Annotated in this window: 50 protein-coding genes and 3 tRNA genes; 30 read left to right on the top strand and 23 right to left on the bottom strand. The window is 74.0% G+C overall.

What is annotated here, in order from left to right; all coding sequences use genetic code 11:
- The first annotated feature begins 43 nt into the window (after positions 1–43).
- Together crcB (PKE99_RS30295) and crcB (PKE99_RS30290) are read left to right on the top strand one after the other, a co-directional pair.
- On the top strand, positions 44–487 hold the full coding sequence (gene crcB, locus PKE99_RS30295; protein ID WP_037051426.1) for a fluoride efflux transporter CrcB: 444 nt from the start codon (positions 44–46) through the stop codon (positions 485–487).
- Entirely contained in the window at positions 484–840 is a 357-nt protein-coding gene (gene crcB / locus PKE99_RS30290) for a fluoride efflux transporter CrcB (RefSeq protein WP_037051428.1), read from the top strand. The genes crcB (PKE99_RS30295) and crcB (PKE99_RS30290) overlap by 4 nt, the downstream gene beginning before the upstream one ends.
- A gap of 40 nt (positions 841–880) precedes the next feature.
- Here the strand turns inward: crcB (PKE99_RS30290) and PKE99_RS30285 are convergent, their stop codons facing one another.
- Positions 881–2,089, bottom strand: coding sequence for a DUF445 domain-containing protein (locus PKE99_RS30285; protein ID WP_081924606.1), 1,209 nt, complete (start codon positions 2,087–2,089; stop codon positions 881–883).
- Positions 2,090–2,330: 241 nt separating this feature from the next.
- On the bottom strand, positions 2,331–2,834 hold the full coding sequence (locus tag PKE99_RS30280; RefSeq protein ID WP_156067993.1) for a hypothetical protein: 504 nt from the start codon (positions 2,832–2,834) through the stop codon (positions 2,331–2,333).
- Positions 2,835–3,119: 285 nt separating this feature from the next.
- Between PKE99_RS30280 and PKE99_RS30275 the strand changes: the two genes are divergently transcribed.
- The gene (locus PKE99_RS30275) at positions 3,120–4,037 is read left to right on the top strand and encodes an NAD-dependent epimerase/dehydratase family protein (RefSeq protein ID WP_037051429.1); all 918 of its coding nucleotides are present in this window, start codon (positions 3,120–3,122) and stop codon (positions 4,035–4,037) included.
- A gap of 90 nt (positions 4,038–4,127) precedes the next feature.
- On the opposite strand, the gene PKE99_RS30270 is transcribed toward PKE99_RS30275, so the two are convergent.
- Positions 4,128–4,331 (bottom strand): cold-shock protein, encoded by a 204-nt coding sequence (locus PKE99_RS30270; protein ID WP_037051431.1) that lies wholly within the window; start codon positions 4,329–4,331, stop codon positions 4,128–4,130.
- A 503-nt stretch (positions 4,332–4,834) separates the two neighbouring features.
- Between PKE99_RS30270 and PKE99_RS30265 the strand changes: the two genes are divergently transcribed.
- A complete protein-coding gene (locus PKE99_RS30265; protein ID WP_425566408.1) occupies positions 4,835–5,698 on the top strand; it encodes an acyl-CoA desaturase in 864 nt (287 codons plus the stop codon).
- A gap of 300 nt (positions 5,699–5,998) precedes the next feature.
- Entirely contained in the window at positions 5,999–7,108 is a 1,110-nt protein-coding gene (locus tag PKE99_RS30260; protein WP_037051434.1) for a hypothetical protein, read from the top strand.
- Between the two features lie 942 nt (positions 7,109–8,050).
- On the opposite strand, the gene mftR is transcribed toward PKE99_RS30260, so the two are convergent.
- Positions 8,051–8,674: a mycofactocin system transcriptional regulator MftR gene (gene mftR, locus PKE99_RS30255; RefSeq protein WP_271214943.1), complete on the bottom strand. Its 624-nt coding sequence runs from the start codon at positions 8,672–8,674 to the stop codon at positions 8,051–8,053.
- 175 nt (positions 8,675–8,849) lie between these two features.
- On the opposite strand from mftR, the gene PKE99_RS30250 reads away from it, so the two are divergent.
- From PKE99_RS30250 to PKE99_RS30240, 3 genes are all read left to right on the top strand, one after another.
- Positions 8,850–9,674: a mycofactocin-coupled SDR family oxidoreductase gene (locus PKE99_RS30250; protein WP_037051436.1), complete on the top strand. Its 825-nt coding sequence runs from the start codon at positions 8,850–8,852 to the stop codon at positions 9,672–9,674.
- Positions 9,671–10,507 (top strand): mycofactocin-coupled SDR family oxidoreductase, encoded by an 837-nt coding sequence (locus tag PKE99_RS30245; protein WP_037051437.1) that lies wholly within the window; start codon positions 9,671–9,673, stop codon positions 10,505–10,507. The genes PKE99_RS30250 and PKE99_RS30245 overlap by 4 nt, the downstream gene beginning before the upstream one ends.
- 295 nt (positions 10,508–10,802) lie before the next feature.
- Positions 10,803–11,822 (top strand): sigma-70 family RNA polymerase sigma factor, encoded by a 1,020-nt coding sequence (locus tag PKE99_RS30240; RefSeq protein WP_051738067.1) that lies wholly within the window; start codon positions 10,803–10,805, stop codon positions 11,820–11,822.
- A gap of 128 nt (positions 11,823–11,950) precedes the next feature.
- Here the strand turns inward: PKE99_RS30240 and PKE99_RS30235 are convergent, their stop codons facing one another.
- Complete coding sequence (locus PKE99_RS30235; RefSeq protein ID WP_037051439.1) at positions 11,951–12,292, bottom strand: hypothetical protein; 342 nt, start codon at positions 12,290–12,292, stop codon at positions 11,951–11,953.
- A 386-nt stretch (positions 12,293–12,678) separates the two neighbouring features.
- Between PKE99_RS30235 and PKE99_RS30230 the strand changes: the two genes are divergently transcribed.
- Positions 12,679–14,157 carry a glycosyltransferase family 39 protein gene (locus PKE99_RS30230; RefSeq protein ID WP_037051440.1) on the top strand — a complete coding sequence of 493 codons (1,479 nt, stop codon included), beginning with the start codon at positions 12,679–12,681 and terminating at the stop codon, positions 14,155–14,157.
- Here the strand turns inward: PKE99_RS30230 and PKE99_RS30225 are convergent, their stop codons facing one another.
- From PKE99_RS30225 to PKE99_RS30210, 4 genes are all read right to left on the bottom strand, one after another.
- A complete protein-coding gene (locus PKE99_RS30225; protein ID WP_063739858.1) occupies positions 14,158–14,685 on the bottom strand; it encodes a hypothetical protein in 528 nt (175 codons plus the stop codon).
- A gap of 274 nt (positions 14,686–14,959) precedes the next feature.
- On the bottom strand, positions 14,960–16,399 hold the full coding sequence (locus PKE99_RS30220) for a sugar porter family MFS transporter (protein ID WP_037051442.1): 1,440 nt from the start codon (positions 16,397–16,399) through the stop codon (positions 14,960–14,962).
- Between the two features lie 189 nt (positions 16,400–16,588).
- On the bottom strand, positions 16,589–17,374 hold the full coding sequence (locus PKE99_RS30215; RefSeq protein ID WP_037051444.1) for a DeoR/GlpR family DNA-binding transcription regulator: 786 nt from the start codon (positions 17,372–17,374) through the stop codon (positions 16,589–16,591).
- Entirely contained in the window at positions 17,367–18,344 is a 978-nt protein-coding gene (locus tag PKE99_RS30210) for a LacI family DNA-binding transcriptional regulator (RefSeq protein WP_037051445.1), read from the bottom strand. The genes PKE99_RS30215 and PKE99_RS30210 overlap by 8 nt, the downstream gene beginning before the upstream one ends.
- A 132-nt stretch (positions 18,345–18,476) precedes the next feature.
- On the opposite strand from PKE99_RS30210, the gene PKE99_RS30205 reads away from it, so the two are divergent.
- Positions 18,477–18,950 carry an aromatic acid exporter family protein gene (locus PKE99_RS30205; protein WP_269323051.1) on the top strand — a complete coding sequence of 158 codons (474 nt, stop codon included), beginning with the start codon at positions 18,477–18,479 and terminating at the stop codon, positions 18,948–18,950.
- Between the two features lie 173 nt (positions 18,951–19,123).
- On the opposite strand, the gene PKE99_RS30200 is transcribed toward PKE99_RS30205, so the two are convergent.
- The 4 genes from PKE99_RS30200 to PKE99_RS30185 all read right to left on the bottom strand — a co-directional run bounded on the left by PKE99_RS30200 (position 19,124) and on the right by PKE99_RS30185 (position 19,842).
- A tRNA-Phe gene (locus PKE99_RS30200) sits at positions 19,124–19,197 on the bottom strand.
- A 29-nt stretch (positions 19,198–19,226) separates the two neighbouring features.
- Positions 19,227–19,300, bottom strand: a tRNA-Asp gene (locus PKE99_RS30195).
- A 19-nt stretch (positions 19,301–19,319) separates the two neighbouring features.
- Positions 19,320–19,392, bottom strand: a tRNA-Glu gene (locus PKE99_RS30190).
- A 189-nt stretch (positions 19,393–19,581) separates the two neighbouring features.
- Positions 19,582–19,842: a hypothetical protein gene (locus PKE99_RS30185; RefSeq protein WP_156067997.1), complete on the bottom strand. Its 261-nt coding sequence runs from the start codon at positions 19,840–19,842 to the stop codon at positions 19,582–19,584.
- Between the two features lie 319 nt (positions 19,843–20,161).
- Here PKE99_RS30185 and PKE99_RS30180 point away from each other — a divergent pair, with 319 nt between their 5' ends.
- The 3 genes from PKE99_RS30180 (at position 20,162) to PKE99_RS30170 (ending at position 21,152) form a co-directional block, all read left to right on the top strand.
- Positions 20,162–20,443 (top strand): metal-sensitive transcriptional regulator, encoded by a 282-nt coding sequence (locus tag PKE99_RS30180; RefSeq protein ID WP_037051449.1) that lies wholly within the window; start codon positions 20,162–20,164, stop codon positions 20,441–20,443.
- Positions 20,444–20,481: 38 nt separating this feature from the next.
- Positions 20,482–20,700: a heavy-metal-associated domain-containing protein gene (locus PKE99_RS30175; RefSeq protein WP_037051451.1), complete on the top strand. Its 219-nt coding sequence runs from the start codon at positions 20,482–20,484 to the stop codon at positions 20,698–20,700.
- 80 nt (positions 20,701–20,780) lie between these two features.
- Positions 20,781–21,152 carry a hypothetical protein gene (locus PKE99_RS30170; RefSeq protein ID WP_063739860.1) on the top strand — a complete coding sequence of 124 codons (372 nt, stop codon included), beginning with the start codon at positions 20,781–20,783 and terminating at the stop codon, positions 21,150–21,152.
- Positions 21,153–21,192: 40 nt separating this feature from the next.
- Here PKE99_RS30170 and PKE99_RS30165 read toward each other — a convergent pair whose 3' ends face one another.
- Positions 21,193–22,458 carry a GDSL-type esterase/lipase family protein gene (locus PKE99_RS30165; protein ID WP_051738068.1) on the bottom strand — a complete coding sequence of 422 codons (1,266 nt, stop codon included), beginning with the start codon at positions 22,456–22,458 and terminating at the stop codon, positions 21,193–21,195.
- 280 nt (positions 22,459–22,738) lie between these two features.
- On the opposite strand from PKE99_RS30165, the gene PKE99_RS30160 reads away from it, so the two are divergent.
- From PKE99_RS30160 to PKE99_RS30130, 7 genes are all read left to right on the top strand, one after another.
- Positions 22,739–24,628, top strand: coding sequence for a propionyl-CoA synthetase (locus tag PKE99_RS30160; RefSeq protein ID WP_037051454.1), 1,890 nt, complete (start codon positions 22,739–22,741; stop codon positions 24,626–24,628).
- Positions 24,629–24,742: 114 nt separating this feature from the next.
- A complete protein-coding gene (locus PKE99_RS30155) occupies positions 24,743–25,495 on the top strand; it encodes an excalibur calcium-binding domain-containing protein (RefSeq protein WP_156067999.1) in 753 nt (250 codons plus the stop codon).
- On the top strand, positions 25,492–26,136 hold the full coding sequence (locus PKE99_RS30150) for a class F sortase (RefSeq protein ID WP_037051455.1): 645 nt from the start codon (positions 25,492–25,494) through the stop codon (positions 26,134–26,136). Before PKE99_RS30155 ends, PKE99_RS30150 begins: the two co-directional genes overlap by 4 nt.
- A gap of 207 nt (positions 26,137–26,343) precedes the next feature.
- Complete coding sequence (locus tag PKE99_RS30145) at positions 26,344–26,757, top strand: hypothetical protein (RefSeq protein ID WP_037051456.1); 414 nt, start codon at positions 26,344–26,346, stop codon at positions 26,755–26,757.
- Positions 26,754–26,945, top strand: coding sequence for a ferredoxin (locus PKE99_RS30140; protein ID WP_037051458.1), 192 nt, complete (start codon positions 26,754–26,756; stop codon positions 26,943–26,945). The genes PKE99_RS30145 and PKE99_RS30140 overlap by 4 nt, the downstream gene beginning before the upstream one ends.
- Positions 26,946–26,991: 46 nt before the next feature.
- A complete protein-coding gene (locus PKE99_RS30135) occupies positions 26,992–28,575 on the top strand; it encodes an acyl--CoA ligase family protein (protein ID WP_037051459.1) in 1,584 nt (527 codons plus the stop codon).
- Positions 28,576–28,682: 107 nt separating this feature from the next.
- A complete protein-coding gene (locus PKE99_RS30130; protein ID WP_051738076.1) occupies positions 28,683–29,903 on the top strand; it encodes an MFS transporter in 1,221 nt (406 codons plus the stop codon).
- A gap of 215 nt (positions 29,904–30,118) precedes the next feature.
- Here PKE99_RS30130 and PKE99_RS30125 read toward each other — a convergent pair whose 3' ends face one another.
- On the bottom strand, positions 30,119–30,934 hold the full coding sequence (locus PKE99_RS30125; RefSeq protein WP_037051461.1) for a DUF72 domain-containing protein: 816 nt from the start codon (positions 30,932–30,934) through the stop codon (positions 30,119–30,121).
- Positions 30,935–30,962: 28 nt separating this feature from the next.
- Here PKE99_RS30125 and PKE99_RS30120 point away from each other — a divergent pair, with 28 nt between their 5' ends.
- The 6 genes from PKE99_RS30120 to PKE99_RS30095 all read left to right on the top strand — a co-directional run bounded on the left by PKE99_RS30120 (position 30,963) and on the right by PKE99_RS30095 (position 41,216).
- Positions 30,963–32,270, top strand: a complete 1,308-nt coding sequence (locus tag PKE99_RS30120; RefSeq protein WP_037051514.1) for a M20 family metallopeptidase — start codon at positions 30,963–30,965, stop codon at positions 32,268–32,270.
- A 19-nt stretch (positions 32,271–32,289) separates the two neighbouring features.
- Positions 32,290–33,108: a serine hydrolase domain-containing protein gene (locus PKE99_RS30115; RefSeq protein WP_051738069.1), complete on the top strand. Its 819-nt coding sequence runs from the start codon at positions 32,290–32,292 to the stop codon at positions 33,106–33,108.
- Between the two features lie 387 nt (positions 33,109–33,495).
- Positions 33,496–33,756: a DUF8836 family protein gene (locus tag PKE99_RS30110; protein ID WP_037051463.1), complete on the top strand. Its 261-nt coding sequence runs from the start codon at positions 33,496–33,498 to the stop codon at positions 33,754–33,756.
- Between the two features lie 166 nt (positions 33,757–33,922).
- Entirely contained in the window at positions 33,923–38,269 is a 4,347-nt protein-coding gene (gene hrpA, locus PKE99_RS30105; protein ID WP_231498384.1) for an ATP-dependent RNA helicase HrpA, read from the top strand.
- A 44-nt stretch (positions 38,270–38,313) separates the two neighbouring features.
- Positions 38,314–39,507, top strand: a complete 1,194-nt coding sequence (locus PKE99_RS30100; RefSeq protein WP_037051465.1) for an acyl-CoA dehydrogenase family protein — start codon at positions 38,314–38,316, stop codon at positions 39,505–39,507.
- Positions 39,508–39,623: 116 nt separating this feature from the next.
- On the top strand, positions 39,624–41,216 hold the full coding sequence (locus PKE99_RS30095) for a fatty acyl-CoA synthetase (protein WP_037051466.1): 1,593 nt from the start codon (positions 39,624–39,626) through the stop codon (positions 41,214–41,216).
- A gap of 3 nt (positions 41,217–41,219) precedes the next feature.
- On the opposite strand, the gene PKE99_RS30090 is transcribed toward PKE99_RS30095, so the two are convergent.
- The 5 genes from PKE99_RS30090 to PKE99_RS30070 all read right to left on the bottom strand — a co-directional run bounded on the left by PKE99_RS30090 (position 41,220) and on the right by PKE99_RS30070 (position 48,438).
- Positions 41,220–41,600, bottom strand: a complete 381-nt coding sequence (locus PKE99_RS30090; protein ID WP_197040820.1) for a type II toxin-antitoxin system death-on-curing family toxin — start codon at positions 41,598–41,600, stop codon at positions 41,220–41,222.
- Entirely contained in the window at positions 41,597–41,803 is a 207-nt protein-coding gene (locus PKE99_RS30085) for a ribbon-helix-helix protein, CopG family (RefSeq protein ID WP_156068001.1), read from the bottom strand. Before PKE99_RS30085 ends, PKE99_RS30090 begins: the two co-directional genes overlap by 4 nt.
- Before the next feature lie 57 nt (positions 41,804–41,860).
- Positions 41,861–42,238, bottom strand: coding sequence for a rhodanese-like domain-containing protein (locus tag PKE99_RS30080; protein WP_037051467.1), 378 nt, complete (start codon positions 42,236–42,238; stop codon positions 41,861–41,863).
- Entirely contained in the window at positions 42,235–42,768 is a 534-nt protein-coding gene (locus tag PKE99_RS30075) for a cysteine dioxygenase (protein ID WP_197040821.1), read from the bottom strand. The genes PKE99_RS30080 and PKE99_RS30075 overlap by 4 nt, the downstream gene beginning before the upstream one ends.
- Positions 42,769–42,990: 222 nt before the next feature.
- Entirely contained in the window at positions 42,991–48,438 is a 5,448-nt protein-coding gene (locus PKE99_RS30070; RefSeq protein WP_051738070.1) for a SpoIIE family protein phosphatase, read from the bottom strand.
- Between the two features lie 145 nt (positions 48,439–48,583).
- On the opposite strand from PKE99_RS30070, the gene PKE99_RS30065 reads away from it, so the two are divergent.
- Together PKE99_RS30065 and PKE99_RS30060 are read left to right on the top strand one after the other, a co-directional pair.
- Positions 48,584–49,288 carry an acetoacetate decarboxylase family protein gene (locus tag PKE99_RS30065; RefSeq protein WP_051738071.1) on the top strand — a complete coding sequence of 235 codons (705 nt, stop codon included), beginning with the start codon at positions 48,584–48,586 and terminating at the stop codon, positions 49,286–49,288.
- Between the two features lie 15 nt (positions 49,289–49,303).
- A complete protein-coding gene (locus PKE99_RS30060; protein ID WP_037051471.1) occupies positions 49,304–50,128 on the top strand; it encodes an alpha/beta fold hydrolase in 825 nt (274 codons plus the stop codon).
- A 38-nt stretch (positions 50,129–50,166) separates the two neighbouring features.
- Here the strand turns inward: PKE99_RS30060 and PKE99_RS30055 are convergent, their stop codons facing one another.
- Together PKE99_RS30055 and PKE99_RS30050 are read right to left on the bottom strand one after the other, a co-directional pair.
- A complete protein-coding gene (locus PKE99_RS30055) occupies positions 50,167–50,991 on the bottom strand; it encodes an alpha/beta hydrolase (RefSeq protein ID WP_037051474.1) in 825 nt (274 codons plus the stop codon).
- Positions 50,991–52,934, bottom strand: coding sequence for an MSCRAMM family protein (locus PKE99_RS30050; RefSeq protein ID WP_037051476.1), 1,944 nt, complete (start codon positions 52,932–52,934; stop codon positions 50,991–50,993). The genes PKE99_RS30055 and PKE99_RS30050 overlap by 1 nt, the downstream gene beginning before the upstream one ends.
- A 269-nt stretch (positions 52,935–53,203) precedes the next feature.
- On the opposite strand from PKE99_RS30050, the gene malQ reads away from it, so the two are divergent.
- Together malQ and PKE99_RS30040 are read left to right on the top strand one after the other, a co-directional pair.
- Positions 53,204–55,150: a 4-alpha-glucanotransferase gene (gene malQ, locus PKE99_RS30045; protein WP_156068009.1), complete on the top strand. Its 1,947-nt coding sequence runs from the start codon at positions 53,204–53,206 to the stop codon at positions 55,148–55,150.
- 15 nt (positions 55,151–55,165) lie between these two features.
- The gene (locus PKE99_RS30040) at positions 55,166–55,954 is read left to right on the top strand and encodes a 2-keto-4-pentenoate hydratase (RefSeq protein WP_037051481.1); all 789 of its coding nucleotides are present in this window, start codon (positions 55,166–55,168) and stop codon (positions 55,952–55,954) included.
- A 96-nt stretch (positions 55,955–56,050) separates the two neighbouring features.
- On the opposite strand, the gene PKE99_RS30035 is transcribed toward PKE99_RS30040, so the two are convergent.
- Positions 56,051–56,704, bottom strand: a complete 654-nt coding sequence (locus PKE99_RS30035; RefSeq protein WP_231498385.1) for an RraA family protein — start codon at positions 56,702–56,704, stop codon at positions 56,051–56,053.
- Positions 56,705–56,870: the final 166 nt, after the last annotated feature.

The raw sequence follows: 56,870 nt of genomic DNA, 5'->3' as shown, positions 1-56,870 counted from the left end.
CGGGCGTGGATCAGGGCCGCCGGCCGCCCTCTAGGGTGTCGACGTGCACGGCACCCCGCCGCCGGACGCCGCGGCCCGCCCACCGGTCGTCGCACCGCTGCGCGGGCAGGGCCGGGCCACCGTGGCCGTCGCGGTCGGGGGCGCGCTCGGGGCCCTGGCCCGCTGGGGCGTGGGCCTCGGGCTGCCGACCACGCCCGGCGCCTTCCCGTGGGGGACCTTCCTCATCAACGTGTCCGGCTGCCTCGCGATCGGCGTCCTGCTCGTGGTCGTCACCGAGCTCCGCACGGCCCACCCGCTGGTGCGGCCGTTCCTCGCGACCGGGGTCCTCGGCGGCTTCACCACCTTCTCGACCTTCTCGGTCGACGCCCAGCACCTCCTGCTGGGCGGGCACGTCGGCCTCGCCGTCGCCTACCTGGCCGGAACGCTCGTCGCGGCCGTGGCGGCGACCTGGCTCGGCGCCGCGGCGGCGCGGAGGTTCGGCCGGTGACCCCGCTGCTCGTGGTGCTCGGCGCGGCCGTCGGCGCCCCGGCCCGCTACCTCACCGACCGGCTCGTGCAGTCGCGGCACGCGACGGGCTTCCCGTGGGGCACCTTCACGATCAACGTCGTGGGCTCGTTCGTGCTCGGGACGGTGGCGGGGGCCGCCACGTCGCCGGCGGTGACCGCGCTGGTCGGCACGGGGTTCTGCGGGGCGCTGACCACCTACTCGACCTTCGGCTGGGAGACCGTCGGCCTCGCCCGGGAGGGCCGGCGCCTGCTCGCCGTGCTCAACGCCGTCGGCTCCGTCATGGCCGGGCTCGGCGCCGCGGGTCTGGGCCTGGCCGTGGGCACCACCCTGTGAGTGGCGATGGTCGCCATAGCGACCATCGCCACTCACGACCTCAGAAGACCAGCTGGGACACGGTGTAGATCACCAGGCCGGCCAGGGCACCGACGACCGTGCCGTTGATCCGGATGAACTGCAGGTCGCGGCCGACCTGCAGCTCGATCTTGCGGGAGGTCTCCTCCGCGTCCCAGCGCGCGACCGTGTCGGTGATCAGCGTGGTGATCTCGCGCCGGTAGTGCCGCACCACGTAGCCCGCGGCGTCGGCGAGCCAACCGTCGAGGCGGGCCCGCAGCTCGGCGTCGCCGGACAGCCGGGCGCCGAGCGAGACCAGCCCGTCGCGCACCCGGGCCCGCAGCTCGCTCGACGGGTCCTCCGCGGCGTCGAGGATCATGCCCTTGACCACGCCCCAGGCCTGCCCGATGAACTTCTGGACGTCCGGGTGGTCGACGATCTGCTGCTTGACCTGCTCCGCCCGCGCGATCGTCTTCGGGTCGCTCTGCAGGTCCCGGGCGAACTCGGCGAGGAAGCGGTCGATGGCGTGCCGCAGCGGGTGCTCCGGGTCGGTCTTGACCGCCCACGCGTAGCCCTGGACCTCGTTGAACAGCTTGTCCGCGACGAGGTCGTCGACGAACCGCGGCGTCCACATGGGGGCGCGGTCGTGCACGACCCGCAGCACCATCTCCTGGTTGGCGGTGACCCAGTCGTAGGCGCGGTCGCACACGAGGTCGACCAGGTGACGGTGGGCGCCGTCGACGAGGATCCCCTCGAGGATCTTGCCGAGCGGCGGCCCGACCTCCTTCTCCAGCAGCTTGCGGACCAGGACCTGCTCGATGAGGTCCTGGACGACGTCGTCGCGCAGCACGGTGACCAGGCCGCGGGCCGCGGTGGCCAGCTCGGCGGTGATCCGCTCGGCGTGCTGCCGCTGCCCGATCCAGCTGCCGACCCGGTACGACACCTCGACGCGGCCGAGCTTCTCCCGCACCACGTCCTCGGACAGGAAGTTCTCGCCGACGAAGTCGCCGAGGCTGTCGCCGATCGTGTCCTTCTTGCGCGGGATGATCGCGGTGTGCGGGATCGGCAGCCCGAGCGGCCGCTTGAACAGGGCCGTGACCGCGAACCAGTCCGCCAGCGCGCCGACCATGCCCGCCTCGGCGGCGGCCCGGACGTACCCGGCCCAGGCCTGCGCCTGGTGCAGCTCCAGGTAGCGCATCACGAAGAACACCACCGTGGCGCCGAGCAGGAAGCCGGTGGCGACGAGCTTCATCTTCCGCAGGTCGCGGCGCTTCTGCTCCTCGGCCTCCGGGCCGAGGCCCAGCCCGGCCGGGATGCTGCTGCCGCCAGCGGGCCGCGACGGCGCGGTGGCGAGGGCACGGTCGGAACTCACGGGTTCATAGTGCCCGTCGGCGGAACGGCGCGCGGGCCCGAACCTGAGAAATGGCAGCCCGAGATGGCGACGGCCGGGCCCGACGGTGGTCCGTCGGACCCGGCCGGGTCCTGGGGAGCGGCTAGCTCGCGCGGCCGACGGTCTCCGGCTGCCGCACCACGGCCGACCGCAGCCGCACGGCGGCCTGGACGGCGTCGACGATCACGGCGGCGTCGGGCACCTCGTAGCCGGTGAAGGAGGGGCGCACCCGCCACTGGACCCAGCCGTCGGGCCGTTCGGTGGGCGGGGCGAGCACCCCGATGCCGTCCGTGTGGAGCACGACGTCCGTGTGCAGGGACAGCTCCGCGGGCAGCTGGTGGTTCGGGGTCATCGGGAACCACCACGTGTCGTGCGGCGTCGCGGCGACCGGGACGACCATCCCGCGGTCACGCAGCGTGGCGCACACCTGCCGGCCGAGCTCGGCGGGCACCTCGATCACGTCGAGCACCGTGCCCGTGTCGAGCAGGACGTCCGCGCCCGGGCCCGGCACCAGCGGCCACCCGTGCTCGACGTACTCGACGGCGGCCGCCCGCAGCTCCGCGCCGTAGACGGCCCGGTAGCTGTCCCACCACGACATCCGGCTCATCTCCTCTTCCGTACCGATCACCCGTGACCCGGCGCGCCCTTCCGGGCGTCGCTCACATCACATGCAACACCATCGGCGGGCACCGGGTTCGTGTTAGCCGGTCGCTCGCGGTGACCGCACGTGACGCAGAGGTGAGTGGCGGACGCCACCGACGACCGGTCCGTCACCCACCGGTGGTCGGCGGCCCACCGGTCGCCGGCCGGGGATCGGCGGCTACTCCGTTCGAGGTTGCGACCGATCGGCGCACGGGCACACGGCGAACGGCCCTACGGCGATGATGGGGCCATGCTGCTCGTCACCGGTGCCACCGGATTCCTCGGAAGCACGCTCGTCGCCCTGCTGGCCCGGCGCGGCCGGCCGGTCCGGGCGCTCGTGCGCGACCCCGCCCGGGCCGCCACCCTGCTGCCCGAGGGCGTCCCGACGGCCGTCGGGCGGCTCGGCGACCCCGGCTCGCTCGACGCCGCGCTGAAGGGCGTCGACGCGGTCCTGCACCTCGCCGGGGTCGTCGGCGGCACGGCCGAGGAGATCCGGGCCGTGAACGTCGACGGGACCCGGGCCGTGCTGGAGGCGATGCGCCGGGCCGGGGTGCGCCGGCTCGTGCACGTGAGCAGCAGCGCGGCCGTGATGGACGCGTCGGGGCTGGTGGGCGAGCGGCCGTCGGGCCCGCCGGTCCTCACCGACCCCTACTCGCGGACCAAGGCCGAGGCCGACGCGCTCGTGCTCGGCGCGGAGGGGATCGACGCGTCGATCGTGGTGCCGGTCAGCATCTACGGGCCCAGCCCGGCCGGGCCGCAGAGCTACAACGGGCTGTTGCGGTTCCTGGCGCGTGGGGAGATCACCGAGGTCGTCGACGCCCCGATCGGCTGGGTGCTGGCGGAGGACGCCGCGGAGGGCGTGCTGCTCGCCCTGGACCGGGGCGAGCCGGGGCGGCGGTACGTGGTGTGCGGCGAGGTCGCGCCGTTCGGTCGGGTGCTGAACGGTGCCGCCGAGATGCTCGGGACCCCGCACCGGGTCCGGACGCTCCCGCCGGGCTCCGAGCTCGGGCCCGACGCGTCGACCTTCGCCCGCCGTTCGGAGGTCTACGGCAGGTTCCCGCCGGTCCACGTCGACGACGCGGGCGCCCGCGCGCTGGGCTTCGCGCCGCGCGGGATCGACGAGGGCCTGGCGCTGACCTGCGCGTGGCTGCGGGGCCTCGAGGACTGACGGCACCGCGGCCCGGGGACACCGTGGCCTGAGAACGCCGCTGCCGGCGACCCCGAGAGGATCGCCGGCAGCAGAAGACTCAGATGCCGCTCAGAGCGGGGTGACCGAGTCGGCCTGCGGGCCCTTGGCGCCCTGGCTGGCCTCGAAGGAGACGCGCTGGTTCTCCTCGAGGGTCCGGAAGCCGTTGCTCTGGATGGCCGAGTAGTGGACGAAGACGTCCGGCCCGTTGTCGTCGGTGGCGATGAAGCCGAAGCCCTTCTCGGCGTTGAACCACTTGACGGTGCCCTGCGGCATAGCTTTTTTCTCCCACACACTGAACGGATCCGGCCGACATGTCGACGGCCGGAGGTTGCGCGGAGACCGACGGTGGGAGAGGACAGGTCCCCCGACCACACGTGCGGAGCTCGCTGTCACACGTTCCACGCACGCTGTCTCAACGATCGAGGAAGACACGACTGCAACCGGGTCGAACGCTACCACGGTCGGACGTGACGCCGGACGCAGATCTCCCGTTCGCCCGACGGACATCTCCGCAACACGGCCTTGTCCGGTTCGTTGCGCTACCGTGACCTACGGCCGCGATCGCGACGGGCCGGCAGGGAAGACACGACAGCACGTCGCGTGGCGGACCTCCGCCGCCGCGACGAGGCCGGAGCCGGTCCTCCCCCGACCGACCCCTCGACGTTGAAGGCGCCCGTATGACCAGCCTCGCCCCCGACCGCCCGCAGAGTCGTGCCGCCGAGCCGGCCACCGAGGGCCGTCGCTCGACCCTCGAACACGTGCTCGTCATCGCGTTCATGATCGTCCCGCTGCTGGCCGTCGCCGCCGCGGTCCCCGTCGCCTGGGGATGGGGACTCGGCTGGGTCGACGTGGCCCTCTTCGTCGTCTTCTACATGGTCAGCGGACTGGGCGTGACGGTCGGTTACCACCGGCACTTCACCCACGGCTCGTTCAAGGCGCGCCGCGGGCTGCGGGTCGCGCTGGCCGTCGCGGGCTCGTTGGCCCTGCAGGGCAGTGTCGTGTCCTGGGTCGCCGACCACCGCCGGCACCACGCCTACTCCGACAAGGAGGGCGACCCGCACTCGCCCTGGCTGTACGGCACCGGGCCGCGCGCGCTGGTCAAGGGGTTCTGGCACTCGCACATGGGCTGGCTGCTCGAGCGCGACAAGACCAACGCCCGCCGCTTCGCGCCGGACCTGCTCGCCGACCCCGCCATCCGGCGCGTCGGCGACAACTTCCTTTGGTTCGCCCTCACCAGCCTGCTGTTGCCGGGGCTGCTCGGCGGACTGCTCACCTGGTCGGTCGGCGGCGCGCTGACAGCGCTGCTGTGGGCCGGTCTCGTGCGGGTGGCGCTGCTGCACCACGTCACCTGGTCGATCAACTCGGTGTGCCACATCTGGGGCGACCGCCCCTTCGCCGCGCGCGACCGGTCGGCCAACGTCTGGTGGCTGGCCCTGCTCTCCTTCGGCGAGTCGTGGCACAACCTCCACCACGCCGACCCCACCTGCGCCCGGCACGGCGCCAAGCGCGGGCAGGTCGACATCTCCGCCCGGCTGATCCGCATCTTCGAGGTGTTCGGGTGGGCACACTCCGTCCGCTGGCCGACCACCCGGCGCCTCGACCGGCTCTCGCGGGGCACCGCCGTCGAGCACGCGGTGTGATCGACCGGGGCAGACCGCTCCACGTTCGGTGACACCGCGCCCGACCGGGTGAGGGTGATCGCAGTCGTACGCCCTCGGGTGACGTCGGGTCGTGCGCGCCCGGGCGCCTCGTCGCCCGCCCGTGCGACGACGGCCGGGTGCGTCACCCGGCCCGGGGTCGCCGGTTCGAGTGGTCAGACTCGGCTGCTCTCACGCAGAGTGAGTGCGGTAATGGTGCTCCCGAGGTGGGGCTCTGGTCAGCCCGCACGGCCCCTTCGCATGATTCGCCCGTCCCGCCGGGTGATCATCAGGAGGCTTGCCGTGCGGAAGAAGATCGCGCTCTCGCTCGTCGCGGTGGCGACCGGCGGCAGCGTCGCCGTCCTCGGAGCGGGGACGGCGTCCGCCGCACCCGTCGCCGACCAGCTGCCCCCGGTCGCCGCGCCGGCCGTACCCGCGTTACCGGCGGTACCGGCGGTACCCGTCGTGCCGGCCGTGCCGGAGACGCCGGTGGGCGGCCTGCTCAACGACGTCCTGCAGGGCCTGCAGGGTCTCCTGCCCGGCCTGCTCGGTGGCGTGGTCCCGCCGGACCCGACGGCCGTCGTCCCCGTGCCGGTGGCCGTCCCGTCCGACGCAGCGACCCTGCCCGTCGCCGCCGACCCGGCTGCCCTCCCGGCGGCGGCCGACCCGGCTGCTCTCTCGGCGGCGGCCGACACGGCTGCCGCTGTCCCGGCGGTGGGCGACCCGGCTGCCGCTGTCCCGGCGGTGGGCGACCCGGCCGCGGCTGACCCGGCGGTGGGCGACCCGGCTGCCGCTGTCCCGGCGGTGGGCGACCCGGCTGCCGCTGTCCCGGCGGTGGGCGACCCGGCCGCGGCGGCTGCGGCGGTGGGTGATCCGGCGGGTGCCGTGCCGACGGTGGGCGACCCAGCGGCCGCTGCCCCGGTCGCCCAGCAGGAGGTCACCGCCGCCGACCCGGCGCAGCTCCCGCCGCTGCCGGCCCCGCCGGCCGTGCCTGACCCGGGAGCCGCTCTCCCCGTCGACCCGGCCCTGCCCGCGGACCCGGCCCTGCCCGCGAACCCGGCCCTGCCCGCGAACCCGGCCCTGCCCGCGAACCCGGCCCTGCCCGCGGACCCGGCTCTGCCCGTCGACCCGGCCCTCCCGGTCGACGCCCCCGCGGTCCCCCCGCTCCCGGCCGACCCCGCGCCCGCGGTCCCCGACCCGGCCCTCCCGCCGATCCCCGACCCCGGCGCCGCGCTGCCGGTCGACCCCGCGCTGCCGGTCGACGCCCCGGCCGTCCCGGCACTGCCCGCCGACCCGGCCCTCCCCGCGGTTCCCGACCCGGCCCTCCCGCCGGCCCCGGACCCCGCGGCCGCCGTGCCCGCCCCGGCACCCGCGGCCCCGGGCGACACCGCCCCCACGGCCCCGGTCGGCTGACCGGACCCCGCACACCTCGTGGCCCGGTCGCCCGGCTCCTCGGCGACCGGGCCGCGTCACGCCCGCCCCCCTGAAGTGGCGCCGACGGGTTGGGTGATCGCCACGAGAGTGCAGTGACGGTCGCCCGACCAGCCCTCACACCCCGCTTGCAACGATCATGAGTGCCGAGGCGCTCTGCTCGCGGCACGCCAGGGCCGCTCGCAGGCCTCGACCGCCGACTTGCCTGTGTGCCGCAACCACACCAGCCGAAATGGTCGCGAGTCCCACCATGATCACCGTTTGCGGTAGATCCCAGCCGCCTGTGGCCGCCGTGCACCGCAACCGACGATCAGCCTCAGGATCACTTCGAGAGTGACACCACGGTCGGACGAGCAGCCATCACGCACCACTCGCCACCGTCATGACGGCCGTGGCGCCCGGCTCGAGGCAAGCCGAGCACTCGCAGGCCTTGGCCCACGGCTTCGTGCCGTAGCCACCGCCCGCCGGAACACGCCGCGAGGCGCACATGATCACCGCTCGCGGTGGATCCGGGCTACCTGCGGCCGATATGTACCACAACCAGCGATCTTCCTCGTGATCGTCACGAGAGTGACGCCACGGTCCCCTGGACAGCCCTCAGTCACCACTCGCGACGATCTCTCGCCTGCTGATCACCGCGAGGGTGACGTTCTGGTCGCCCGAGCCGCATCCACGTCCCACTCGCAATGATCACGAAGGCGACCCGCCCTGGCGCCAGCCCGCGCGACTCGCGGGAGGCGACTGCTCGACTCACACAGCGCGACTCGCGGCGCCACTTCTCCCGACCCGCGGCGCCACTTCTCCCGACCCGCGGCGCCACTTCTCCCGACCCGCGGTGCCACTTCTCCCGACCCGCGGCGCCACTTCTCCCGACCCGCGGTGCCACTTCTCCCGACCCGCGGCGCCACTTCTCCCGACTCGCGGTCAGTTCACGCGGGTGTCGGCGAAGCCGTTCTCCAGGGCGTGCATGACCTCGTCGAGCAGGTCCCTGAGCTCGACGTTCTCGGAGCGGAGCCACTGCTCGTAGGCGGAGAGGGCGGCGCCGAGGCAGACGTGGCCGAGGGTGCGCGGGAGCAGGGCGGTGGCGGGTTGCCCCAGCCGCTCCCCCGCGTAGTCCGCGACCACCCGCCGCCACTCGGCGTACCGCAGCGTGGAGTGGGCCTGCAGCGTCGGCGTCTCGAGGATCAGCCGCAGCCGCTGCCGGTGCCACGGCTGCTCGTCCGCCGGGACGTCGTTGAAGTCGAGGACCGTGGCGCGGATGCCCTCCATGACCGGCACCTCCGCGGGCAGCGCGGCGAAGCGCTCCCGCATGCGGTCGAGCATCTCGTCGAACGCGCCCCACGGCACGTCGTTCTTCGACGCGTAGTAACGGAAGAAGGTGTGCCGGCCGATCCCGGCGGCGTGCGCGACGTCGTCGACCGTCGTGGTGTCGAAGCCGCGCTCGCTGAACAGGTCCAGGGCGATGTGCTCGATCTCCGAGCGACTCGTCACCGGTCGGCGCCCGGCGCGACGCGTGCCCGCCCCGGGATCTTCAGCAACAGCGGACATCGACCCTTCCTCCGCCCGGGGATGCCGGGCTAACGTCGGTGAGACCGGGCTCACGCGGCACCCGTCGTCGAGGTCATCGTACGACCGGGCACGGCGTTACCTGCCCGGTGCAGTGCGGCCGGTCGTCTACCAACCGGTCGACAGCCGACGGCGACGAAGCCGGGAGGAGCAACACGTGGGCAAGTTGGAGGGCAAGGTCGCCCTGGTGACCGGAGCCGCGCGCGGGCAGGGACGCAGCCATGCACTGCGGCTCGCCGAGGAGGGCGCGGACATCATCGCCGTCGACATCTGTGCGCAGGTGGAGACGGTCGCCTACCCCATGTCGTCCAGGGCGGACCTGGACGAGACGGTCGCGGAGGTCGAGAAGCTCGATCGCCGGATCGTGGCCCACGTGGCCGACGTCCGCGACGAGAAGGCGCTGAACGCGGCGGTGGCGGACGGCGTCGCGGCACTGGGCGGCGTCGACATCGTGCTGGCGAACGCCGGCATCGCGTCGATCGGGACGGCCGAGGACGGGAACGAGGCCGCCGTCTTCCGCACCCTGATCGACATCAACCTGACCGGCGTCTGGAACACCGTGCACGCGGCCGCGCCCACCATGATCGAGCAGGGCCGGGGCGGCGCGATCGTGCTGACCAGCTCCACCCAGGGCCTCACCGGCCGGGGTGGCGACGGCAGCGGCGCGATGGACGGGTACTGCGCGGCCAAGCACGGCGTCGTCGGGCTCATGCGGACGTTCTCGCACTGGCTGGCGCCGCACAACATCCGGGTCAACTCCGTGCACCCGACCGGCGTCAACACGCCGATGATCGTGAACCCGGTCGTCGAGAAGTTCCTGGAGGAGTCCGCGGACGTCGGCGACGCCCTCGCGAACCTCATGGACGTCCCGGTGATCGAGGCGCGGGACGTCAGCAACGCCATCGCCTGGCTGGTGTCCGACGAGGGCCGCTACGTCACCGGCACGACCCTGCCCGTCGACGCCGGGTTCGTCGTCCGATGACCGGGCGCGTCGAGGGGAAGGTCGCGTTCGTCACCGGCGCCGCCCGCAACCAGGGCCGCAGCCACGCGCTCCGGCTCGCGCAGGAGGGCGCGGACATCATCGCCGTCGACATCTGCGAGCCGGTGAAGAGCATCGAGATGTACCCGCCGGCCACCGAGGAGGACCTGGCGGAGACCGCGCGGCTGATCGAGGAGCTCGACCGGCGGGTGCTCACCACCAAGGCCGACGTCCGGGACCCGGACGCGCTGCAGGCGGCGGTCGACGCCGGGGTCGCCGAGCTCGGGCGGCTGGACATCGTGTGCGCCAACGCCGGCGTCTTCGAGATCCAGCCGGCGCTCGAGCTCACCGACGCGGCCTGGCGCGAGATGATCGACATCAACCTGACCGGCGTCTGGAACACCTGCCGGGCCGCGCTGCCCCACCTGGTCGACGGCGGCCGCGGCGGCTCGATCGTGATCACCAGCTCCACCGCGGGACTCAAGGGCACGCCGAACACGGTGCACTACACGGCGGCCAAGCACGGCGTCGTCGGGATCATGCGGACGATCGCGAACGAGTTCGCCGCGCACTCCATCCGCTGCAACACGGTGCACCCGACGGGCGTGGACACGGTCATGATCCAGAACGAGAAGACCTGGGGCCTGTTCGACCCGGAGAACCCGAACCCGACCCGGGAGTCCGCCGCCCCGATCTTCGAGTCGACGAACGCGCTGCCGGTGCCGTGGGTCGAGCCGATCGACATCTCCAACGCGATCCTCTTCCTCGCCTCGGACGAGGCCCGCTACATCACGGGGGTGACGCTGCCGGTCGACGCCGGCTACACGGTCAAGTGAGGTCCCCCCGCATCGAGTAGGAGAAGGTGCGGCCCCGGGTCGGGGCACGCCGCTGAGCAGCCGGCGCTCGTGCCCCCACCCGTGGTTTCGCTTCCACGTCGTCACCCGGGGTCCTCGCGAGATCACGGGGAGCGTCGACGACCGTGCCCCGTCGGGGTCCGTCCGGCCGCCGGGCGGTCGGAAACGGACGGGTCGCCGATACGCACCTGATTTTGTCGGGGGGAGCGGGCACACTCACGTGGGTGAGGCCGGACACTCCCACTCCGGCCCGCCGAGCCGAGGGGGGACCCGGGTCATGAGCGCGACGACGACCACGTCGGCCGCGGTGTCGACGCCGCCGGACCGCACGGAGCTGGAGGCGCAGCTCGAGCGCTTCCGCGCCGAGCTGACCGGCTACAGCTACCGCATGCTCGGCTCCTCGTTCGAGGCCGAGGACGCGGTGCAGGAGACGATGATCAGGGCCTGGCGGGCCCTGGACAAGTTCGACGGGCGCTCCTCGCTGCGCTCGTGGGTGTACCGCATCGCCACGAACGTCTGCATCGACGCGCTGAACGGGCGCAAGCGCCGGGCGGTGCCGATGGACTTCGGGGGGCCGTCCGAACCGAGGGCGGAGAACCTGCGCGAGCCGCTGCCGGACGACACGTGGCTCGAGCCGATGCCCGACGCGCGGGTCACCCCGTCCGGGTCGGACCCGGCGGACACCGCCGTGGCCCGGGAGTCGATCCGGCTGGCGTTCGTGGCCGCGCTGCAGCACCTGCCGCCGAAGCAGCGGGTCGTGCTGATCCTGCGCGAGGTGCTGTGCTGGAAGGCGGCCGAGGTGGCCGAGCTGCTCGGCACGTCGGTGGCGTCGGTCAACAGCGCCCTGCAGCGGGCACGGGCCACGCTCGACGACCGCGGGATCGGCGAGGCGGACGAGGCGGCGTCGTCCCCGCCGCCCGAGGAGCACGTGGAGCTGCTCGCCAAGTACGTGGCGGCGTTCGAGAGCTACGACATGCAGGCGCTGGTGGCACTGCTGCACGAGGACGCCGAGCAGAACATGCCCCCGCTCGAGCTCTGGCTCAAGGGCCGGGACGACATCCTCGCCTGGATGCTGGGCCCGGGAGCGGCGTGCCGCGGTTCGCGGATGCTGCCCACCTTCGCCAACGGCGCTCCGGCGTTCGGGCAGTACCGGCTGCACCCGGACGGCGTGCACCGGCCGTGGGGCCTGCAGGTGTTGCGGATCGAGGGCGACCGGATCGCCGGGATCAGCACGTTCCTCGACGCCAAGCTCTTCGAGTTCTTCGGGCTGCCGATGGAGCTGCCGCCCGGTTCCTGAGCCGTTTCCGCGGCGCCGACGAGAAATCTCGGGGCGCGGCGGGAAAGGGGCCGAGAACGCAGGGACGCACCGGACCCGGAAAGCGGGTCCGGTGCGTCATCCCCGGTTGGACGCTGAGCGTCTCGCAATCAGTCCTGGTTGAGGACCGTGGCGTCGCCGGCGTCGCACGAGGTGCTGTTCGGGGCGGCGTCGTTGACGGCCTGGCCGCCCAGGATGCCCAGCACGCTGAGGGCCGCGTCGACGTCCACGCCGCAGACGTTGACGTTCTTGAGGACCTCGGCGTCGTTCAGCGCGTTCACGGCGATGAGGCCGTTGGCGGACGAGCCGCCGTCGCTGATCACACCGACGTTCTTGATGTCCTTGTCGGCCTCGTGGTGGCCGTGGCCCTTCTCACCGGCGAACGCGAGCGGGGACACCGCAACGAGGCTCGCAGCGACGCCGACGGTGACGATCCCAGCCTTCTTCAGCACAGTGCTTCTCCTGTTACGTACGGGGATCCGGTTGATGGACCCATCGTGTTTCAGCGTGTGACTTGGGGAGCCCCGCTGATGACGGAAAAGCTATCCGGCCCCCGACCGAACTACCGAGCCATTTACCACCATCGTGTGTATGGCATTACTTTCGGTAAGGATATTGCTCTCTTCGGGCATGCTCCGGCGCGAATGTCAACCTCATCCCTCCGAAGGCTGTCACTCTTTGCAGTGAATCATGACCCGTTTGGCCGCATATCCTTTGGCCGTGTCACGCTTCGTGACAAGCGCTTCCCGACACGGGGATGAGTGCACCCCGATCGGGCACGGCTTCCGAATCCGAAACGCCGCGCTTCGGCCGGGCGGAGGTGCCTCCGGCGAACGAGATGCAGTCACCGAGTGCGACCGAGGACACAGCCGGGCGCCCGCCCTTCGCCCGAGGCGCCGTACGGGCGATCGCCGCGCTGCTCGTGGTGGTCCTGCTGGTCGCGGCCGGGGGCTACGGCTACCACCGGGACGAGCTCTACTTCCTCGCCGCCGCCCGGCACCCCGCCTGGGGCTACGTGGACCAGGGCCCGCTCACGCCGTTGTTCGCGCGGCTGGCCACGGCGGTGGCCGGGGACTCGCTCGTGGGGCTGCGGGTACTACCTGCCCTGTTCATGGGCCTGCTCGTGGTGGTCACCGCCCTGCTGGCCCGCGAGTTCGGCGGCCACCGGGGCGCCCAGGTCCTGGCGGCCGGTTGCGTCGCGGTCTCGGCGATCGTGCTGCAGACCGGCCACCTGCTCTCGACCACCACGTTCGACCTGCTGGCCTGGGCGGTGGTCGCCTGGCTCGCGGTGCGGGCGTTGCCCACGGGCGGGCCGCGGTGGCTCCTCGTCGGGCTCGCCGCGGGCATCGGGCTGCAGAACAAGGTGCTCGTGGCCCTCCTGCTGTTCGGCCTCCTCGTCGGTCTGGTGGTCGCGGGCCCGCGGCGGCCGCTGCGTGATCCGTGGTTCTGGGGCGCGGGCCTGCTCGCCGTCGCGCTGTGGACCCCGTACCTCGTGTGGCAGGCGCTGCACGGGTGGCCGCAGCTGGCACTGTCGAGGTCGATCGCGGCCGGTGGGTCGACCTCGAGCGAGCCGTGGTGGCTCGTCGTCCCCTTCCAGGTGGTGCTGGTCTCGCCGCTGCTCGTGCCGGTCTGGGTCGCCGGGCTCGTGGCGCTCTGGCGCAGCCGGCGGTACCGGCTCTTCCCCGTCGCCTACGCGGTGCTGGTGGTGCTCGTCATGGCCACCGGCGGCAAGCCGTACTACCTCTGCGGGCTCTACCCCGTGCTGCTGGCCGCGGGCGCGGCGCCGGTCCTGCGCTGGGCGCGGGCCGGGCGCGCGCGGGCCGGCCTGCTCGGCGGTGCCCTCGTGCTGAGTGCGCTGACCAACGTCGTGCTGATGCTGCCCGTCGTCCCGGTCGCCGAGCTGAAGGACACCCCGGTCACGGCGATGGTGGCCGACGTCGGCGAGACGGTGGGATGGCCGGAGCTCACCTCGACGGTCTCCGGGGTGATCGCCGCGCAACCACCCGGGACCGTGGTGCTGACCGGCAACTACGGCGAGGCCGGGGCGGTGCAGCGGTACGCGCCGGGGATCCCGGTGGTCAGCGGGCACAACTCCTACGCGGACTGGGGGCCGCCGCCCGACGACGCCACCACCGCCGTGGCCGTCGGCTACGGGCCCGCGGTCCTGCGGCAGTGGTTCGCCTCGGTGGAGCCGGCCGCGGTGATCGACAACGGCGTGGGCCTCGACAACCAGGAGCAGGGCCGGACGGTGTGGGTGTGCCGGGACCCGGTGGCGAACTGGTCCGCGCTGTGGCCGCGGATCCGGCACGTCGGCTGATCAGGTCTTCCGGACCCGGCCGCGCGGCTTCCACACGGACAGCACCGTGGCCAGGACCAGCAGGGTGATCGACACGCTCGGGGGCATGAACAGCCGCGGGACCTCGCCGACGTCGGGCAGGCCCGCGGCGAGGGCCCGGCCGTGCCTCCCGGCGTCCGCCAGCCCGGGCCCCAGCAGCACCACGATCAGCGTCACGAGCAGCAGGTTCATCACCAGCTTGACCGCCACCCACCAGTGCCGGACCAGCCCCCAGCGCGTGACGAGCCCCAGAGCGGTCCCGCTGACCAGGCTCAGCAGCGCCGTCGTGAGCAGGGGCCAGAACAGCAGCGGCAGCACCTGGTGGCAGACCGCGGTCCACGACGCGTCGAGCATCGGCACGAAGACCAGGACCGCGAGGGCGACGTCGAGCCCGATCCACGCCGCCGTCGCGACGATGTGCACCACGAGCAGGCCCAGGCGAACCCGGCGCGGCACGGGCAGGCGCATCGGGTCGCGCCCGGCGCGCGGGCGGGCGGTCACGGTCGTCATGTCCCCTCCTCGGTGCGGTGTCCCGAGGGTGGCAGCGCAGGGGCGCGGGCGAATCGGGCCAGGGCGGGCACGCGCGCTACCGCACCGGTCGCGGATCGACGGGGCGCCGTACTCCCGCCGCGGTAGGGCCACCAGCTGACCGTCGAGGGTGGGCCGGCAGCACGGGCGTCCGCCCCGGCGAGCTCGACGGGATCGCCCGGTACCGCGGGAACACCCGCCCGGGGCGGACATCACCCGGCCGCCCCAACGGCGGCCGGGCGAGTCCGCCGGGGAGTCAGGATCCGTGGGCGTCGACCGGCGCGGACCGCGCCGCCTGCTTCCAGTCGTTCCGCCGGAGCTGGTCCTCCAGCTCCTCCAGGCTCCGGCCGCGGGTCTCCGGCGCGTACCGCTGCACGAACAGGATGGAGCCGACGTTGATGACCGCGAAGAGCCCGAACGTGGCGCTCGCCCCGAGGGCCGCGACCAGCGGCGGGAAGGCGAAGGAGATCGCCGCGTTGACCGTCCACAGCACGAACACCGCGATCCCCATGGCGAAGCCGCGGATCGTCATCGGGAAGATCTCCGACAGCAGGAGCCAGACGAGCGTGCCGATGAAGGTCTGGACGAAGAACACGACGATCAGCATCGCGGCGAGGATCAGGTAGCTGCGCCCGGTGGACTCGGGCAGCAGGAACGACAGTCCCAGCACCGCGTGCCCAATGGCGACGCCGCTGAACCCGGTGAGCAGCAGTGGCCTGCGGTTGATGTAGCCGAGCAGGATGATCCCGAGGACCGTACCGATGATCGCCACCACGCCCACCGTGATCGTCAGGACCAGCGACGCGCTGGCGCCCAGGCCCGTCGACTCGAGGATCGTGGGTGCGTAGTAGTTCACCGTGTTGATGCCGGTCGCCTGCTGCACGGTGGCGAGCCCGCAGCCGATCCAGAGGATCCGCCGCATCCAGGGGAACGCCCGCAGGTCGCGCATCGCCGCGCCCTTGTCCTCGGCGAGGTCCCGCTTCGCGTGCTCCGCGATGACGTTGTACTCCTCGGCGGCCTCGGCCTCGTCCCGGCTCAACGCGAGGACACGCTTCGTCTCCTCGAGCCGGCCGCGCACCGCGTACCACCGCGGGGAGTCCGGCAGGAAGAACATGCCCACGAACAGGGCGACGGCCGGGACGACCGCGACGGCGAGCATCCAGCGCCACACGTGCGGGTCCTTGATCAGGTGGTCGAGCAGCGCGTTCATCGCGAAGGCCAGGAACTGCCCCGTGACGATCATCAGCTCGTTGATCGTGACCATCCGGCCGCGGCGGTCCGCGGGCGCCATCTCGGCCAGGTAGAGCGGGCAGGTGGCGGCCGCCGCGCCGACCCCGAAGCCGAGCAGGATGCGGCCGACCGTCATGACCGCGACGTTCGGGGCCAGCGCACAGACGAGCGCACCGACCAGGAACAGGCCGGCGCAGACGAGCAGGCTGCCCTTGCGCCCGAGCTTGTCCGACAGCCGCCCTCCCAGCAGCGCACCGAAGGCGGCGCCCGGGAACAGCAGCGAGCTGACGACCAGTGCCTCGGTGAAGGACGTCAGCTGCAGGTCCGTCTTCATGTAGAGCAGGGCACCGGAGATCACGCCGGTGTCGTAGCCGAAGAGCAGGCCGCCGAGTGTGGAGATTACCGTCAGCTTGATCAGGAACCTATTGTGCGACCCCGACGATGTGGCCGACCGACTCGCCGTCATTGGCGTCTCTTCCCCTCGACTCACGACATTCTTCAGAACATCTGACACGCCCGCCGAGATCATCTCGACGGCGGCGTGACCAGGAGGCTAAGTAGCGAATGTGACCCGCGCAACACGAGGCCACGTTCTGGTTCGAACAATTCTTGTCGCTTTGCGAACACGCCGGGAGAATGTGTCGGGAATGGATGGTCAACTGCATCCGACCACGTCGAGCGGCACCTTTGCCGCTCGCAATGCGGCCGCGACCGGCGGCGGCGGGGGCCGGTCGGTCACCACCCGATGGAGAGGCGCCAGGTCCGTCACGCGGGCCGGTGCGGAGGCCACGAACACGTCCGTCGTCGCCACGAGGACGACCTCGTCCGCGATGCCCGCCAGCTTGCGCTGCACGCTCGCCTCGGCGGGCGAGTGCGCGTACGTTCCACGGGCGTCGACGGCGGAGGGCGCGAAGAAGAACGTGCGCGCCCGGAGCCGGTCGAGGGCCGCCTCGGTGGCCGGGCCGACGAAGGCGTGCCGATCCCCGAGCAGTTCCCCGCCGAGGGCGACCGTGCGCGAGGTGTACCGCCGCGCGGCCATCAGGGCCAGCACGGGCATCGAGTGCGTGATGAGCGATCCACAGAAGCTCGGTCGGAGCGCCCCGGCGAGCGCGAGGGCGGTCGGCCCCGCGTCGACGGCGATCGTATCCCCGTCGTCGACCGACGTCGCGGCGCGCTCCGCGACGCGCAAGCGACCGGCGCTGTGGCCGTCCTCCGGGAAGGCAGGGGTGTGCAGCTCCCCCGGCGTGAGTGCCGCGCCGCCGTGCACCATCCGCACCTGCCCGGCGGACTCGAGTGCGTGCAGGTCACGACGCACGGTCATCGGCGTGACGCCGAGCTCGCGCGCCAGGTCGGCGACCGAGAGGAAGCCCAGGGAGCGCAGCCTGGTGAGGATCCAGGACCGCCGCTCGACGCCCTCCTGGCGGGCTCCCGGGTCACTCACCGTGCCGCACCGGCCCGGTGCTCGACCGGACGATCAGCTCCGCCGCGAGGCGCACGGGCTCCGCCGGAGCGGGCCGTCGGTCGATCAGGTCGAGCAGGATCCGCACGCCGACCCGCCCGGACTCGGCGGCCGGCAGCCGCACCGTGGTCAGCCGGGGAGTGACCATCTCGGCGAGCGAGGTGTCGTCGACACCGACGACGCTCAGGTCGTCCGGCACCCGCAGGCCGCGGTCCGCCAGCCGGTTGAGCACGCCGACGGCCACCTCGTCGTTGTAGGCGACGACGGCGGTCGCGGAGGTGGCGAGGACCAGGTCCGCGGCCCGGACGCCGTCGGCGAAGCGGGCGTTGAACGGCCCGAGCTCGCGGGGCCGCACCCCCAACCGCCGGCAGGCGCCGTGGTAGCCGCGCAGGCGCATGGTGTTCGCGAAGCCGTCCGGTCCGGCGAGGTAGACGATCTCGCGGTGACCGAGCGCATGGAGGTGCTCGACGGCATGCCCCACGGCATCCGAGGCGTCCGTGACGACGGCGGGCAGCGCATCGAGCAGCCGGTTCGACAGGACGAGCGGGATGTCCGCGAGTTCACGCAGCGCCTCGTCCGACATCAGCGGGGAGACGAGCATCAACCCGTCCACTTGCGGGGCCATCGCCCGCGCCCACTGCTCCTCGTCCTGGGCACGCTCGTCGGAGCCGGAGACGAACAGGGCGTAACCGTCGCGGGCGGCCTCCTGCTGCACGGCCTTGGTGACGACGGCGGAGAACGAGTTCGCGATGTCCGGCACGACGATCCCGAGGTTCCCGGTGCGGCGCCGGGCGAGCGAGCGGGCGACGGGATGCGGGGTGTAGCGCAGCTCCTGCGCGACGGCGAGGACCCGGTCCCGAGTGTCCGGGGCGACCGCGTCCGGCCGGGTGAAGACGCGGGACACGGTCGCGGGCGACACCCCGGCCCGGGTCGCGACCTCACGGATCGACACGCGTTCCTCTCCCCTCCCGACGACCGGCTCGCCCATGATGAAACCGGTTTCAGAAACAGTCAAGGCTCAGGCGGTCGGGCGGACGGCCTTGTCCGGTGGCCCCCGCGGCCGCAGGCTCTGCCGGGACGGGCGGTGGCAGATGACGGAGAACGCGGCGCGGGCGCTGCGGCGACTCGGCGGCGACCTGCTGCGCCGCGTTCGCGAGCGCGACCGGTCGGCACTGGTCCGGGCCGGGCGGCTCACGGGGCGGCGGTCGCCGCATTCCTCGTGGCCCAGCTGCTCGGGCTGCACTACCCGCCCCCGCTGATCGCGGCGCTCACCGCGCTGCTCGTCATGCAGGCGACGCCGGCGAGCACGCTGGTCAACGGAGTGCAGCGGGTGCTGAGCGCGGTCTCCGGGGTGACGCTGGCGGTGCTGTTCGTGTCGTTCGTCGGGCTGACGTGGTGGAGCCTCGGAGCCCTCGTCGCGACGTGGATCATCGTCGGGCAGATCCTGCGGCTCGGCCCGCACCTGGTGGACTGGACAACCTCGAACACGCCCTGCTCATCCACCGCGGGATCGAGACCCCGACCGCCCCGGACGAGACCGAGCTGCATGCCGCACTGACGCGCTCCGCCGACCGAAGTGGCGGACCTGTTGCTCACGGATCCGCGCGGGAGTGGTGTGCTGTGGGAGCTCAACTCCGCACTGCCGACGGCCGTGGACCGCGTTCTGCAGGAGATCACGCGGCCGGCCAGACACGAACGGCCCGCGCAGGACGCGGGCCGTGGGAGAAGGTGTGGCCAGGGGCGGGGTCGAACCGCCGACCTTCCGCTTTTCAGGCGGACGCTCGTACCAACTGAGCTACCTGGCCCTGGCTCCGAGGGGAACCGGATGGTGAAGCGACCCAGACGGGACTCGAACCCGCGACCTTCGCCGTGACAGGGCGACGCGCTAACCAACTGCGCCACTGGGCCTTGCTGTATGGACCTACCGTACCCCCAACGGGATTCGAACCCGCGCTGCCGCCTTGAAAGGGCGGAGTCCTAGGCCGCTAGACGATGGGGGCTCGGATCACCGCTGGTGTTCCTCGACCTCCAACGGCTGTCCGTTGGGAGCGAGGAAACTATATGACACGCCCCCACGCCGCCCAAAATCGCCCCCCTATTACTGTGTTTCCGCAGGTCACACCGCGTGCGAGGGCGTCGATCGCGCCCGTTCGGCCCGGTCGGCGGCGTTTGTGACCTGCGGTACACCTTCAGCGGCAGACCGGTGGCGGCAGGTCGGGGTTGCCGGACACCAGGCCGAGCATGTCCAGCAGCAGCCGGAGATCGTCCGGGTCCTGCGAGTTCTCCGCGACCACGAGCCGGGCGCGGTGCACCTCGTCGTCGGAGACCCGGTAGGCGTCGGCCGCGGTGCGCGGACCGGGGATCGACCCCGAGGTCCGGTCCTCCCCGCCGGCGACCCCGTTCGAGAGCCCGTTGACAGAACTGCCCCGCACACTGTCGATCCCGCTCAACGACGTCTCCCCTTCGGTCGTGACCCCTGGCGCCCCGGGGTGACCCGCGGGCGGAGACGGGCACGGCGGAACGCACGACCGCCGATCCCCCGACCGACGCCGCGCCCCGTGACCGGCGTACACCCTGCGGCCACCCCCGTGGCCGTGGCCGGAACGTTACCCATCCGAGACCCGCATCGCATGCCCCTTCCCGGGTGAGCACCGCGACGGTGCGTCACACGATCGCCACGGTGCGAACAACGGTGTAGCCGGACCCACTTACCCCCTCGGGGTATGCTTGTCCCGAGAGCGACACACGGGCGACCCAGGGAGGAACGCGATGCCCGGTTACTCCGACGCCCGCGAGGCCCATCTCCGGCGGCTGCGCCGCATCGAGGGCCAGATCCGCGGCCTGCAGCGCATGGTGGACGACGACGTGTACTGCATCGACGTGCTCACCCAGGTCTCCGCGGCGACCCGGGCGCTGCAGTCCTTCGCTCTCGAGCTGCTCTCGGAGCACATGGCGGGGTGCGTCGTCGACGCGGCCCGCAACGATCCCGAGGAGGGCGCGGCGAAGGTGAAGGAAGCCGCCGACGCCATCGCCCGGCTCGTCAAGTCCTGACCACCCGCTGTCCGATCCGCACGAGAGGCTCCCCACCCATGAGCGTCGAGACCCCGTTCCGCACCACCGTCACGGTCGTCGGCATGACCTGCGGGCACTGCACCAGCTCGGTGCAGGAGGAGGTCGGCGAGGTCGCCGGCGTCCGCTCGGTCGAGGTCGACTTGGCCAGCGGCGCCGTCACCGTCACCGCCGACCGCGAGATCGGCCGGGCGGAGATCGAGGCCGCGGTCGTCGAGGCCGGCTACTCACTGGCCTGACCCCGGCTCCACCGGGCGGCACCCCCGGTCGGGGGTGCCGTTCGTGCGTCCGGGTGACGTGACGCCGCTACGCTCCCCGCATGGCCGGCTTCCGGGAACGACGCCCGTCGCGCCACGGCGCGCCCGCCCGCAGGGCCGCCGGGCCCGAGCTGGAGCAGCACGACCCCGAGCTCGACTCCTACCTGGCCGCCCTCGCCCCGGACGCCGAGCCGGGCGCCACGGAGACGACCGGCCGGTTCGGGACCGCCCAGGTCTTCCAGCTGCGGCTGCCGGCGCTGCGGATCGAGCAGCTCCGTCGCGTGGCCGACGAGCGCGGGACCTCTCCCGGCGCGCTGGCCACGGAGTGGGTGCTCGAGCGGCTCGAGCAGGAGGACGCCCCGACCGGGCCGATGCCCGTCACCGCCGCCGAGGCGGGCCGGCGGGCCCAGCTGCGGCTCCGCCGCCGGCGGTAGGCGCTCAGCGCAGCCACCGCGCGAAGCGACCAGCATTTCCTCATCGCGGCGCCGAGACCAGCACCCTCGCCGCGTCGCCCCCGGCCAGGCACGGGCTGCCGGTGAGCCGCGCCGGGTCGACGGCCGCGGCCAGCGCCCGGTAGCCCGCCGCCGAGAGGTGCAGCCCGTCGCCGGCGTCGAAGGCCGGCGCGAGCCGGGCCGGGTCGGCCGGGTCGGCCACCGCGGCGGCGAAGTCGAACACCCCGTCGGCGTGTGCCGGGCCCTCCGTGCGGATCCACCGGTTGACCGCCTCGCGCTGCACCACGGCGAAGGGGGCGCCGTGCGCCCCCGCGGTCGAGGGCGTGATCGTGGTGAGGAAGACCCGCCGCCCGTCCGCGCGGACCCGGTCGGCGTAGTCGACCAGCCCGGAGACGATCTCCCCGGCGTCCCGGCCGGCGGCGAGGTCGTTGGTCCCGATGTGCAGGACGACGTCCGCGGCGCCCGGCACCGAGGCGACGTCGGCGGTGTAGCGGGCCGCCGGGGCCTCGCCGGTCCCGCCGCCGAGCAGCTGGTTCGCCGAGATCCCGGCGTTGAGCACCGGCATGACGAGTCCGCCGGTGAGCCGCCCGGCCAGCGCGTCGGACCAGCGGTCGTCCCGGTCGGGGTCGCTGCCGACCCCGTCCGTGAGCGAGTCCCCGACCAGGACGACGGCGTTCTCGGCGCGCGGCGCCAGGACGTCGACGCCGGTGAGCACGAACCAGGACGAGACCGTCCGGCCGAACGGGCCGGGGTCGGCCGAGTCGGCCACGTCGCCCGGCGCGGAGACGTACGAGGTCTGCAGCGCGACGGGGTGCACGGCGACCCGGTCCGGCTCCTCCGGCAGGTACAGGCTGATCGCGAGCGGGGTGCCGCGCTGGGCGACGAACACCAGTGGGTCGCTGGCCAGCTCCTCCCCGGGCGGCACGACCACCGTCGGCGCGCCGGAGAACAAGACCGGGCGGGCGGTGCCGGGCACGAGCGCGGCACCCGACCCGGCCTCGGCCGCCGACGCGGAGTCGATCCGCAGGGGCCGCGTGCCGAACCGGTTGGAGACGCGGATGCGCAGCTCGGAACCGGTGGCCTGGGGGCGCACCAGCATCCGCAACGTCCGACCGCCCAGGTCGAAGGGCTGTCCCGCCTGCGGGCTGGTCCGCCAGGCCGCGACCCAGGCGGGACCGCACGGCGCGGGGGAGGAGCCGTCCTCGGCGCCGGACGCGCCCGTCGACCCGAACGGCAGCAGCGCGACGGCCAGGCCGAGCACGGCCGCGGCCGCCACCAGGCCTGCCACGACTCCCCGGCCACCTCGCACCCGGTGCAGAGCGTCCACCCACACCCCTTCGCCGACCATGGATCACCCGACCGGGGTGTGCCGGCGGGGTAGGTTCCTCACCCGAACGAACGATTTCGCTCGCCGCTCGGCCTATCGGCCATCCGAGTGGTGACGTTACGTCGACCACTCATGACGGTCCGTCGCCTCACCGAAGGGGCAGTTCGGCGCCCGCGGAGGCCCGGTTCGGCCTAGGGTCAGGGGCCGGAAGCGCGAGGACGTTCGAGGTCAGGAGGCCGGTGTGGGCGCGTACGAGGACGTTTTCCGGGCCAGCGTGGAGGACCGGGAGGGGTTCTGGTTGCGGGCGGCGGAGGCGCTCGACTGGCACAAGGCGCCGACGAGGGCCCTCGACGACTCGAACCCGCCCTTCTACCGCTGGTTCCCCGACGGGGAGATCAACGTGGCGCACAACGCGCTGGACCGCCACGTCGAGGCGGGTCGGGGCGAGCAGGCCGCGTTGATCTACGACTCACCGGTCACCGACACCAAGCGGACCTACACCTACGCGCAGCTGCGTGACGAGGTCGCCACCTTCGCCGGGGTGCTGCGCGAGCTGGGCGTCGGGCCCGGGGACCGCGTGGTGATCTACATGCCGATGGTGCCCGAGGCCGCGATCGCGATGCTGGCCTGTGCGCGGCTGGGCGCGGTGCACTCGGTGGTGTTCGGCGGGTTCGCCGCCAAGGAGCTCGCGGTCCGCATCGACGACGCCGCGCCGAAGGTCGTGGTGTCGGCCTCGTGCGGGATCGAGGGCAAGCGGGTCATCGAGTACAAGCCGCTGCTGGACAAGGCGCTCGAGCTCTCCGCGCACAAGCCGGACAAGCAGGTCATCCTGCAGCGCCCGCAGGCCGAGGCGGCGATGGGCGACAACGACGTCGACTGGGCCGACGCCGTCGGGAAGGCGTCGCCGGCCGATCCGGTGCCGGTGAAGTCGACCGACCCGCTGTACGTGCTCTACACCTCCGGGACCACCGGCAAGCCCAAGGGCGTGGTCCGCGACGGCGGCGGCTACGCCACGGCGCTGGCCTGGTCGATGCCCAACGTCTACGACGTCTCGGCCGGGCAGACGATCTTCACCGCGTCCGACGTCGGCTGGGTCGTCGGGCACTCCTACATCGTCTACGCGCCGCTGCTCGCGGGCGCCACGACGGTGCTCTACGAGGGCAAGCCGGTCGGCACCCCGGACGCCGGGCAGTTCTGGCGGGTCATGTCCGAGTACGGGGTGCGCTCCATGTTCACCGCGCCGACCGCGTTCCGGGCGCTGAAGAAGGAGGACCCGAATGGCGAGTACGCCCGCAAGTACGACCTGTCCGGGCTGAAGTACCTGTTCCTGGCCGGGGAGCGGCTGGACCCGGAGACCTACCGCTGGGCCTCCGAGCTGCTGGACATCCCGGTGATCGACCACTGGTGGCAGACCGAGACCGGCTGGCCGATCGTGGCGAACCCCGCGGGCATCGAGCTGCTGGAGATCAAGCCCGGCTCGCCGACCCGCCCGCTGCCGGGCTGGGACATCCAGATCCTCGACACCGACGGCCGCCCGGTGCCGGCCGGCGAGGACGGCGCGATCGTCGCCAAGCTCCCGTTGCCGCCGGGCGCGTTCCCCACCCTGTGGAACGACGACGAGCGGTTCGTGCAGTCCTACATGTCGGCGTTCGAGGGCTACTACCTCACCGGCGACGGCGGCCGGATCGACTCCGACGGCTACGTGTTCGTCATGGGCCGCACCGACGACGTCATCAACGTCGCCGGGCACCGGCTCTCCACCGGCGGCATGGAGGAGGTCCTGGCCAGCCACCCGGACGTGGCCGAGTGCGCGGTCATCGGCGTGGCCGACCAGATGAAGGGCCAAATCCCGCGCGGGTTCGTGGTCCTCAAGGCCGGCGTCGACGCCTCCGCCGAGGGGTATGAGGACAAGCTGCGCGCCGAGCTGGTCCAGATGGTGCGCGACCAGGTCGGCGCCGTCGCCTCGCTCAAGGAGGTCGCGGTCGTCCCGGCGCTGCCCAAGACACGCTCCGGGAAGATCCTGCGCAAGACCATGCGCGGCATCGCCGACGGCGCCGACGAGCCGGTGCCCTCGACCATCGAGAGCGTCGACGTCCTGGAGGCCCTGCGGCCCGTGCTCCGGAAGGACTAGCAGCCGCGCATACCAAAGATGGATGAGACGCGGTAATACGGAGGTAATCCTCGCGATAGGCGGGTCGGCCGTCGAGAAGAACCGGCGGCCGGGCCCCCCTTCGAGAGGACACCGATGCCCACTCGTGCCCCCGCACGCCACGTGATCCGCGCCGCGGCGCTGGTCGCCACCGTCTCCGCCGCCCTGCTGTTCGGCGCCACCGCACCCGCGCTGGCCCAGCCGACGGTCGGGGACAAGAACTGCTCCGACTTCGACACCTGGCGCGAGGCGCAGGACTTCTACGTGAGCGCCGGCTCCGGCGACCCGCACAACCTCGACGAGGACGGCGACGGGATCGCCTGCGAGACGCTCCAGGGCGCTCCGGGTTCGACCACGCCCACGACCACCCCCAAGCCCACGCCGACGACCCCGACCACGCCCCCGAAGCCCTCGCCCACCACGCCGCCGTCGCACGACGACCACGGCAACGGCGGCCGCGACGACCACGGCGGCAAGAACGACGGCCACAACAACAACGAGGACGACCACGGCGGCCGGGACGACCACCACGACGACGGGTGGAAGGACCGCGACGACCACGGCGACAACGGCGACGCCACCCACGACGACGCCACCCCCACCGAGGACGAGGACGACTCGACCACCGTCGACGCAGCCGTCGTCGTGGTGACCGGCGACCGCGACTGCGCCGACTTCGCCACCCAGGCGCAGGCCCAGGCCGTGCTGCTGGCCGACCTGTCCGACCCGGAGCGGCTCGACGCCGACTCGGACGGCATCGCCTGCGAGGACCACTTCGGCACCGAGGGCCGTCAGGTCGCGGTCTACCCGGTCGGCGGTGTGGCGACGGGCGGGGCCGGCCTCCGATGAGCCGCACCCGGATCCCGTCGCCCGCACGCCGGTTCCGCCGGCTCGCGGCCGGCCTGCTCGCCGGCACCGCGCTCGTCGTCCTCGTCGGGTGCAGTGCCCCGGAGGCGACCCAGCCGACGCAGACGTCCCAGCCGGCCGCGCAGGTCCCGGCGGCCGCCGCTCCGGCCGCCGCCACGGCGCCCCTGGCCGCGTCGGCTCCCGAGCGGCTCGAGGTCCCGTCGATCGGCGTCGCGTCCGGCCCGCTGCTCGAGCTGGGCCTCACCGCGGACGGCGCCCTCGAGGTCCCGGCCGACGCGACGACGGTCGGCTGGTTCGGCCTCGGCCCGACGCCCGGTGCGTCCGGGCCGGCCGTGCTGGCGGCGCACGTCGACTACAGCGGCGTGCCCGGCACGTTCACCCGCCTGTCAGCGATGGCCGTGGGCGACGAGATCCGGGTGGCCCGCGCCGACGGCAGCACCGCGCTGTTCACCGCCTACCGCGTGGCGCAGTACCCGAAGTCGGCCTTCCCGACCGAGGAGGTCTACGGCGACACCCCGGGTGCGGAGCTGCGGCTCATCACCTGCGGCGGCGCCTTCGACGACACCGCCCGCTCCTACGCGGACAACGTCGTCGTCTACGCCCGCCTCACGGGCACGGTCTGACCGGTCGGTGATCCGCCGTCGGGCAGCGGGACGTTCGGCAATCGAACGTCCCGCTGCCGGGACGCGGATCATGCACGCCCCCGTTCGGCGGTGGCGCTCGACCGTCCACCCGAACGTGTAACGCCCGGGTCCGGGACCTGCGATGAGGGAGCGACGGCACGCTCCCCCACCGGCCGTCGCACCCCACCGGAGAGGACCCCGCCTCCGATGCGTCACCCGCTCCGCCCGCGGCTCCCCGCGGTGCTGGCGGCGAGCCTGGCCGTGGTCGCCGTCGGCGGCCTGACCGGCGCCGCGCTCGTCGTCGACACCGGGCCGCCGGGCTCCGTGCTGGCCGCCGAGCTCCGCGTCACCCCGCCCGTCGCTCCCGTCGGATCCGTCGAGCCCACCGCCCTGCACCAGTCCGCGCACGTGCCCCGCACGCCCGTCACGACCCCGCAGGCCCCCGCGCCGCTGGCCCTCGCCGGCGCCGTCCGGGCCGCGGCGGCGGCCCGCGCGGAGGGCGACCGGACTCCCTGCCCGAGCACCCGCGCGGCCGCACCCCGCCTGCCGGGCACCGGCTCCAGGCAAGGGTGTCCTGAGTCACCCGGCACCGACCCGGGAGGTCCACCATTGACGCCATGAAGGTTCACGTGGACTTCGACCTCTGCGAGAGCAACGCGCTGTGCATGGCCGCCGCGCCGGAGGTGTTCGAGGTACGGGAGGACGACTTCCTCTACATCCTCGACGAGAACCCGCCGGAGGAACTGCGCGGCAAGGTCGAGGAGGCGGTCCGGGCCTGCCCGAAGGCCGCCATCACCCTCGAGGGCTAGTCGCGACCTGTTGCCCGGCCCGGGACCCAGCGGCGAGGATCGGCGGATGGATTCGGTCTGGACCACGCCGCTGACGCCGCTGAGCTTCCTGGGCCGCTCGGCCGAGGTGTACCCGGACAAGACCGCGATCGTCCACGACGACCGCACCTGGACCTACGCGGAGTTCGCCGCGGAGGCGACCCGCGTGGCGCACGGCCTGCGCGGCTCCGGCGTCGAGCGCGGGGACCGGGTGGCGTACCTGCTGCCCAACGTGCCCGAGATGCTGGTCGCGCACTTCGCCGTGCCGCTGGCCGGGGCGGTCCTGGTGGCGATCAACACGCGGCTGTCGACGGAGGAGATCCGCTACATCCTCGACCACTCGGGCTCGAAGGTGCTCGTCGTCGACGCCGCGCTGTACCCGCAGGTCGAGCCGGTCGCGCGGGAGCTGAAGACCGTCGAGGAGATCGTCACGGTGGTCGACCCGGCGACCCCGGGGGACGGCATCGGCTCCGGCGTCCGCTACGACGACCTGCTCGCCCGCGGCGCTGACGACCCGCTGCCCTGGGAGGTCGCCGACGAGGACTCGACGATCTCGATCAACTACACCTCGGGCACCACCGGCAAGCCCAAGGGTGTGCAGTACTCGCACCGCGGGGCGTACCTGAACTCCTTCGGCGAGATCGTGCACTCCGCGCACACGCCGGACAGCGTCTACCTCTGGACGCTGCCGATGTTCCACTGCAACGGCTGGTGCACGCCCTGGGCGCTCACCGGCATCGGTGGCACCCACGTCTGTCTGCGTGAGGTCCGCGGCGACCGGATCTGGCAGCTCATCCAGCAGCACGGGGTCACGCACCTCAACGGCGCCCCCACCGTCGTCACCACGATCATGCGGGCGGAGCAGGCGACGAAGCTGGACTACCAGCTCGTCGTCACCACCGCCGGCGCGCCGCCGAGCCCGACCACGATCCTGCAGATGGAGCGGATGGGCTTCCGGATCGTGCACGTCTACGGGCTCACCGAGACCTACGGGCCCTACTCGGTGAACCAGTACCAGCGCGCCTGGGACGACCTCGAGCCGGAGGAGCGCGCGCGGCTGCAGGCCCGGCAGGGCGTCGGGATGCTGCAGACCGACCGGGTGCGCGTCGTCGACAAGAACATGCGCGACGTGCCGCGGGACGGGCAGACGATGGGCGAGATCGTCATGCGCGGCAACAACGTGATGACCGGCTACTACGAAGACCCGGCGGGCACCGAGAAGGCGTTCGAGGGCGGGTGGTTCCACTCCGGCGACCTGGGGGTGATGCACCCCGACGGCTACATCGAGCTGCGCGACCGGGCCAAGGACATCGTCATCTCCGGCGGCGAGAACATCTCGACGGTCGAGGTCGAGCAGGCCGTGGTGTCGCACCCGGCGGTCCTGGAGGCCGCGGTGATCGGCGTGCCCGACGAGCAGTGGGGTGAGCGGCCCAAGGCGTTCGTCGTGCTCGCGCCCGGCGGCGAGGCCACGCCGGAGGAGCTGATCGCGCACGTGAAGTCGAAGATCGCCCGCTACAAGGCCCCGCGGGACGTCGAGATCGTCGACGAGCTGCCCAAGACCTCCACCGGCAAGATCCAGAAGTTCGAGCTCCGCGCCCGCCCCACCCCGTGAGTGCCTACTGTCCCTAGAGGGGCAGTAGGCACTCACGACCCCCGGCGACCTGGGATTCGTCACGTGCGCGCGAGATTCGGGTCGGAGGTCCGTTAGCGTTGCTCATCGTGAGCCGCGAACAGACCGCCTTCCGCGTGGGGGCCGGCGCGGTCGCGATCACCACCTCGACCGTGCTGCCGATCTTCCTGACCGGCGCGCTCGCGGTGCAGATCTCCGCCGAGCTGGGCTTCGACCCGGCGGGGCTCGGCCTGGTCGTGGCGCTGTACTTCGGCGTCTCGGCACTGGTGTCGCTGCCCGTCGGCAAGATCGTCGAACGCCTGGGCTCGGGCCGGACGAGCCGGATCGCCGTGCTCGGCGCCGCCACGTTCATGCTGCTCACGGCCGGTCTGGCGCGGAACTACGCCTCGCTGGTCGCGATCCTGCTCTGCGGCGCGTGGTGCAACGTCATGGGCCAGCTCTCCTCGAACCTCACCCTCGCCCGCTCGATGCCGGCCGCGCGGATGGGCCTGTCCTTCGGGGTCAAGCAGGCCTCGGTGCCGCTCGCCACGCTGCTCGCGGGCGTCGCCGTCCCGGCCGTCGCGCTGACCGTCGGGTGGCGCTGGGCCTTCGTGATCGGCGCGGCGCTGGCGCTGACCTCCCTCGCCGCCGCCCCGCGGGGGTCCGGCCCGGGTGCGAAGGACCGGACGGTCCCCGAGGACCGGGCGACGGCGGCGCTGTCGGTCATCGGCGCGGCCGCCGGCCTGGGCGCGGCGTCGGCGACCGGGCTGGGCATCTTCCTCGTGGCGTCGGCGGTGGACCGGGGCGTGGACCCCGGGCCGGCCGGCCTGGTCCTGACGCTCGGCAGCGTCGTCGGGCTGCTGATGCGGATGCTGCACGGCTGGCTCGCCGACCGGCGCACCGGGGGGCACGTCGCCGTGGTCGCCGGCTGCCTGCTGCTGGGTGCGGCCGGGCTGCTGCTGCTCGCCGTGCCGGGGCCGGTGCCGCTGATCGTCGGGACGGTTCTCGGCTTCGGGCTCGGCTGGTCGTGGCCGGGCCTGCTGCAGTTCGCCGTGGTGCGGCTGAACCCGTCGGCGCCCGCGGCGGCGACGGCGATCGTGCAGGTGGGCGTGTACGCCGGCGGGTTCCTCGGGCCCGTCGGGTTCGGGTTCCTGGCCGCGCACGCCTCCTTCACCACGGCCTGGATCGTGGCCGCCGCGGCGATGGTGGTCGCCGGCGTCGGGGTCCTGCTGGGTCGCCGGATGCTACTGGCGCATACGCGCAGGTCAGCAGGGGTCGTGAGTGCCGAGCGCCCCTCTGGCGGCACTCGGCACTCACGGGTCAGCGGGTAAGGCGCAAACCCTCGGAGCCCGCTCGGTCCGCTTCAGCGAGGGCAGCGACCGCCCGGGGACGAACGGCCCCAAGCTCGCCGCCGCCGAACGGCTCGGATCACCCGCTCCACGCTCGACCGCTCGGTGCGGGCGCTCGGGATCGACGACAAGCGATGGGCGTGAACCCGCAGGTCAGCCGTGGTCGTGAGTGCCGACTGCCCCTCTAGGGGCAGTCGTCACTCACGGAGTCGGCCGGCCAGGGAGATCGCGTCGAAGGGGGCGTGGACCTTGACGTCGTTGTCGAAGTAGACGACCACGTCGAGGCCCGCGGCGCGCCACCCGCGGATCCGCTCGGCCCACACGTCCAGGGCCTCCGGGGTGTAGCCGCTGACGTAGAGCTCCTGGTCGCCGTGCAGCCGGACGTAGACGTGGTCGGCGGTCACGTCGGTGAGGAAGGGCCACTTCCCCGCGGTGTCCGCGACGACGAGCGCAACGTCGTGCTCCCGCAGCAGGGCGAGGAAGGCCGGGTCGCGGAAGCTCTCGTGCCGGACCTCCACGGCGTGCCGCAGCGGGCGGTCCGCGTCCGTCTCCAGCAGGTTGCGGCCCTCGAGGCGCTCGTCGTGCTCCTTGGCGAGGTCGGCCGCGGCGCCGGTCGAGTGCGGAAGCAGCTCCAGGAAGGCCCGCATCCGGTCGGCGTCGAAGCGCATCCGCGGCGGCAGCTGCCACAGCACCGGCCCGAGTTTGGGCCCCAGCGCCAGCACGCCGGAGGCGAAGAAGTTGGCCACCGGGGTGCGGACCTCGCGGAGCTGCTTCAGATGGGTGACGAACCGCGGTCCCTTGACCGCGAACAGGAAGTCCGGCGGCGTCTCCTCGCGCCAGCTCACCCAGCTCTCCGGCCGCTGCAGCGAGTAGAAGGAGCCGTTGATCTCGATCGACGACACCGCGCGGGACAGGTACTCCAGCTCGCGGCGCTGGGCGAGGCCCTTCGGGTAGAACACGCCGCGCCACGGCGGGTACCGCCAGCCCGACGTCCCGGTGCGCACCTCCGCCACGTGGTCATCCTGGCCTAGGGTGCGGCAGGTGCGCAGCGAACCCGTCCGGCCCGACGACGGCTACCTCCGCGCCCTGGTGGCCGCGACGGAGCGGGCGGTCGCCGACGCCGAACCGCTGGACTCGGACCACGCCGGCGCCCCCGACGGGCTCCGCGAGCCGGTGGCCGACGCCGTCGTCGAGCTCGGCGACGAGCTGGTGGCGCTCAGCCGCGACCTGCACGCCCACCCCGAGACCTCGTTCGACGAGCACCGCTCCGTCGCCGCCGTCGCCGACCTGCTGAAGCGGCACGGGCACGAGCCCGAGCTCGGCGTCGGCGGACTGGAGACGGCGCTGCGGGTCGGCGTCGGGAACGACGGCCCGCACGTCGGCATCCTCGCCGAGTACGACGCGCTGCCGGGGATCGGGCACGGCTGCGGCCACAACGTCATCTGCACGACGGCGGTCGGCGCCTACCTCGCGCTGGCCGGCCGGGCGCCGGGCCGGGTCACGCTGTTCGGCACGCCCGCCGAGGAGGGCGGGGGCGGCAAGGAGACCATGGCGCGGGCGGGACTGTTCGACGACGTCGACGCCGTCGTGATGCTGCACCCCTTCTCGCACGACATCGCCATGCACCCGTTCCTCGGCCGCCGCCAGGTCGAGATGGTGTTCCACGGGGTGGCGGCGCACGCGGCGGCCCAGCCGTTCATGGGTCGCAACGCCCTCGACGCCGCCGTCGCCGCCTACACCGGGGTCGCGGCGCTGCGCCAGCACCTGCCGCCCGGCGACCGGCTGCACGGGGTGTTCACGGACGGCGGGGCGCGCCCCAACGTCGTCCCGGACCGGGCGGCGCTGATGTTCTACGTGCGCTCGACGGAGCCGGACACGTTGCGGGACCTGGCGGCGCGGCTCACCGCGATCGCCGACGGCGCCGCCCTGATGCACGGCTGCGGCGTCGAGCTGACCTGGGACGAGAAGCCCGCCTACCTGCCGATCCGGCACAACCGCACCCTCGCCGGGCGATGGGCGGTCAATCAGCGGGACTGCGGCCGGTCGCCGCTCGCGCCGGGCGTGGTGCCGGAGTTCCTCACCGGATCGACCGACCTGGGGAACCTGAGCTACCGGATGCCCGCCATCCACCCGATGCTCGCGATCTCCGGACCCACGGACTCGCTGCACACCGTCGAGTTCGCCGAGGCGGCGGGCGGCCCGGGCGGCGACGCCGGGGTCCGTGACGGGGCCCTCGGGCTCGCCCTGACCGCCCTGGACTACCTCGCCGACCCCGCGCTGCGCGAGGCGGTGCACGCCGAGTTCGAGGCGCAGGGCGGGGCGGTCGACGTGCCCCACTATTTCGAGTAGCGCCAACTAGGCTCGACCCGTGGATCTCGCCCGCGCCACGCGCGCCGTCCTGGACTGGCCCGTCGACCACGTCGCCGCCGCGGTGGTGGGCGCCGACGGGGAGGTCCGGGCGACGGCGGGCGACCTCGACCGGCAGTTCCGGCTCGCCTCGGTGACCAAGCTGCTCTCCGCCTACGCCGTGCTCATCGCGGTCGAGGAGGGGGCGATCGAGTGGGACGACCCGGCCGGGCCCGAGGGCTCCACGATCCGGCACCTCGCCGCCCACACCTCCGGCCTCGCCTTCGACTCCGACGACGTCCAGGCGAAGCCGGGCACCCGGCGGATCTACTCCAACGCCGGGTTCACGGTGCTCGGCGACGCGATCGCCAAGGCCAGCGGCATCGAGTTCCCGGAGTACCTGCGCGAGGCCGTCCTCGCCCCGCTCGGGCTCGACGCGACCGAGCTGCGCGGCCCGGCCGGCTCCGGCGCGTTCTCCACCGCCTCGGACATGGCGCGCTTCGCCGCCGAGCTGCAGGCGCCCACGCTGGTCGCGCCCGCGACCTTCGCCGAGGCCAGCCAGGTCGTCTTCCCCGGTCTCAACGGCGTGCTGCCCGGGTACGGCTCGCAGCGTCCCAACGACTGGGGAGCCGGCTTCGAGATCCGGGACGGCAAGAGCCCGCACTGGACCGGCACCCGCAACTCGCCGCGCACCTTCGGGCACTTCGGCCAGTCCGGCACCTTCCTGTGGGTCGACCCCGACGCCGGCGCGGCGTGCGTGGTCCTCACCGACCGGAAGTTCGGCGAGTGGGCCGTCGAGGCGTGGACGCCGTACAACGACGGGATCGTCGACGCCCTGTGAGCAGGCCGTAGGCGGCCGGATCCGGAACGTGACCCACGACACCCCCCGGATCCGGGAATCATCCGTGGGGCCCGCCCGTTGGACCCCATGTCCGAGCCGGGCGAGCAGTGTCCCCGGGCCGCAACAGATAAACGCCGCCGCGGAATACCGTACGGCTGGAGCCGCGGTGCGCCACTCGCCGCGAGGCGACCTGCGTCCGGCTCGGACCCCATCGTCGACCAGGGAATACCTCCCTGCCGGCGTGGGTTGGAAGAAGCGTCCGGATCGGGCGGACACCGTGTCCCCGGGTCTCAACCATCCGCCGCTGCGAGCGGCCACGCGCCGAGAGGCGACCGGCCGTCCGGTCCGGGCCTTCCCCCCACCCCTACTTCGCTCGAGGAGCACGCCATGAAGGGCGACCGCGTCGAGATCGTGGTCGACGCCGGCAGCGGCACCACCAAGACCTACGAGGTCGAGGCGACCCGCGCCGGGCGTCGCGTCGACATCGCGCAGACCCGCGGGACCGTCGAGGTCAGCGAGGTCACCCGCGGGGGCACGGCCGTGCGCACCGCGCGCTTCCTCTCCGGCCGCGTGATCGCGCTCGTCGAGCACCCGGCCGCGGACGAGCCGGTGGCCGAGGAGATCACCCCGACCCTGCGCTCGGCCTGAGGGGCACGCCCGCAATCCCCTCGCGCCGATCCCGCCGCGTCCGCCACACTGGGCCGGACGCGGGTGTGATCCACACCGCCCGCCGGAACAGATCCTCCGGCCGGCCCGTTGGACCACGTGCCCGCCGGGCGCGGTCCTCGCCCCCGACAGGCAGACTTGCACAACGATGACCTCCATCCGAGCCACCGGGAACACGGCTGCGCGCGCGGGCGATCCCTCCGCACGCACCGGCGTTCCCCTCCCGTCCGGTCCGCCTCCCACCACAGCGACCGGACCCGCCGCCCCGCAGGCCGCGGCAGCGCCCCAGAACGGCAGCGCTGCGGCCCCGGAGAGCGGCGACCGGACCCGCCGCCGTCCACCCCGCCGGCGCGGGTCCCGGGGCCGGAGCGCACCCGCCGAGAGGCGGGGGAACGCGCCCGGCCCCGCCAGCGCCTCTCCGGACGGCCGCTCCGACGGCCGCCCCGTCGACGAGCGCCGTGACGGCGGCCCCGACTCGGGCCGCGACCCCGGTCGCGACTCCGGTCGTGACTCCGGGAACGGTCGCCGCCGCGGCCCGCGCCCGGAACGGACCGAAGCCGCCGCACCGTCGCTGCCCACGGAGGTCCTCGCCGACGTCGAACGCCGGATCGGCGAGCTGGGGCCGCACGACGCGGCCCGCCTGACGCGCCGGTTCCGCGGCGCCCGCCGCTCCGGCGACGGCACCGCCCAGCAGGCCGTGGCCGACGCCGTCGCCGCGGCCGAGCACCGCCTCGAGCGCCGCCGCGCCGCCGTGCCCCGGATCGCCTACCCGCCCGCCCTGCCCGTCAGCGCGCGCCGCGAGGACATCGCCGCCGCGATCCGCGACCACCAGGTCGTGATCATCGCCGGTGAGACGGGCTCCGGGAAGACCACGCAGCTGCCCAAGATCTGCCTCGAGCTGGGCCGCGGGGTCACCGGCACGATCGGCCACACCCAGCCGCGGCGGCTCGCCGCGCGCACGGTCGCCGCCCGCATCGCCGAGGAGCTCGGCACCGAGCTGGGCGACGTCGTCGGCTGGAAAGTGCGGTTCACCGACCAGGTGGGCGACCGCACGATGGTCAAGCTGATGACGGACGGCATCCTGCTCGCCGAGCTCGCCGGCGACCGGGACCTGCTGCAGTACGACACGCTGATCATCGACGAGGCGCACGAGCGCAGCCTCAACATCGACTTCATCCTGGGCTACCTCACCCGGCTGCTGCCCCGGCGTCCCGACCTCAAGGTGATCATCACCTCGGCCACCATCGACCCGGAGCGCTTCTCCCGGCACTTCGGCGCGGCCGGCAACCCGGCCCCGATCGTCGAGGTCTCCGGCCGCTCCTACCCCGTGGAGGTCCGGTACCGGCCCGTCGTCGACCCGGACGACCCCGACGCCGACCCGGACCGCGAGGAGATCGACGCGATCGGCGACGCCGTCACCGAGCTGCAGCGCGAGGGCCCCGGCGACATCCTCGTGTTCCTGCCCGGCGAGCGGGAGATCCGCGACACCGCGGACGCGTTGACGCGCCGGAGCTACCGCAACACCGAGATCCTGCCGCTCTACGCCCGGCTGACCACCGCCGAGCAGCAGCGCGTCTTCGCCCCGCACCCCGGCAACCGGATCGTGCTGGCCACGAACGTCGCCGAGACCTCGCTGACGGTCCCCGGCATCAAGTACGTGATCGACACCGGCACGGCGCGCATCTCGCGCTACTCGCGGCGGCTCAAGGTGCAGCGGCTGCCGATCGAGAAGGTCTCGCAGGCCAGCGCGAACCAGCGCGCGGGACGCTGCGGCCGCACGAGCGACGGCATCTGCATCCGGCTCTACGCCGAGGACGACTTCGACGCGCGTCCCGAGTTCACCGACCCGGAGATCCTGCGGACCAACCTGGCGTCGGTCGTGCTGCAGATGATCGCGCTGGACCTCGGGGAGATCTCCGAGTTCCCGTTCGTGGAGCCGCCGGACAAGCGCGACGTCGCCGACGGCCTCGCCCTGCTGCACGAGCTGGGCGCGGTCGACCACGGCGCCCTGACCGCGGTGGGCCAGGCCCTCGCCCGGCTGCCCGTCGACCCGCGCCTCGGCCGGATGCTGGTGGAGGCCAACCGGACCGGCTGCCTCACCGAGGTGCTGGTGATCGCCGCGGCGCTGTCGGTGCAGGACCCGCGCGAGCGGCCGACCGAGCAGCGCCAGGCCGCCGACGAGCAGCACAACCGCTTCCGCGTGGAGGGCTCGGACTTCCTCGCGTTCGTCTCGCTCTGGCAGTACCTCGCGGAGCAGCGGGAGGCGCTGTCCGGCAACCGGTTCCGCCGCACGCTGCGCGAGGAGTTCCTGCACTACCTGCGCATCCGCGAGTGGTGGGACCTGCACGGCCAGCTCCGGCAGGCCGCGCGCTCGGCCGGGATGACCGCCAACGACTCGCCCGCCGACGCCGACCGGATCCACCAGGCGTTGCTGTCCGGGCTGCTGTCGCAGGTGGGGCTGCTGGAGGAGACGGACAAGCGCAAGGACCCGAAGGAGCGGACCAGGAGGGATCGACCCGGCGCACGGGACTACCTCGGCGCCCGCAACGCGCGGTTCGCGATCTGGCCCGGCTCGGCACTGGCCAAGAAGCCGCCGCGCTGGGTGATGGCGGCCGAGCTCGTCGAGACCTCCCGGCTGTGGGCGCGGACCGTCGCGCGGATCAAGCCGGAGTGGATCGAGCCGCTCGCCGGGCATCTCGTCAAGAGGACGTATTCGGAACCGCACTGGTCGCGCAAGCGTGCGAGCGCCGTCGCGACCGAGCGCGTGACGCTGCACGGCATCCCGGTGATCGCCGACCGGACCGTGGAGTTCGGCCGCATCGACCCCGAGGTGTCGCGCGACCTGTTCCTGCGGCACGCGCTCGTCGAGGGCGACTGGGAGACACGGCACCGCTTCTTCCACGCCAACCGCGAGCTGCTCGACGACGCCGAGGAGCTCGAGCACCGCGCCCGCCGTCGGGACCTCGTGGTCGACGAGGACACGCTGTTCGACTTCTACGACCGGCGGGTGCCGGCGTCCGTGGTGTCGGGCCGGCACTTCGACTCCTGGTGGAAGAAGGAGTCGAAGCGGAACCCGGACCTGCTCGACTTCACCGTCGAGATGCTGGAGACCGAGGCCGCGCGGGGTGTCGACCGCTCCGCCTATCCCGACCACGTCGCCGCCGGCGGGCTCACCCTGCCGCTGTCGTACGCGTTCGAGCCCGGGCACCACACGGACGGCGTGACCGTCGACGTCCCGGTGGCCGCGCTGCACCAGGTCGACCCGACGCCGTTCACCTGGCAGGTCCCCGGGCTGCGCGAGGAGCTCGTCACGGCGCTGATCAAGACGCTGCCGAAGACGTTGCGCCGCAACTTCTCCCCGGCCCCCGACCACGCCAGGGCCGTCCTCGCCCGGGTGCGCGCCGGGGACGAGCCGCTCCTCGACGCGCTGGAGCGCGAGCTCGGCCGGATGCGCAACGTGCGCATCGGGCGGGACGACTGGGAGCTGGACCGGCTGCCCGAGCACCTCGTCGTCACGTTCCGGGTGGTCGACGAGAAGGGCCGCGAGCTGACCCGGGGCACCGACCTCGAGGCCCTGCGCGAACAGCTCGCCCCGCAGGTCCGGCAGGAGATCGCCGCCGCGGGCCGGGACGTCGAGCGGAGCGGGCTGACGACGTGGGACCTGGGCGACCTCCCGCACGAGCTCCCGATCCGCCGCGGCACGCACGTCGTGACCGGCTTCCCTGGGCTGGTCGACCGCGGCAGTTCCGTCGATGTCCGGGTGTTCGCCACCGCCGCCGAGCGTGACGCCGCGCATCGCCGCGGCGTCCGGCGGCTGCTGCTGCTCGCCACACCCTCGCCGGCCAAGCAGGTGCAGCGCGGGCTGGACAACAAGGCCAAGCTGACGCTGTCGCGCAACCCGCACGGCAGCGTCGACGCCCTGCTCGAGGACTGCCTGACCTGCGCGGCCGACCACCTGATCGCCCGCGCCGGCGGCCCGTGCTGGGACACCGCCGGGTTCGAGCGGCTCCGGGGCGTCTTCGCCCAGCACCTCGGTGGCACCACGATGCAGGTGCTGCAGGCCGTCCGTGCCGTGCTGGACCGCTGGCACCCGGTGCAGGCGGCGCTCGCCGAGCTGCGCTCGCCCACCACGCGCGAGGGCGTGGCGGACATCCGCGCGCAGCTCGACGGCCTCGTCGGCCCGGGCTTCGCGACCGCGGCCGGGGCGAACCGGCTCGCCGACGTCGCCCGGTACCTGCAGGCCGTCGGGATCCGGATCGACAAGCTCCGCACCGACCCGGCCCGCGACGCCGAGTGGACCGCGCAGGTCCACGTCGTCGCCGACGAGTACGCGGACGAGATCGCCGGCCTGCCCGCGGGCGTCGATCCCCCCGCGGGCCTGGTCGAGGTGCGCTGGATGATCGAGGAGCTGCGGGTGAGCCTCTACGCCCACCCCATGAAGACCCGGTACCCCGTCTCGATCAAGCGGATCCAGAAGGCGCTCGACGAGCTCTGACGGTTCGAGGTGCCGGGCGGCCGCGGACAGGGCAAGGTGATCGCATGGAGCCGCAGTACGCCCACCTCGGCGAGGCGCTGGGTACGGACTTCTTCTCGGTCCGCGAGCAGTTCACGGACGAGCAGTGGGAGCGGTTCGCCGCCGTCCGGAAGTTCGTCGACGCCGAGGTGCTGCCGGAGATCGGCGGGTACTGGGAGCGCGGCGAGCTGCCGTGGCACCTCTTCCGCAGGCTGCCCGAGCTGGGCATCGTCGGCGAGACGATCACCGGCTACGGCGCGGCCGCGATGAGCCCGCTGGCCTGCGGGCTCGTCCACATGGAGCTGCACCGCGGCGACGGCTCGCTGGGCACCTTCCTCGGCGTGCACGCCGGGCTGGCGATGCAGTCGATCGCGATGTGCGGCAGCGAGGAGCAGAAGCAGCGCTGGCTGCCGTCGATGTCCACGATGCAGCGGCTGGGCGCGTTCGCGCTCACCGAGCCGGAGCACGGGTCGGACTCGGTCGCCCTGGAGACCACCGCCCGCCGGGACGGCGACCACTGGGTGCTCGACGGCCGCAAGCGCTGGATCGGCAACGGCACCATCGCCGACCTCGTCGTCGTGTGGGCCCGGGACGTGGCCGACGGCGAGGTCAAGGGCTTCGTCGTGGAGACCCCGGCCGAGGGCTACGCGGCCACCGTGATCGGCGGCAAGGTGTCGGTGCGCGCGGTCTGGCAGGCCGACATCACGCTCACCGGTGTCCGGGTGCCCGACGAGAACCGGCTGACCGGGGCCCGCACCTTCGCCGACTGCGCCGCCGTCCTCGCGTCGACCCGCGGGCTCTGCGCCTGGATGGCCCTCGGCCACGCGACCGCGGGCTACGACGCCGCGCTCCGCTACGCCAAGGAGCGCACCCAGTTCGGCAAACCGCTGGCCGCGTTCCAGATCGTGCAGGAGAGGCTGGTGCAGATGCTCGCCGACCTCATCGGCATGCAGCTGTACTGCATGCAGATCGGCCGGCTCGCCGAGGCCGGGCGACTCTCCCCGACCATCGCCGGCCTGGCCAAGATGAACAACACCCGCACCGCCCGCCGGATCCTCGGCACCGCGCGGGACCTGCTCGGCGGCAACGGGATCCTGCTCGAGCACCATGTCGCCCGGCACTGGGCGGACATCGAGGCGATCCACACCTTCGAGGGCACCGAGACCATCCAGACCCTGATCGTCGGCAAGGAGATCACGGGCATCGGCGCGTTCTCCTGACCCCCTGAGTGGCGATGGTCGCCATAGCAGCGATCGCCACTCACGAGGGGTGTCGACCCGAGACGAGCGGGCGGGGTCTACTGATCACCGGACAGCTCGACGAGGAGGCCCCGCGCATGACCGACGACGACAGCGCCGACGACCTCGACCGCTACCTCCCGCCGTACACCGCGGAGCTCGCGCGGGCGCGGCGGCAGAGCATCGGCTCGCTGCTGGCCCGCACGGCGAAGAAGTACCCGGACAAGCTCGCGGTGGTCCACCGCGACACCCGGCGGACCTTCGCCGAGCTCGACGCCGACGCCAACCGGATGGCGAACGCCCTGGTCGCGCGGGGTGTGCGGCGGAACCGGCGGGTGGCGATCCTGTCGCACAACTCGTACGCCTTCGTCGTCGCCTACTTCGCGCTGGCCCGGATCGGCGCGATCTCCGTGCCGGTCAACTTCAACTTCACCGCGGGCGAGGTGCGCTACGCGCTGGAGGACAGCGGGGCCCGCGCGGCGATCGTGTCCGAACGGCTCGCGCCGACGTTCGAGGAGGCCGGTGTCCCGGTCGAGCTGCAGGTCGTGGTGGGCGCGCGGGACGGCTGGGTGGGCTTCGACGAGCTGCTCGCGCATGCCGACGCCGTCGAGCCCGACGTCGAGATCGGCGACGACGACCCGGTCCAGCTGCTCTACACCAGCGGCACCACGTCGGCCCCCAAGGGCGCGATCATGACGAGCCGGAACCTGATCGCCCAGTACGTCTCGGACATTGTCGACGGCGAATACCACCGCGACGACGTCGAGCTGCACGCCCTGCCGCTCTACCACTGCGCGGCGCTGCACGACTTCCTCACGCCGGACGTCTACCTCGGCGCAACCAGCGTGATCGTCGACTCGCCGGACCCGGGGACGATCCTGCGCACGGTCGAGGCCGAGAAGATCACCAAGATGTTCTGCCCGCCGACGGTGTGGATCCGGCTGCTGCGCTCCCCCGACTTCGACCACTACGACCTGGGCTCGCTGCGCAAGGGCTACTACGGCGCGGCGATCATGCCCGTCGCCGTGCTGAAGGAGCTCGGCGAGCGGCTGCCCGCGATCCGGCTGTTCAACTACTACGGCCAGACCGAGCTGGCACCCAATGCCACGGTGCTGTTCCCGGAGGAGCAGATCGCCAAGGCGGGCACGGCGGGGCGGGCGAGCCTGAACGTCGAGACCCGGCTGCACGACGACGAGGACAACCCGGTGCCCGTCGGCCAGGTCGGCGAGATCGTGCACCGCACCCCGCACGCCATGCGCGGGTACTGGGGCAAGCCGGAGGCGACCGCCGAGGCCTTCCGGAACGGCTGGTTCCACAGCGGCGACCTCGGGGTGATGGACGCCGACGGCTACCTCACGATCGTCGACCGCAAGAAGGACATCATCATCACCGGCGGCGAGAACGTCGCGAGCCGCGAGGTCGAGGACGCGATCTACGAACACCCCGCGGTCAGCGAGGTCGCGGTGTTCGGGGTGAAGCACCCGGAGTGGATCGAGGCCGTCGCCGCCGCCGTCGTGCTCCGGGAGGGCGCCACCGCCGAGCCGGCCGAGATCGTCGCCCACACCCGGGAACGCCTCGCCGGGTTCAAGGCCCCGAAGTACGTGGTGGTCGTCGACGAGCTGCCCAAGAACCCCAGCGGCAAGATCCTCAAGCGCGAGCTACGCGACACCTACGCCGGCCTCGCCGACTGAAGGTCAGACCTCTCGGAACCCGGCCGCGATCCGTTCGGCGATCTTCTCGACGTCCCGCATGGTCCCGTCGGCAACGCCGATGACGAGATCGAACATCTCGTCCTCGGAGAGCGTCAGGTCGCGCCCGTTGATCCGGAGGAATACCGCGGACGCGAGGAAGGCCAGCCGCTTGTTCCCGTCGACGAGCGCATGGTTCGTCGCCAGTGAATGCAGCAGAGCGGCAGCCTTCGTCGGGAGATCCGGGTACGCCTCGCGGCCCATGAAGTTCGCCCGGGGCCGGGCCAGCGCCGACTCGAGCAACCCGATGTCCCGGACCAGGACCTCGCCCTCGACGGCGTACTCGGCGATGACGAGAAGGTCGTCGAGGGTCAGGTAGGAGATCACGCCTCGCCGAGACGCTTGAGCAGATTCCGGTAGCGAGGTGTCAGCTCGTCGAGCGCGCTCGACACCAGCTTCGTGTGGTCGCGACGGGCGATGTACTCCCGCACAGCAGCCCGCGCAACGTCCTGCATCGAGCGGTCCTCCGCCTCGGCTTGCGCCCGCAGGGCCCGGGCCTCCTCGTCGGTCAGCCGTAGGTTCATGGCCATTCGCATACGGTACCACTTCGGTACCATTCGAGCGCCCACGACGCACGCCTACGGAATTCAGCGGGTGGGGAGGCCGGCCGCCTTCCAGGCCCGGAAGCCGCCGTCGAGGTCGGTGGCGTTGTGCAGGCCCAGGTCCTGCAGGGAGGCGGCGGCGAGGCTGGAGCTGTAGCCCTCGGAGCAGGCCACGATCCAGGTGACGTCGTGGTCGACGGCCTCGGGGATGCGGGCGTCGGAGGCCGGGTCGAGCCGCCACTCCAGGTGGTTGCGCTCGATGACCAGCGCGGCGGCGAAGGAGCCCTCCTCGTCGCGCTGCCACTGCGGGCGGGTGTCGACCAGGCGCGCGCCCTCGCGCAGCAGCGCGGCGGCCTCCTGCGGGCCCACGCGGTCCAGCCGGGCCCGCGCCTCGGCCAGCACGTCGGCGATCGAGCGGGTCATGCCCCCACCTTCTCCGGTTCGTCAGTCAGCTCCGTGCGGGTGCGGCGCAGGAACTCCCCGCCCGGGCCGGACGCCACCTCGTAGTAGCTCATCGCGGTCAGCGGCGGCGAGTACGCGTGCACGCTGACCGCGGGCGACTCGAGGTGGTTGGCGACGTCGTGCACGTGGCCGAGCGGGAAGGCGGCGCCGCGCCCCGCCCGCAGCGTACGGGCCCGCAGCCCCTCGCCGGCGACCCAGCGCTGTTCGACGAGGTCACCGGAGACCACGGTGAGCGCGCCGAGCGAGCCGGCGTGGTCGTGCAGCTCAGCGATCTGCTCCTGGGCCCAGCTGATCAGCCAGACGTCCACGACGTCGTCGCTGTGCAGGCGGCGGGACCAGCGGTGCACTGGATCGACGTGCACCGCATGCCGGCCGAGCCGGACCTCTTCGGCGTACCGGCGGGTCAGCGCGGTGAGGTCGGAGAGGTCGAGCGGGGTGGGAGCGGCGGTGCGGACCGCCGCACGGGACACGGTGCGGGCGTGCGCGAGCACGAGGTACTCCAGTAGGGGACGACGCGAGCGGGGGACTGGGTCAGCTCGAGCGTCGACAGCACTCGTCGAACACGTGCCCGCGGCGGCTCTCCCAGATGGGGCCGAGGTTCCACGCGGGCATCACGTCGGTGATTCCAGCACACCCGGCGCCCCGGACGGAAATCCGCTCCCAGCGCCCGGGACCCGGACCCGAATGTCCGGTCAGCGCCCCGTTCCGCCCGCTCAGGGGTCCGGGACCGCGCCGATCAGGGTGTCCAGCCCCGCGAGGACCAGGATCCGGCGCGCCGGACTGTCCGAGGGTGTGACCACGCTCAACTCCGTGCCGCCGGACCGCGCGCGCTGCGCCAGCTCGGACAGCAGTGCGATCCCCGAGCTGGAGACGTACGAGTCTGCGGCCAGGGTGAGGGTGAGCGGCCCGCCGCGGTCCAGCTCGGCGAGCAGGTCCGTCCGCACCGCGGCGACGCCCGCGAGATCGAGGTCCCCCTCCACGTGCACGCGCACCGTGTGCTGGTCCGCCCAGCGCCGCAGCCGGGTGACGGCCGGGCCGCCGTCGGTCCGCGCGGGCTCGGCGGGCCGGTCGGCCGCCCCGCCGGGCAGCCGCGGGACCACCTCCACGGGCAGCGCCGGCAGCCGGAACCAGACCTCGGTGCCGTCGTCCGCCGGCAGGACCTCGACGTCCTCGGCCAGCTCCCGGATCAGCGCGAGGCCGCGCCCCCGGTAGCCGGGGTCGGCGGGCGGCGGCCGCCAGAGCCCGTGGTCGACGACCCGCACCGCGACCGAGCCCTCCGGCTGCAGCTCCAGGGAGAGCTCGACCGCGTCGGCAGGCGGCCGGTCGCCGTTGGTGTAGGCGTGCTCGACGGCGTTGGTCACCGCCTCCCCCACGGCGAGCTGCAGGTCGGTGGTGCCGTCCTCGCCCAGCCCGCAGCGGGCCGCCCACTCCGCGATCGCCCGGCGCATCGGGGCCAGGCACTCGGCGTCGGCCGGCATCGACCGGGTCAGGGGCTCGGGCACCCGCCGGGCCAGCACCACGACGGTGTCGTCCGGGGCGCCCTCCGCGTCGAGCATCCGCTCCAGCAGCACGTCGACCATGTCCGACGGCCGGTGCCCGGCCAGCGCGCCGAAGGTCGTGGCCAGCCGGTCCATGCCGTCGTCGATCACCTCGGTGCGGCGCTCGAACAGCCCGTCCGAGCAGAGCAGGATCGTCTCCCCCGGCTCGATCCGGCCGTCGGCCTCCGCGAACGGCGGGCGGCCCGCGACGCCGAGCGGGGTGCCCCGGCCGCCGTCGAGCAGCCGGACCCCGTCCGGGCCGGCGACCAGCGGCGCGGGATGGCCGGCGCACGCGTAGCGCAGCTCCCCCGACGCCGTGTCGACGACAGCGCAGGCGACCGTGCTGGCCCGGGCGCCGGTGACCCGGCGGGCGAACAGGTCGAGCTGCTCGAGGGCGGTGGCCGGCGGCTGGCCGTTGACCAGGTTCGCGGCGAGCGCGCTGCGCAGCTGCCCCATGACGGCGGCGGCCGACGGCCCGCGCCCGACCACGTCCCCGACCACCAGCGCCACCCGGCCGTCGGCGAGGTCGAGCACGTCGAACCAGTCCCCGCCCGCCTCGGTGCCCTCGGTCCCCGGGTTGTACCGGGTCGCCACGGCGAGCCGCTCGAGCTGCGGCAGCTCCTGCGGCAGCAGGCTGCGCTGCAGGGTCACGGCGACCTCGTGCTCGGCCTGGTGCAGCCGCGCCCGCTGGACCGCCTGCGCGCACTGGCTGGCCAGGGTGAGCACCAGTCCGCGCTCGTCCGGCCCGAAGGCCGGGTCGCGGCCGAAGCCGAGCCCGATCACGCCGATCGCGCGGCCCGCGACCAGCAGCGGGACGGCCGTGCGCACCGGGTACGGCGTCGGCTGCCCGTCCGCGGCCCAGATCGGCTCGGCCGAGCGCACCACCTGGCCCAGCGGATGGTCGGAGGTCACCCGCAGACCGTGCTCGACGATCCGGCCGGTGTCCTGGTCCGCCCAGCCGTCGGCGGCCAGGGTGTGCAGGAGGCCCTCGTCGTCCACCAGCAGCACGACGACGGCCTCGGCGCCGATCGCCGACCGCGCGTGGGCGAGGATCACGTCGGCCACCGACTCCAGGTCGGTGGCGCGGGAGAGCGCGGTGGCCACGGCGCCGAGCCGCTCGGCGAGCCGGCGGCCCTCGGTCTCGGCGACCAGCAGCAGCGAGCGGTCCAACGCCTGGGCCGCCAGCTCCGCCACGGCCAGCGTCGCCTCGCGGTCGCTGTCGGTGAGAGCCCGCGGCCCGGCGAATCCGACGGCGATCATGCCGAGGTCCCGGTCCCCCGCCACGAGCGGCACCCAGAACGCGGCCTCGATCCCGAAGGTGCTCAGCCACTGCGCGGCCGGGGGATGCTCGCTGCGCAGGCCCTCGGCGTCCTCGAACCAGAGCGCCTGCCGGGTGCGCAGCGCGGTGCGCGCCGGGTGGTCGCCGTCGAGGGAGACGGTGCTGAGCTCCGCGGGCGGCTCCCCCTGCCAGCCCTGCAACGCCAGGAGCTGCAGGTCCTGGCCGCGGGTCTGCCACACCCCGGCCACCGCGGACCCGAGCAGCGCCACGAGGTGGCTGGTCGCGGTCCGGGCGACCTCGGCGGGGGTCGCGGCCGCGGACATCTCGGCGGTCGCGCGGTGCAGCAGGCCCAGCTGCGTGCTGCTGGCGCGTTCCTGCTCCAGCAGCCGCGCGTTGTCCACCGCGACCGCCGCGCGCCGCGCGATCTCGGTGAACAGCACGGCGTCGGACTCGTCGAGCACCGGGGAGGCGCCCGTGCGCGCGACGGCGAACATGCCGAGCATCCCGCCGCGGGCCCGGAGCGGGACGAACAACGCGGAGTGCGCCCGGGACCGGCGCCACACGTCCTGGTCCTCGGGCGGGGTCTCGCCGAAGGCGGCCGCGAGCTCCTCGGGCGGCAGCAGCACCGGGTCGTCGACATCGGCGAGCTGGTGCAGCACCGGCAGGCCGGGCAGGGTCCGCAGCTCCCGCTCGACGTCCGGGTCGGTGGCGGCGACGATCCGCAGGGCCGGGCCGGCGCCGTCGTCCGTGAACACGCGCACGATGTCGCCCAGGCCCTGGTCGACGACGGTCCGGGCGAACGCCTCCAGCCGCGCGGACTGGCTGATCTCCCGGTCCAGGGCGTCGCCGACGACGGCGTAGAGCTGGTGGCGGCGCTGCTCGGTGTGCCGGGCGTCGATGTCGAGGCAGCCGCCGACGTACCCGACCCGCCGCCCGGCCGGGCCACCGTCCGTGCTGCCCGCCGCGCCGACCGGGGCACCACGGTCGAGCACCCAGCGGAACCGGCCGTCGCCGCCCCGCAGGCGGTACTCCACCTCGAACGGCGCGCCCGCCCGCGTCGCCGCCTCGACGACCGAGCGGTAGCGCTCGCGGTCGTCCGGGTGGATGCGCTCGCGCCAGTCCAGCCCGAGCTCGCCGACGGCGTCCCGCGCCCCGGTGAAGTCCAGCCAGCCGCGGTTGACGAACACGCGGTGCCCGCCGGCGTCGTCGACCCAGATGAGCGCGGGTGTGGAGTTGGCCATCGCCCGGAAGCGCAGCTCGGCGGCCCGCCGGACCCGGCCGAGGTGCAGGTGGTTGGCGACGCGCGCGAGCAGCTCCCGCGCGGAGAAGGGCTTGACGAGGTAGTCGTCCGCGCCCGCGGCCAGGCCCTCGACCGCGGCCTCCTCGCCGGCCCGCGCCGAGAGCAGCACCACCGGCAGGCCCGCGGTGCGGGCGTCGGCGCGCAGCGCGCGGAGCAGCCCGATGCCGTCGAGCTCGGGCATCATGACGTCCGCGACGACCAGGTCCGGAGGGTCGGAGCGGGCCACGTCGAGCGCCTCGGTGCCACTGGCCACGGCGTGCACCGACCAGTTCTCGCTCAGCAGCCGATGAAGGTGCTCGCGCATGTCGGGGTCGTCCTCGACCACGAGCACGCGGCCCTGCGGCGGGTCGACGGACTCCGGCAGCCGCGGCGTCCCGCGGTCCTCGGGCCGCGCGGGCGTCCAGCGCAGGGCCTCGGCGACGAACGGCTCGAACGTCTCGGGGCGCGGGTGCGGCGTGACCGCGGGCCGCCCGAGGGTGATGCCCTCGACCGGCAGGTGGCTGAAGCCGAGCGGCAGCCGCACGGTGAAGGTGCTGCCGACGCCGGGGGTGCTGGCCGCGTCGACGGTGCCGCCGTGCACCTCGACGAGCTGGCGGACCAGGGCCAGCCCGATGCCGCTGCCCTCGTGCGAGCGGGCGCGGGCGGCACGGACCCGGTGGAAGCGGTCGAACAGCCGGGGCAGCTCGGCGGCCGGCACCCCGGTGCCGGTGTCGGCGATCCGCAGCACGAACCGGTCGTCCTCGATCCGGGTGCTCACCCGCAGGCCGCCCTCGAACGTGAACTTCAGGGCGTTGCTCAGCAGGTTGAGGACGATCTTCTCCCACATGTCCTGGTCGACCCAGGCGGGCCGCTCGGACGGCGGGCAGTCGACGTCCAGCCGCAGGCCGGCGCGCTCGGTCGGGGCGCGGAACAGCGCGGCGAGCTCGCCGGTGAGCGTGCCGAGGTCGACGGGCGTGAAGCCGGCGTCGGGGTGGCCCTCCTCCAGACGCGAGACGTCCAGCAGGGTGTTGACCAGCTTGAGCATCCGCTGCGCGCTGCGGTGCGCCACGTCGGCGTCGTGCCGGACCTGCGGGTCGTCCGCCCCGCGGAGCTGCTCGAGCGGACCCATGATCAGCGCCAGCGGGGTGCGGAACTCGTGGCTGACGCCGGTGAAGAACTCGGTCCGGCTGCGGTCGCGGCTCTCCAGCTTGCCGGTGCGCTCCCGGTCCTCGGCGGCGGCACGGACGGCCGCGAGCGCGGCGTCCACGTGCCCTGCGACGAGCGCGAGGAACTCGCGGTGCTCCTCGTCTGCCGGCTGCAGGGACGACGCGCCGAGCAGCAACCGGACCCCGCCGCTGAGCCCGGCCGCCCAGGCCTGCCCGCCCGACGGCAGCGTGACCAGGCCCTCCCGGTCCAGCAGCGCGACCAGCTCCGGCGTCGGGTCCACCCCCACGGCCACCGGCGCGCCCACCCCGCCGAGCAGCGCGAACGGCACGTCCGGCGAGTCCACCAGCGCGGCGGCGACGTGGGCGGCGGCCGGGTCGGCCGGGCCGGCCTCGCGCACCAGCCGCGCCAGCCGGCCGAGCAGCGCGGTGCGCCGGGCGGCCACGACCTGCGCGGTGCTCTCGGACATCACGTCGAACACGCCCGCGACCGAACCGTCGGCCGCCCGGACCGGGCTGAACGCGTAGCGCCAGAACGTCTCCCGCGGGCCGCCGGGGCGGTCCAGGACCAGGCGGTCGTCCGTGTGCTGCACCGCCTCGCCGGTGTCGACGACGTGCCGCAGCGCGGGGCCGATCCGGTCCCACACCTCGGGCCACACCTGCGCGCCGGGCCGGCCGAAGGCCCACGGATGCCGGTGGCCGAGGACGCCGGCGAACGCGTCGTTGTAGACAACGCAGTGCTCCCGACCCCAGAACAGGGCCAGCGGGTGCGGCGAGGCGAGCATGAGGGCGACGGCCGAGGTCAGCTCGGCGGGCCAGCCGCCCGGGGCCCCGAGGGGCGAGTCCGCCGGGTCGGCGGTCGCGAGCAGGCGCCGGACGCCGGGGCCGTCCGGATCCGTCACGTGCCCTCCTCCACACCGCGGGACCGGCGCCCCGCCGGACCAGCCTGCCAGGTCCCCGTGGTCGCGGCGAACCGTGGCCCACGCGGGCCGGACGCGGCCCGTCCTCCGGCCGCCCGGAGCCCCTCCGACCGGGCAGGATGCCCGCATGGCGACGAAGCTCGACGACGGCACCTGGGAGGTGCAGGGGAAGCACCTGACCTTCCCCGTGCGCATCGGCGACGCGGGCGCGGCCTGCGCCGCGTACCCCGTGCGGGCGGCCCGCGCGGCGGCGCTGCTGGAGGGCACCGGGCTGGAGCCGGTGGCCGTCGCGGGGTGGGCGCTCGCCGTCGTCGGGCTGGTCGACTACCGGGTCAACGACCTCGGCAGCTACGACGAGCTGGCCCTCGCCCTCCCCGTCCGGTTCCGCGGCCGGGTCGGCGTGCACATCACGCAGCTGCCGGTCACCGAGACGTTCACGATGGAGGCCGGGCGGGCGCTCTGGGGCCTGCCGAAGTGGCTCGGGACCGCCGAGCTGGACATCCGGGGCTCGCACGCCACCGGGCACCTCGCGTACGAGGGCGCGCACGTCCTCACCGCGGCCCTCTCGACGCTGCCGTTCGCGCTGCCGGGCACCGTCCCCGGCTCGGTGACCGCCTTCGCCCCGCGCGACGGCGTGATGCTCGCCAGTCCCGTGCGGGCCCGGCTGCGCGGGATCCGGGTCGGCCTCGGGGCGGGCGCGCTGGTCCTCGGCTCCGGTCATCCGATGGCCGACGAGCTGCGCTCGCTCGGCCTGCCCCGTCGACCGCTGCTCACCGCGATCGTCGACCGCCTCGCGTTCGACATGGACGCTGCCGAGGAGCTGTCCCTGTAGGGGATCATCGAGCCCGTGACAGGGGTTCGCGTCGACGCGCTCGAGGTCCCCGGGGCCCGTCTCCTCTGCGAGGTGCGGGGGTCCGGCCCGGTCGTGCTCCTGATTCCGGGTGGGGCGGCCGACACCGCCTCCTACGACGGGATCGCCCCGCTGCTCGCCGCGGAGCACACCGTCGTCACGTACGACCCGCGCGGCACCTCCCGCAGCCCGGCCGCGGACCCGGAATCGGCGGCGTCCGTCGTGACGCTCGCCGACGACGCCCACCGCGTGCTCGAGGCGGTCCGCGCGGGGCCCGCGACCGTCTTCGGCAGCAGCGCCGGCGCGGTCACCGGCCTGGAGCTCGCCACGCGGCGGCCCGAGCGGGTCGCGCGCCTGATCGCGCACGAGCCGCCCGTCACCGCCTTGTTCCCCGACCCCGCCCGGCACGACGGCGGGCGGCTGGCCGAGCTCCAACGGCGGGAGGGCACCCCGGCGGCGATGGCCCGCTTCCTCGCCGACACCGGCATGGACGGCGACGCGCCGCCCGCGCCGACGGACGACCCGGCCGCCCTGGAGACGCTCGCCCGCTTCGTCGCCAACCTGCCGGGGTTCTTCGCGTACACGGTGGTCGCCGTCAGCCGCTACCAGCCGGACGTCGAGGCGCTGCGCTCCCTCGGCCCGCGGATCGTCGTGGCCGCGGGGCGGGACTCCGCCGGGCAGGTCCCGCGCCGCGCCACCGAGGCCCTCGCGGCGGCGCTCGGCACCACGCTCGTCGAGATGCCCGGGGACCATCGCGGGTTCCTCGGCGCGCCCGTCGCCTTCGCCGACGCGCTGCGGCCGCTGCTGGACGGGGCGTCCTGACCGTCAGCGTTGGTCGCGGATGCCGTCGTCGGCGACGCTCAGCGGTGGGCGGCGAGCCATGCGCGGAGGTCGGCGATCGGGCGCTCCCGCTCCGGCTCGTTGTAGATCTCGTGCCAGAGGCCCTCGTAGAACTCCACCGTGAGGTCCTCGGAGCCGAGGACGGCGGCCAGCGCACGGGAGGTCTCGACGGTCGTGATCCGGTCGTCGACGCCGTGCTGCAGCAGCACCGGGAGCCTGATCTCCGCCGCGGTGGCGAGCACCTCGTCCATGGCGTCGAACATCGCGGAGCCGAGCCGCAGCGTCGGGTGGCCGTGGTGGACGAGCGGATCGGCCCGGTACCCCGCGACCACGGCGGGGTCCTTGCTGAGGTCCGCGACGTCGATCCCCGCCGGCCGCAGCGTCGGCGCGACCCGGGCGAGCGCGGTCAGCACCGGCACGAGCCGGCCGGGAACGGCCTGCTTCGACAGGGCCGGGGCGGAGAGGACCAGGCCGGCGAGCGCCGCCTGGTGCGCGGCGGCGTAGCGCAGCGCGATCAGCCCGCCCATGCTGTGCCCCACCAGGATCACCGGCCGCCCGGGGTGCCGGGCGGCGGCGTGCCGGCGGACCAGGTCGAGGTCGGGGACCCAGTTGGCGGGACCACCGTCGACCCGCCGGCCCTCGGACAGCCCGTGGCCGGCGTGGTCGGGGGCGTACACCGCCCAGCCGTCCGCGGTGAGGCCGGCGGCGAGCTCGGCGTAGCGGCCGGAGTGCTCCCCCAGGCCGTGGCTGACCAGCACGATCCCGGTCGCCTCGGTCGCCGGGAGCCAGGCCCGCCAGAACAGCTCGCCGAGGACGCCCGGCAGGCGCCCCTCCGCGACCGGCATCAGTGGTCGGCGGCGCCGGTCGACCGCGCGACCGGCCCGGCCAGCACGACGTCCTGCGTCGCGTCGGCCTCCTCGCCCACCCGGACCGGGAGGCCCCGCGGCTCGCGCCCCTCGGCGACGACCGCGATCGTGTACTCGCCGGCGGCCAGCTCGCCGAAGCGGTAGCCGCCGTCGACCGCGGTGATCGTGGTGGCGACCAGCTCGCCGTCCTGCAGCAGGGAGACCGCGACCTCGGCGACGCCGGAGCCCCCGGCGTCACGGATCGCGCCGGCGACCGTCGACGAGCGCACGAGCTGCACCTCGACCTCCGCCACCGCGTACTCGGTGGCGGGGACGGTCAGCGCGACGACCCCGGGCTGGTGCCCGTCCGCCGCCGCGACCAGCACGTACCCGCCCGGCCGGGGCGCGGTGACCTCGCCGCGGCCCTCGACGTCCGCCTTCGCCGAGGCGGTCTCGCGGCCGCGCGGGTCGAGGAGCGTGACGGCGGCGTCGGCGACCGGGAACCGGTCCCGCTGCACCACCGAGAACCGCACGGGCACGGCCTGGCCGGGCGCGAGCGGCTCCTCCTCCTCGTGCACGACCGCGAGGTCGACGACGGGGGCGGCGCCGGGGCGCGGGTTGGGGTCGGCGAACCCGAGCGTGCGCAGCAGGGCCAGGTCGACGGCGGCGTGCTCGGCCGCGCGGGCCTCGTCGGGGGCGATGTCGGCGGGCTGCGGGGCGGGCTCGGGGGCGCTCGTCGTCGGGCTCACGGGGCTCAGCGTGACGGGCGCGGGCGCGGCCTCCGCAGCCGGGGTGTCGATCACGACGTCGGAGCTGGTGGGCGGCGCGGGGATGGGCGTCGGGGCCGCCGTGAAGGCGTCGGCGACCGGCTCCGCCAGCTCCTCGGCGGCCGGCTCCGGCGACACCTCGGAGATCGGCTCCGGCGACACCTCGACGGCCGGCTCGTCCGACTTCTCGTCGACCGGCTCCTCGGCGCGGTCCTGGACCGGCTCCTCGACCTCGGCTCGCGAGTCGATCGACTCCTCGGCCGGTTCCTCGGCCCGCGCCGCGACCGACTCCTCGGCCGACTCCTCGGCCGACTCCTCGGCCGACTCCTCGGCCGACTCCTCCGCCGGCTCCGCGACCTCCACCGGACGCTCCTCGGCCTGCTCGGCCGGGTGCTCCTCGACCTCCTCGACCACCTGCTCCGCCAGCACCGGCTCGGCGAGCGACGCCGCGGCGGCACCGCCCCCCAGCGCGGCCACCGGCGGCACCGCACGCAGTCGGCGGACCTCGCGCCCGTCGTCCGCCCCGCCCCGCACCACGGCGAGGACCGGGCGCTGACCGGCGCCGTCCCGCGGAGCGGGCACCGACGCGTCGTCCGACAACGGCTCGGGTCCCTGCTGGCGGCGCGACGCCTCGGCGCGCGCCACCGCCTCGGCGACGGCCGGGCTGACGATCCCGCGCGCCATCGGGCGGTCGTCGCGGCTGGGGGTGGGCGGCGCCACCGAGGTGACCCGCGCGACCAGCGCCGGGTCCACCGAGGAGCGACGCTGCGGGCGGGTGCGCGGGGGTGCCTCGACCGGGACGCCGTCGACGAAGCCGCGGGTCCACGGAGGACCGACGGGGCCGGCGTCGACCTCCTCGGCCACGACCCGGCGTTCGGCGGGGGGCTCCTCGGGCCGCTCGTCCGCGGGCGCCTCGGCCGGCGCGGCGGGCGCGTCCTCGGCCGTGGTCGGGTCCTCGGCCGGAGCGGCAGGCTCGGCGGGCTCGGGGTCGGCGGGCGCGCCGACGGACCGGTCGCGGACCAGGTCGCCCACGGTCCGCCCGGCGGGGCGGGGTTCGGGCCGGGGACCGGCGGCGGCGGTCGCCCCGCCCCGGTCCCCGCGGCGCATCGCCACCAGGACGATCCCGGCGGCCAGCAGCACGAGCAGGACCATGACGACCAGGGCCCACGTGCTCATTCGGCTCTCCTCGCGCGATCTCGTCGAGGCCCGACCGGTGCCCTCGCCGCGGCCGCGCGAGACGTGCGGGCCCGCCCGGACTCGTCGGAGGACCGTAGCACCGGGAGACCCCTTCACCCTGTTCGGCGACCGGTTCGCGGCGTGTCGCCCGGGCGGGTATCGGCCCAGCTCAGCGCGATTCAGTCGGCGCGGGTGACCGGCCCCGGCGCGTCCGGGGGATCCGAGCGGGCGGAGGCGGCCCCGATCCGGGACGATTCCCCCTCGTGGCGATCGATCCGGACCTCTCGGAACTGGCCGCGGCGCACGGCGTCGCGACGGGCTACAACGACGGCGACCGCAGGCCGGTCACCGTCGACGAGGAGGTGGTCGTCGAGGTCCTCGGTCTGCTCGAGGTCGACGCGACCACCCCCGCCGCGCGGGCCGCGGCGCTCAGCGAGGCCCGCGAGAACGCCGCGCGCGGCCTGCTCCCCGGCACGATCGGCCTGCGCGCCGACCGTCCCCGGCCGCTGCCCGTGCCCGGCGTGCTCGTCGGCGAGGACGGCGGCCGCCGCGAGGTCGAGGGCGAGCTGGCCGGCCTGGAGCCCGGCTGGTACCGGCTGGAGACGGCGGAGCAGCAGGTCACGGTCGTCGTCTCGCCTCCGGCACTGCCGGCGACCCCGCGCTCCTGGGGCTGGATGCTCCAGCTCTACGCGCTGCACTCGGCGGGCAGCTGGGGGATCGGCGACCTCGGCGATCTGCGGAGCTTCACCGCGCACGCCGGAGAGCAGGGCGCGTCGGCGATCCTGCTCAACCCCCTGCACGCGATCACCCCGCTCGCGCCGGTGCAGCCGTCGCCGTACACGCCGTCGAGCCGGCGGTTCGCGACCCCGCTCGCGCTGCGGATCACCGACCTGGCCGAGTACGCCGCGGCCGACCCGGCCACGCGCGCCGAGGTCGACGCCCTGCGTCCGGAGACCGTCGGCGACCGCCTCGCGCACGATCGGGTGTGGGCGGCGAAGCGGTCGGCCCTCGAGCTGCTGTGGCGGTCGGCCGGGCGCCCCGACCCCGTCGAGCCCGGTCCCGATCTCGTCGACTTCGCAACCTACTGCGCACTCGCCGAGCGCTACGGCGGCCGGTTCACCCTGTGGCCGGAGGAGCTGCGCCACCCCGGCTCCGAGGCCGTCGGCCGCGCCCGGCGCGAGCTCGCCCCGCGGGTCGCGTTCCACGGCTGGGTGCAGCAGCGGCTCGCCGACCAGCTGGCCGCGGCGCGCACCGCGGCCCGCGAGGCGGGCATGCCCCTCGGCGTCATCCACGACCTCGCCGTGGGGTGCGACCCGGAGGGCGCCGACGCCTGGGCGCTGCAGGACGTCCTGGCCCTCGACGTGACCGTCGGCGCCCCGCCGGACGCCTTCAACCAGCGTGGACAGGCGTGGGGCCTGCCGCCGTGGCGCCCCGACCGGCTGGCCGCGACCGGGTACGCCGCCTACCGCGACATGCTCCGTGCACTGCTCACCCACGCGGACGGGCTGCGGATCGACCACGTCGCCGGGCTGTTCCGGCTCTGGTGGGTGCCGCCGGGCCGCACGCCCGACCGCGGCACCTACGTGCACTACGACGCCGAGGCGATGCTCGCCGTCCTCACGCTCGAGGCCTCCCGGGCGGGCGCGGCGGTGGTCGGCGAGGACCTCGGCACCGTGGAACCCGAGGTCACCGAGGCCCTGCACGGCCGCAACATGCTCGGGTCGACCGTGCTCTGGTTCGCCCGGGACCCCGAGCGCGAGGACGCGCTGATGCCGCCCGGCGACTGGCCGGAGGAGGCGGTCGCGACCATCTCGACCCACGACCTGCCGACGGCGTCGGGCTTCCTGACCGGCGAGCACGTCCGGGCCCGGGCCGACCTCGGCCTGCTCGACGACGTCGCGGCCGAGGAGCGCAAGGCCGCCGCCGAGCGCGAGGAGCTGGTCGGCCTGCTCGTGTCGGAGGGGGTGCTCGACTCGGCCGACGCCCCCGAGGACCGGATCGTCGTCGCGATGCACGCGCTGCTGGCCCGCAGCCGCAGCCGGCTCGTGCTCGCCTCGCCGTACGACGTCGTCGGCGAGACGCGTCAGCCCAACCTGCCCGGGACCGTCGACGAGTACCCGAACTGGCGGCTGCCGCTGCCCGTGTCGCTCGAGGAGCTGGTGGCGGACCCGCGGGTGAAGGAGGTCGTCGCGGCATTGCGTTCCGGGGGCCGGTGAGGCGACGATCACACCATGCCCCTCAGTGCCGAGGCCCTGACGACCGCCGACCACGCCGCCGACCTGCTCTGGGCGGCGTGGACGGCCGGCGACGTGATCGACGAGCTCCCCGAGGACCTGCGCCCTTACGACCACGCGGCCGGCTGGGCGATCCAGCAGCGGATCGGCGAGCGGGCGGGCCCGGGCTACGGCTGGAAGATCGCGGCGACGTCGGCGCCGAGCCAGGCCGTGATCGGCATCGGCACCCCGCTGCCGGGCCGGCTGTTCGACCGCTTCCGCTTCGAGCCCGGCGACACGCTGCCCTTCGGCGGCCTGCACATGCGGGTGGTCGAGGCGGAGTTCGCGTTCCGGATGGCGTCGGACGTGCCGGCTGGCGCGTCCCGCGAGGACGTGCTCGCGGCGGTGGCGGCACTGCACCTGGCGATCGAGGTGCCGGACTCGCGCCTGCGCGACTACCCGCGGGCCGGCAGCTCGCAGCTGCTCGCCGACGTCGCCTGCGCGGGGCAGTTCGTGCTCGGCCCGGAGATCCCCGACTGGCAGGCGATCGAGTTGTCCACAGCGGGGACAGCCTTGTGGATCAACGGCGAGAAGGCGGCCGCGGGTACCGGCGCCGAGGTGATGGGCGACCCGCGCACCGCGCTGGTGTGGCTCGCCGAGGAGCTCGCGCACCTCGGGACGGGCCTCCGGGCGGGCGAGATCGTGACGACCGGCTCCACCACCCCCGTCCCGGCGATCTCCGCGGGCGACGCCGTTCGCGCCGACTTCGGCCCCCACGGCTCTGTGGAGATCACCTTCTCCTCCTGACCCCCGGAACTCGCGACTCGCGCTGCAGAAGGTCCCGACTCGCGGACCTCCTCCCGCGAGTCGGGAGATCCGGCACCGCGAGTCGGGAGCTTCGGGTCAGACCGTGAAGCCCAGGGCGCTGGGCTGCTCCTTCGCCAGGGCGGCGAGGTGCTCGTCGACCGTGGTCATGCCGTGCAGGTCCCGGCCCGCCGCCATGCCCTCGACGAGCGCCTTCTCCGCCCGCTCGATCTCCTCGGCCGTGTCGATCGCGGCGGCGAAGCGCTCCCGCGGGCCGACCACGATGCCGTCGTCGTCCCCGACGAGGAGGTCACCCGGGGAGACGCGCACCCGCCCGAGGAGCACCTCCCGCCCGAAGGTGCCCGGGTCCCGGGTCGTGCCGGACATGGGGTTGGTGCCGCGCGCGTGGACCGGCAGGCCGATTCGGCGCAGCCCGCGGACGTCGCGGCAGTAGCCGTCGATCACGATCGCGGCGAGACCCCGCCGGCGCGCCTCGGTGGCGAACAGTTCCCCAGACACCGCCTTGCGCAGCGAGTTGGTGGCCACGACCAGCACCGAGCCGGGCTCGGCCTCGCGCAGGGCGACGAGCACCGGCAGGTGGTCGTCGTACGCGAGCAGCGTGAAGGCGGGCCCGGCGAACGAGACGTCCGGGACCATCGCGCGGATCGCCGCGTCGACGACGGCGAGCCCCTTGTCGGCGTCGCACAGCGACGAGACCTGCACCGCGCGGAGGCGCTCCATCAGCGTGTCCATGTCCCCATCGTGCATCCGCAACCCTTGACTTGCACCTCCGGATAGTGCAAGTCTGAGCTTGCACATCAACCGAGGAGTTTCAATGACCGTGTCAAGCCGCGTTGGCTGCGGGGGCCGGTGCCTCGGTGGTGAAGCGGCGGTTGTCACGGAGCAGCGCCCAGACGAG

The sequence above is a fragment of the Pseudonocardia halophobica genome, from assembly GCF_027922425.1.
GTDB lineage: Bacteria > Actinomycetota > Actinomycetes > Mycobacteriales > Pseudonocardiaceae > Pseudonocardia > Pseudonocardia halophobica.
The sequence above is the reverse complement of the archived record's forward strand: the minus strand, read 5'-3'. Positions and strand labels throughout refer to the sequence as shown.

Coding starts and splice junctions, on each gene's coding strand:
- PKE99_RS30285 (WP_081924606.1), bottom strand. CDS start 2,089: ATGAAGCTCGTCGCCACCGGCTTCCTGCTCGGCGCCACGGTGGTGTTC.
- PKE99_RS30280 (WP_156067993.1), bottom strand. CDS start 2,834: ATGAGCCGGATGTCGTGGTGGGACAGCTACCGGGCCGTCTACGGCGCG.
- PKE99_RS30275 (WP_037051429.1), top strand. CDS start 3,120: ATGCTGCTCGTCACCGGTGCCACCGGATTCCTCGGAAGCACGCTCGTC.
- PKE99_RS30270 (WP_037051431.1), bottom strand. CDS start 4,331: ATGCCGCAGGGCACCGTCAAGTGGTTCAACGCCGAGAAGGGCTTCGGC.
- PKE99_RS30265 (WP_425566408.1), top strand. CDS start 4,835: ATGATCGTCCCGCTGCTGGCCGTCGCCGCCGCGGTCCCCGTCGCCTGG.
- mftR (WP_271214943.1), bottom strand. CDS start 8,674: ATGTCCGCTGTTGCTGAAGATCCCGGGGCGGGCACGCGTCGCGCCGGG.
- PKE99_RS30245 (WP_037051437.1), top strand. CDS start 9,671: ATGACCGGGCGCGTCGAGGGGAAGGTCGCGTTCGTCACCGGCGCCGCC.
- PKE99_RS30240 (WP_051738067.1), top strand. CDS start 10,803: ATGAGCGCGACGACGACCACGTCGGCCGCGGTGTCGACGCCGCCGGAC.
- PKE99_RS30230 (WP_037051440.1), top strand. CDS start 12,679: ATGCAGTCACCGAGTGCGACCGAGGACACAGCCGGGCGCCCGCCCTTC.
- PKE99_RS30225 (WP_063739858.1), bottom strand. CDS start 14,685: ATGACGACCGTGACCGCCCGCCCGCGCGCCGGGCGCGACCCGATGCGC.
- PKE99_RS30220 (WP_037051442.1), bottom strand. CDS start 16,399: ATGACGGCGAGTCGGTCGGCCACATCGTCGGGGTCGCACAATAGGTTC.
- PKE99_RS30180 (WP_037051449.1), top strand. CDS start 20,162: ATGCCCGGTTACTCCGACGCCCGCGAGGCCCATCTCCGGCGGCTGCGC.
- PKE99_RS30175 (WP_037051451.1), top strand. CDS start 20,482: ATGAGCGTCGAGACCCCGTTCCGCACCACCGTCACGGTCGTCGGCATG.
- PKE99_RS30170 (WP_063739860.1), top strand. CDS start 20,781: ATGGCCGGCTTCCGGGAACGACGCCCGTCGCGCCACGGCGCGCCCGCC.
- PKE99_RS30155 (WP_156067999.1), top strand. CDS start 24,743: ATGCCCACTCGTGCCCCCGCACGCCACGTGATCCGCGCCGCGGCGCTG.
- PKE99_RS30150 (WP_037051455.1), top strand. CDS start 25,492: ATGAGCCGCACCCGGATCCCGTCGCCCGCACGCCGGTTCCGCCGGCTC.
- PKE99_RS30145 (WP_037051456.1), top strand. CDS start 26,344: ATGCGTCACCCGCTCCGCCCGCGGCTCCCCGCGGTGCTGGCGGCGAGC.
- PKE99_RS30140 (WP_037051458.1), top strand. CDS start 26,754: ATGAAGGTTCACGTGGACTTCGACCTCTGCGAGAGCAACGCGCTGTGC.
- PKE99_RS30135 (WP_037051459.1), top strand. CDS start 26,992: ATGGATTCGGTCTGGACCACGCCGCTGACGCCGCTGAGCTTCCTGGGC.
- PKE99_RS30110 (WP_037051463.1), top strand. CDS start 33,496: ATGAAGGGCGACCGCGTCGAGATCGTGGTCGACGCCGGCAGCGGCACC.
- hrpA (WP_231498384.1), top strand. CDS start 33,923: ATGACCTCCATCCGAGCCACCGGGAACACGGCTGCGCGCGCGGGCGAT.
- PKE99_RS30100 (WP_037051465.1), top strand. CDS start 38,314: ATGGAGCCGCAGTACGCCCACCTCGGCGAGGCGCTGGGTACGGACTTC.
- PKE99_RS30095 (WP_037051466.1), top strand. CDS start 39,624: ATGACCGACGACGACAGCGCCGACGACCTCGACCGCTACCTCCCGCCG.
- PKE99_RS30085 (WP_156068001.1), bottom strand. CDS start 41,803: ATGGCCATGAACCTACGGCTGACCGACGAGGAGGCCCGGGCCCTGCGG.
- PKE99_RS30080 (WP_037051467.1), bottom strand. CDS start 42,238: ATGACCCGCTCGATCGCCGACGTGCTGGCCGAGGCGCGGGCCCGGCTG.
- PKE99_RS30065 (WP_051738071.1), top strand. CDS start 48,584: ATGGCGACGAAGCTCGACGACGGCACCTGGGAGGTGCAGGGGAAGCAC.
- PKE99_RS30055 (WP_037051474.1), bottom strand. CDS start 50,991: ATGCCGGTCGCGGAGGGGCGCCTGCCGGGCGTCCTCGGCGAGCTGTTC.
- PKE99_RS30050 (WP_037051476.1), bottom strand. CDS start 52,934: ATGAGCACGTGGGCCCTGGTCGTCATGGTCCTGCTCGTGCTGCTGGCC.
- PKE99_RS30040 (WP_037051481.1), top strand. CDS start 55,166: ATGCCCCTCAGTGCCGAGGCCCTGACGACCGCCGACCACGCCGCCGAC.
- PKE99_RS30035 (WP_231498385.1), bottom strand. CDS start 56,704: ATGGACACGCTGATGGAGCGCCTCCGCGCGGTGCAGGTCTCGTCGCTG.